At 43.9% G+C, this 57,671-nt stretch carries 62 protein-coding genes and 1 tRNA gene (2 of these 63 cut by a window edge); 38 read left to right on the forward strand and 25 right to left on the reverse strand.

Annotated elements, in window-relative coordinates:
• The 5 genes from J3L18_RS09400 to J3L18_RS09420 form a co-directional block, all read right to left on the reverse strand.
• On the reverse strand, positions 1-450 hold the start of the coding sequence (locus tag J3L18_RS09400) for an efflux RND transporter permease subunit (RefSeq protein WP_129571030.1). 2,610 nt of this gene lie to the left of the window's left edge; the window shows 450 of its 3,060 coding nt (coding positions 1-450); its start codon is at positions 448-450; the stop codon falls past the left edge of the window.
• A gap of 9 nt (positions 451-459) precedes the next feature.
• The gene (locus J3L18_RS09405) at positions 460-1,512 is read right to left on the reverse strand and encodes an efflux RND transporter periplasmic adaptor subunit (RefSeq protein ID WP_129571029.1); all 1,053 of its coding nucleotides are present in this window, start codon (positions 1,510-1,512) and stop codon (positions 460-462) included.
• Positions 1,513-1,524: 12 nt separating this feature from the next.
• Positions 1,525-2,889 (reverse strand): TolC family protein, encoded by a 1,365-nt coding sequence (locus J3L18_RS09410; protein WP_129571028.1) that lies wholly within the window; start codon positions 2,887-2,889, stop codon positions 1,525-1,527.
• Between the two features lie 55 nt (positions 2,890-2,944).
• On the reverse strand, positions 2,945-3,556 hold the full coding sequence (locus tag J3L18_RS09415) for a TetR/AcrR family transcriptional regulator (RefSeq protein ID WP_112652400.1): 612 nt from the start codon (positions 3,554-3,556) through the stop codon (positions 2,945-2,947).
• A 71-nt stretch (positions 3,557-3,627) separates the two neighbouring features.
• Positions 3,628-4,389 (reverse strand): SDR family NAD(P)-dependent oxidoreductase, encoded by a 762-nt coding sequence (locus tag J3L18_RS09420; protein WP_129571027.1) that lies wholly within the window; start codon positions 4,387-4,389, stop codon positions 3,628-3,630.
• Between the two features lie 1,947 nt (positions 4,390-6,336).
• Between J3L18_RS09420 and J3L18_RS09425 the strand changes: the two genes are divergently transcribed.
• From J3L18_RS09425 to J3L18_RS09440, 4 genes are all read left to right on the forward strand, one after another.
• Complete coding sequence (locus J3L18_RS09425) at positions 6,337-6,921, forward strand: heme-binding domain-containing protein (protein ID WP_129571026.1); 585 nt, start codon at positions 6,337-6,339, stop codon at positions 6,919-6,921.
• Between the two features lie 6 nt (positions 6,922-6,927).
• Entirely contained in the window at positions 6,928-7,311 is a 384-nt protein-coding gene (locus J3L18_RS09430; protein WP_223266263.1) for a cytochrome P460 family protein, read from the forward strand.
• Between the two features lie 130 nt (positions 7,312-7,441).
• Entirely contained in the window at positions 7,442-7,705 is a 264-nt protein-coding gene (locus tag J3L18_RS09435; protein WP_129571024.1) for a hypothetical protein, read from the forward strand.
• Between the two features lie 225 nt (positions 7,706-7,930).
• Positions 7,931-10,078, forward strand: a complete 2,148-nt coding sequence (locus tag J3L18_RS09440) for a sensor histidine kinase (protein ID WP_189549398.1) — start codon at positions 7,931-7,933, stop codon at positions 10,076-10,078.
• Between the two features lie 188 nt (positions 10,079-10,266).
• Here J3L18_RS09440 and J3L18_RS09445 read toward each other — a convergent pair whose 3' ends face one another.
• Genes J3L18_RS09445 through J3L18_RS09455 form a run of 3 tightly spaced genes read right to left on the reverse strand, consistent with a single transcriptional unit; the run spans position 10,267 to position 12,765 of the window.
• The gene (locus J3L18_RS09445; protein ID WP_091170646.1) at positions 10,267-10,665 is read right to left on the reverse strand and encodes a hypothetical protein; all 399 of its coding nucleotides are present in this window, start codon (positions 10,663-10,665) and stop codon (positions 10,267-10,269) included.
• 19 nt (positions 10,666-10,684) lie between these two features.
• Positions 10,685-11,743 (reverse strand): alpha/beta hydrolase, encoded by a 1,059-nt coding sequence (locus tag J3L18_RS09450; protein ID WP_223266260.1) that lies wholly within the window; start codon positions 11,741-11,743, stop codon positions 10,685-10,687.
• A 26-nt stretch (positions 11,744-11,769) separates the two neighbouring features.
• Positions 11,770-12,765, reverse strand: a complete 996-nt coding sequence (locus J3L18_RS09455; protein ID WP_223266259.1) for an alpha/beta hydrolase — start codon at positions 12,763-12,765, stop codon at positions 11,770-11,772.
• Positions 12,766-13,363: 598 nt separating this feature from the next.
• Between J3L18_RS09455 and J3L18_RS09460 the strand changes: the two genes are divergently transcribed.
• Positions 13,364-14,572 carry an MFS transporter gene (locus tag J3L18_RS09460; protein WP_129571022.1) on the forward strand — a complete coding sequence of 403 codons (1,209 nt, stop codon included), beginning with the start codon at positions 13,364-13,366 and terminating at the stop codon, positions 14,570-14,572.
• Between the two features lie 68 nt (positions 14,573-14,640).
• Here the strand turns inward: J3L18_RS09460 and J3L18_RS09465 are convergent, their stop codons facing one another.
• The 10 genes from J3L18_RS09465 to J3L18_RS09505 form a co-directional block, all read right to left on the reverse strand.
• Positions 14,641-16,047 (reverse strand): sigma-54-dependent transcriptional regulator, encoded by a 1,407-nt coding sequence (locus tag J3L18_RS09465; RefSeq protein ID WP_129571021.1) that lies wholly within the window; start codon positions 16,045-16,047, stop codon positions 14,641-14,643.
• 69 nt (positions 16,048-16,116) lie between these two features.
• A complete protein-coding gene (locus J3L18_RS09470; protein WP_208102469.1) occupies positions 16,117-18,897 on the reverse strand; it encodes a sigma 54-interacting transcriptional regulator in 2,781 nt (926 codons plus the stop codon).
• Positions 18,898-19,964: 1,067 nt separating this feature from the next.
• On the reverse strand, positions 19,965-22,415 hold the full coding sequence (locus J3L18_RS09475; RefSeq protein ID WP_129571020.1) for a tetratricopeptide repeat-containing sensor histidine kinase: 2,451 nt from the start codon (positions 22,413-22,415) through the stop codon (positions 19,965-19,967).
• Positions 22,416-22,786: 371 nt separating this feature from the next.
• Complete coding sequence (locus J3L18_RS31085) at positions 22,787-22,942, reverse strand: sigma 54-interacting transcriptional regulator (protein ID WP_129571019.1); 156 nt, start codon at positions 22,940-22,942, stop codon at positions 22,787-22,789.
• Between the two features lie 523 nt (positions 22,943-23,465).
• On the reverse strand, positions 23,466-23,957 hold the full coding sequence (locus J3L18_RS09480; RefSeq protein WP_129571018.1) for a DUF302 domain-containing protein: 492 nt from the start codon (positions 23,955-23,957) through the stop codon (positions 23,466-23,468).
• Positions 23,954-24,523, reverse strand: coding sequence for a DUF417 family protein (locus J3L18_RS09485; protein WP_129571017.1), 570 nt, complete (start codon positions 24,521-24,523; stop codon positions 23,954-23,956). The genes J3L18_RS09480 and J3L18_RS09485 overlap by 4 nt, the downstream gene beginning before the upstream one ends.
• 4 nt (positions 24,524-24,527) lie before the next feature.
• Positions 24,528-24,986: a DUF983 domain-containing protein gene (locus J3L18_RS09490; protein WP_129571016.1), complete on the reverse strand. Its 459-nt coding sequence runs from the start codon at positions 24,984-24,986 to the stop codon at positions 24,528-24,530.
• A 96-nt stretch (positions 24,987-25,082) separates the two neighbouring features.
• Complete coding sequence (locus J3L18_RS09495) at positions 25,083-26,042, reverse strand: MBL fold metallo-hydrolase (RefSeq protein ID WP_129571015.1); 960 nt, start codon at positions 26,040-26,042, stop codon at positions 25,083-25,085.
• An 80-nt stretch (positions 26,043-26,122) separates the two neighbouring features.
• Positions 26,123-26,314, reverse strand: coding sequence for a carboxymuconolactone decarboxylase family protein (locus J3L18_RS09500; protein WP_129571014.1), 192 nt, complete (start codon positions 26,312-26,314; stop codon positions 26,123-26,125).
• Positions 26,315-26,328: 14 nt separating this feature from the next.
• Complete coding sequence (locus J3L18_RS09505) at positions 26,329-26,463, reverse strand: hypothetical protein (RefSeq protein WP_262511179.1); 135 nt, start codon at positions 26,461-26,463, stop codon at positions 26,329-26,331.
• Between the two features lie 520 nt (positions 26,464-26,983).
• Here J3L18_RS09505 and J3L18_RS09510 point away from each other — a divergent pair.
• The 6 genes from J3L18_RS09510 to J3L18_RS09535 all read left to right on the forward strand — a co-directional run bounded on the left by J3L18_RS09510 (position 26,984) and on the right by J3L18_RS09535 (position 31,066).
• Positions 26,984-27,397 carry a nuclear transport factor 2 family protein gene (locus J3L18_RS09510; protein WP_091170602.1) on the forward strand — a complete coding sequence of 138 codons (414 nt, stop codon included), beginning with the start codon at positions 26,984-26,986 and terminating at the stop codon, positions 27,395-27,397.
• Between the two features lie 54 nt (positions 27,398-27,451).
• Positions 27,452-28,240 carry an SDR family NAD(P)-dependent oxidoreductase gene (locus J3L18_RS09515; protein WP_091170598.1) on the forward strand — a complete coding sequence of 263 codons (789 nt, stop codon included), beginning with the start codon at positions 27,452-27,454 and terminating at the stop codon, positions 28,238-28,240.
• Positions 28,241-28,431: 191 nt separating this feature from the next.
• Positions 28,432-28,872: a nuclear transport factor 2 family protein gene (locus J3L18_RS09520; protein WP_129571013.1), complete on the forward strand. Its 441-nt coding sequence runs from the start codon at positions 28,432-28,434 to the stop codon at positions 28,870-28,872.
• A gap of 40 nt (positions 28,873-28,912) precedes the next feature.
• Positions 28,913-29,248: a putative quinol monooxygenase gene (locus tag J3L18_RS09525; RefSeq protein WP_129571012.1), complete on the forward strand. Its 336-nt coding sequence runs from the start codon at positions 28,913-28,915 to the stop codon at positions 29,246-29,248.
• 274 nt (positions 29,249-29,522) lie between these two features.
• On the forward strand, positions 29,523-30,107 hold the full coding sequence (locus J3L18_RS09530) for a Crp/Fnr family transcriptional regulator (protein ID WP_129571011.1): 585 nt from the start codon (positions 29,523-29,525) through the stop codon (positions 30,105-30,107).
• Between the two features lie 104 nt (positions 30,108-30,211).
• Entirely contained in the window at positions 30,212-31,066 is an 855-nt protein-coding gene (locus J3L18_RS09535) for an SDR family NAD(P)-dependent oxidoreductase (RefSeq protein WP_129571010.1), read from the forward strand.
• Between the two features lie 59 nt (positions 31,067-31,125).
• On the opposite strand, the gene J3L18_RS09540 is transcribed toward J3L18_RS09535, so the two are convergent.
• On the reverse strand, positions 31,126-31,914 hold the full coding sequence (locus J3L18_RS09540) for an alpha/beta hydrolase (protein ID WP_129571009.1): 789 nt from the start codon (positions 31,912-31,914) through the stop codon (positions 31,126-31,128).
• A gap of 436 nt (positions 31,915-32,350) precedes the next feature.
• Here J3L18_RS09540 and J3L18_RS09545 point away from each other — a divergent pair, with 436 nt between their 5' ends.
• The 7 genes from J3L18_RS09545 to J3L18_RS09575 all read left to right on the forward strand — a co-directional run bounded on the left by J3L18_RS09545 (position 32,351) and on the right by J3L18_RS09575 (position 39,996).
• A complete protein-coding gene (locus J3L18_RS09545) occupies positions 32,351-33,313 on the forward strand; it encodes an SLAC1 anion channel family protein (protein WP_129571008.1) in 963 nt (320 codons plus the stop codon).
• Between the two features lie 246 nt (positions 33,314-33,559).
• Positions 33,560-33,760, forward strand: a complete 201-nt coding sequence (locus tag J3L18_RS09550; RefSeq protein ID WP_112652421.1) for a hypothetical protein — start codon at positions 33,560-33,562, stop codon at positions 33,758-33,760.
• A 145-nt stretch (positions 33,761-33,905) separates the two neighbouring features.
• Positions 33,906-34,742 carry a sulfite exporter TauE/SafE family protein gene (locus J3L18_RS09555; RefSeq protein WP_129571007.1) on the forward strand — a complete coding sequence of 279 codons (837 nt, stop codon included), beginning with the start codon at positions 33,906-33,908 and terminating at the stop codon, positions 34,740-34,742.
• Entirely contained in the window at positions 34,743-35,114 is a 372-nt protein-coding gene (locus J3L18_RS09560; protein WP_091170571.1) for a DUF1634 domain-containing protein, read from the forward strand.
• Positions 35,115-35,498: 384 nt separating this feature from the next.
• Positions 35,499-37,238, forward strand: a complete 1,740-nt coding sequence (locus J3L18_RS09565; RefSeq protein WP_129571006.1) for a thiamine pyrophosphate-dependent enzyme — start codon at positions 35,499-35,501, stop codon at positions 37,236-37,238.
• A 10-nt stretch (positions 37,239-37,248) separates the two neighbouring features.
• Positions 37,249-38,511, forward strand: a complete 1,263-nt coding sequence (locus J3L18_RS09570) for an MFS transporter (RefSeq protein WP_208102468.1) — start codon at positions 37,249-37,251, stop codon at positions 38,509-38,511.
• A gap of 24 nt (positions 38,512-38,535) precedes the next feature.
• Positions 38,536-39,996 (forward strand): porin, encoded by a 1,461-nt coding sequence (locus J3L18_RS09575; protein WP_129571005.1) that lies wholly within the window; start codon positions 38,536-38,538, stop codon positions 39,994-39,996.
• A 307-nt stretch (positions 39,997-40,303) separates the two neighbouring features.
• On the opposite strand, the gene J3L18_RS09580 is transcribed toward J3L18_RS09575, so the two are convergent.
• From J3L18_RS09580 to J3L18_RS09605, 6 genes are all read right to left on the reverse strand, one after another.
• Complete coding sequence (locus J3L18_RS09580; protein WP_129571004.1) at positions 40,304-42,550, reverse strand: tetratricopeptide repeat-containing sensor histidine kinase; 2,247 nt, start codon at positions 42,548-42,550, stop codon at positions 40,304-40,306.
• 177 nt (positions 42,551-42,727) lie between these two features.
• Positions 42,728-43,456 (reverse strand): SDR family oxidoreductase, encoded by a 729-nt coding sequence (locus J3L18_RS09585; RefSeq protein ID WP_129571003.1) that lies wholly within the window; start codon positions 43,454-43,456, stop codon positions 42,728-42,730.
• A gap of 152 nt (positions 43,457-43,608) precedes the next feature.
• Positions 43,609-43,929 (reverse strand): hypothetical protein, encoded by a 321-nt coding sequence (locus tag J3L18_RS09590; RefSeq protein ID WP_091170556.1) that lies wholly within the window; start codon positions 43,927-43,929, stop codon positions 43,609-43,611.
• A gap of 556 nt (positions 43,930-44,485) precedes the next feature.
• The gene (locus J3L18_RS09595; RefSeq protein WP_129571946.1) at positions 44,486-45,454 is read right to left on the reverse strand and encodes an ISAon1 family transposase; all 969 of its coding nucleotides are present in this window, start codon (positions 45,452-45,454) and stop codon (positions 44,486-44,488) included.
• Between the two features lie 7 nt (positions 45,455-45,461).
• On the reverse strand, positions 45,462-45,818 hold the full coding sequence (locus J3L18_RS09600) for an ISAon1 family transposase N-terminal region protein (RefSeq protein WP_129571947.1): 357 nt from the start codon (positions 45,816-45,818) through the stop codon (positions 45,462-45,464).
• Positions 45,819-46,107: 289 nt separating this feature from the next.
• A complete protein-coding gene (locus J3L18_RS09605; RefSeq protein ID WP_129569893.1) occupies positions 46,108-46,512 on the reverse strand; it encodes a helix-turn-helix domain-containing protein in 405 nt (134 codons plus the stop codon).
• A gap of 175 nt (positions 46,513-46,687) precedes the next feature.
• Between J3L18_RS09605 and J3L18_RS09610 the strand changes: the two genes are divergently transcribed.
• From J3L18_RS09610 to J3L18_RS09705, 20 genes are all read left to right on the forward strand, one after another.
• Positions 46,688-46,933, forward strand: a complete 246-nt coding sequence (locus tag J3L18_RS09610; RefSeq protein WP_129569894.1) for a hypothetical protein — start codon at positions 46,688-46,690, stop codon at positions 46,931-46,933.
• Between the two features lie 3 nt (positions 46,934-46,936).
• Positions 46,937-47,548 carry a response regulator transcription factor gene (locus J3L18_RS09615; RefSeq protein WP_129569895.1) on the forward strand — a complete coding sequence of 204 codons (612 nt, stop codon included), beginning with the start codon at positions 46,937-46,939 and terminating at the stop codon, positions 47,546-47,548.
• A gap of 171 nt (positions 47,549-47,719) precedes the next feature.
• Complete coding sequence (locus tag J3L18_RS09620) at positions 47,720-48,148, forward strand: hypothetical protein (RefSeq protein ID WP_129569896.1); 429 nt, start codon at positions 47,720-47,722, stop codon at positions 48,146-48,148.
• A 208-nt stretch (positions 48,149-48,356) separates the two neighbouring features.
• Positions 48,357-48,451, forward strand: a tRNA-OTHER gene (locus J3L18_RS09625).
• Positions 48,452-48,598: 147 nt separating this feature from the next.
• Positions 48,599-48,829 carry a hypothetical protein gene (locus tag J3L18_RS09630; protein ID WP_129569897.1) on the forward strand — a complete coding sequence of 77 codons (231 nt, stop codon included), beginning with the start codon at positions 48,599-48,601 and terminating at the stop codon, positions 48,827-48,829.
• 1 nt (position 48,830) lies between these two features.
• Positions 48,831-49,010, forward strand: coding sequence for a hypothetical protein (locus tag J3L18_RS09635; protein ID WP_129569898.1), 180 nt, complete (start codon positions 48,831-48,833; stop codon positions 49,008-49,010).
• 24 nt (positions 49,011-49,034) lie between these two features.
• Positions 49,035-49,775 (forward strand): hypothetical protein, encoded by a 741-nt coding sequence (locus tag J3L18_RS09640; RefSeq protein ID WP_129569899.1) that lies wholly within the window; start codon positions 49,035-49,037, stop codon positions 49,773-49,775.
• Between the two features lie 12 nt (positions 49,776-49,787).
• Positions 49,788-49,931 carry a hypothetical protein gene (locus tag J3L18_RS09645; RefSeq protein ID WP_189549258.1) on the forward strand — a complete coding sequence of 48 codons (144 nt, stop codon included), beginning with the start codon at positions 49,788-49,790 and terminating at the stop codon, positions 49,929-49,931.
• Entirely contained in the window at positions 49,912-50,094 is a 183-nt protein-coding gene (locus J3L18_RS09650; protein ID WP_129569900.1) for a hypothetical protein, read from the forward strand. Before J3L18_RS09645 ends, J3L18_RS09650 begins: the two co-directional genes overlap by 20 nt.
• Positions 50,095-50,098: 4 nt before the next feature.
• Positions 50,099-51,235, forward strand: a complete 1,137-nt coding sequence (dnaG, locus tag J3L18_RS09655; protein ID WP_129569901.1) for a DNA primase — start codon at positions 50,099-50,101, stop codon at positions 51,233-51,235.
• A complete protein-coding gene (locus tag J3L18_RS09660) occupies positions 51,232-51,438 on the forward strand; it encodes a hypothetical protein (RefSeq protein WP_129569902.1) in 207 nt (68 codons plus the stop codon). Before dnaG ends, J3L18_RS09660 begins: the two co-directional genes overlap by 4 nt.
• A gap of 3 nt (positions 51,439-51,441) precedes the next feature.
• The gene (locus J3L18_RS09665; RefSeq protein WP_129569903.1) at positions 51,442-51,933 is read left to right on the forward strand and encodes a hypothetical protein; all 492 of its coding nucleotides are present in this window, start codon (positions 51,442-51,444) and stop codon (positions 51,931-51,933) included.
• Between the two features lies 1 nt (position 51,934).
• Entirely contained in the window at positions 51,935-52,171 is a 237-nt protein-coding gene (locus J3L18_RS09670; protein ID WP_129569904.1) for a hypothetical protein, read from the forward strand.
• On the forward strand, positions 52,171-54,723 hold the full coding sequence (locus tag J3L18_RS09675; protein WP_129569905.1) for a hypothetical protein: 2,553 nt from the start codon (positions 52,171-52,173) through the stop codon (positions 54,721-54,723). The genes J3L18_RS09670 and J3L18_RS09675 overlap by 1 nt, the downstream gene beginning before the upstream one ends.
• A gap of 18 nt (positions 54,724-54,741) precedes the next feature.
• Entirely contained in the window at positions 54,742-54,999 is a 258-nt protein-coding gene (locus J3L18_RS09680; protein WP_129569906.1) for a hypothetical protein, read from the forward strand.
• Between the two features lie 26 nt (positions 55,000-55,025).
• A complete protein-coding gene (locus J3L18_RS09685; RefSeq protein ID WP_129569907.1) occupies positions 55,026-55,388 on the forward strand; it encodes a DUF2528 family protein in 363 nt (120 codons plus the stop codon).
• Positions 55,385-55,582, forward strand: coding sequence for a hypothetical protein (locus J3L18_RS09690; protein WP_129569908.1), 198 nt, complete (start codon positions 55,385-55,387; stop codon positions 55,580-55,582). Before J3L18_RS09685 ends, J3L18_RS09690 begins: the two co-directional genes overlap by 4 nt.
• A 3-nt stretch (positions 55,583-55,585) precedes the next feature.
• Positions 55,586-56,308, forward strand: a complete 723-nt coding sequence (locus J3L18_RS09695; RefSeq protein WP_129569909.1) for a hypothetical protein — start codon at positions 55,586-55,588, stop codon at positions 56,306-56,308.
• Positions 56,305-56,520 (forward strand): hypothetical protein, encoded by a 216-nt coding sequence (locus tag J3L18_RS09700; RefSeq protein ID WP_129569910.1) that lies wholly within the window; start codon positions 56,305-56,307, stop codon positions 56,518-56,520. Before J3L18_RS09695 ends, J3L18_RS09700 begins: the two co-directional genes overlap by 4 nt.
• Before the next feature lies 1 nt (position 56,521).
• Positions 56,522-57,671: the 5' portion of a phosphoadenosine phosphosulfate reductase domain-containing protein gene (locus tag J3L18_RS09705; protein ID WP_129569911.1), read on the forward strand. It continues 50 nt past the right edge of the window; 1,150 of the gene's 1,200 nt are visible here — the first part of the coding sequence; its start codon is at positions 56,522-56,524; its stop codon lies beyond the right edge, outside the window.

Here is a 57,671-nt window from a genome sequence, read left to right on the forward strand (position 1 = left end):
GGAAGCGTTATCAGAAACCAATGCCACTTGCAGCACCTTTACATCCGAGGAGGATATTTTTTCTGTTTTGATCATATAGATATCCTTGGGAAGCTCGCTGTTTTTCAAAGCATTGATCTCCGCGGATATTTCCTGGTACTTATTATCTACATCTACGCCATATTTAAATTTCGGCTGGATGACCGCAACACCGTCTTCCACAGTGGTAAGGATCTTTTCGATGTTTTCCAGTCCGTAAATTTTGTTCTCAATGGGTTTTACCACCTGTTCTTCCATATCTTTCGGACTGGTGCCCGGATAGATCACCGTGATCAGGTATTGCGGCGGATGGGTGGTCGGATCTTCCGACCGCGGCATGGTAAACAGCGTTAAAACGCCGACTACTGCGACAAGCAAAAATATGATCAGTGTGAACTGGTAGTTCTTAACTGCGAAATTTGTGATTTTCATGACAGTAGCTTACTTGATGATTTTAATAATGGACTGTTCGTTGAGGTAGGCACTGTTGGAGATCACGATCTGGTCTATGCCTTCCAGTTTATCCTTGAGATAGACATTGTCGTTATCGAACTTCAGGATGGTAACCGGTACCCGTTTTACCTTGTTGGTGCCGATGGTGGTAAACACAAAACCATTATTGCCGTCAGCCTCCACCAGCGATTCATAGGGGATCACCATCACACTTTCGTCCTGGTGAGTGGCTATTTCTGCCTTGCCAAACATGCCAACCGCAGGTTTCAGGCCATTTAAATTCAGCTTCAGCTCTACCTGGAACGATCCAAGAGCCTGATCTGCAGCCTGCGACTTACGGAATACCACAGCATCAAATTTTTGACCGGAGTACCCATCGAGCGTTACTTTGGCTGTTTGCCCCGGTTTGATGATGGCCCACTCGCGGTCGGTCACCCCGACCTTTAGTGAATAACTGTTGTGCTGTTCGGTCGAATTGATGAGCAGCACCGGCATGCCTTCACCTATTACTTCGCCCTCGTTGGCGATCTTCTTGCTCACAAAGCCATCGGATGCCGCGTATATTTTGGAATAACGATCATTAAACGCTACCGCTTCCCGGGCCTTTTGCGCAACGTCCAGTGCGGTTTTGGTGTTTTGCAATTGCTCCAGGGTATATACGCTGTCTTTGTAAAGATTAACGGCACGACTATAATCGCGCTGTGCCTTTTCCACACCCAGGCTGGATTGCGCCAGACCGGCTGAAATCTCGGTTGAATTGAGCGTAGCCAGTAATTGGCCTTTTTTAAAGAACTGCCCTTCCTGTACGAAGATCCGGCTGATCACACCACCTATTTTAAAAGCATATTTGGCTTCATCTTTGGTGCTCACCAGGCCGGTTGCACTAATGTGGTCGGGAACTCCTAATATGGAAACCGATGCTGTTTTAACGGGGATGATATCCGGTTCACCCATTGCATTTTGTTCCTGGTGTTTTTGTTTGCAGGAGGTTAGCAGGAATATGGCTGCCATTATTATGCTGAGTAATTGAAGTTTTTTCATTGTTGTATGTTTTTATTGTTGAATTGTAAAACTGGCATTAGCTCGTTCGATGGCCGTATAGGCTATCCAGGTGTCGTAAAGGGCAATGTTGGCATTAAGCTGCGCATCTATCCACTGATTTTGGGCATCCAGCAGTTCGATGTAAATGGCCATTCCTTGCTTATATAGCTTGACCATATCGTTGTAGTAGGTCTGGCTGGTCTTCAACTGGGATTGTGCCGCCTCGTATTGTGCAATGGCGCTTTGCATGGCGGCCTGGCGTACTTTAAGCTCGGTAAGGAGTTGCTGCTGTACATAGTCGGTCTGTGATGCCAGGGCCTCTCGGTCTGCAATCGTTTGTTTTACCCGGTAACTATTTTTCCCGGAGGAAAACAGGTTCCATTCCAGGGAAACGCCTAATAAGTAATAGCGACTTTGGCTATTGAACTTCCAGTCGAACGCCTGCGATCCAAGGTCGATAAAGGTGCCCAGCTTGGGGATGATATAAGATTTGGCCAGCCCATTCAGGTTGCCGTTAATGTCTTTTGCTATCCGTAGTTTGGCTAATTCCTCCCGGCCATTGATGTTGTTAGCCAAGCTTTGGTCAAGGGCCGGAAGCGTGGTAATATCATCTAAAAGGATGCTATCTGTTAGCGGGCGATTGATCAGGAAATTAAAATAATAACGGGCCGATTCCGCGGTTTTCTTTGCCCCGGTGAGTGAAGCGTTGATCCGGGAAACTTCATTTTGGCTTCTGAGTACAACCGTCCGATTTACCTTGCTGTTATCATATAGCCTGGTATTGATCCTTTGGCCTTCTTCCACCAGCCTGAGCGAGGACTCATAGATCCCGGTAGCATAAACGGCTTTGAGATAATTATAGTAAGCCGTTTTGATCTCTTTGACCAGTTCGCGTTTATAAAGCTGGACTTCGGTTTTTTGCAGATCCACCTGCTGCGCCTTGATCCGCTTATTATAGATGAGCTCCGCATTCAAAATTGGAAGGGTAGTGCGAAACTTGGCGTCATAAAAATTATCCGGGTTGAGCAGAATATGCTGGTTTTGTAACTGCGGAAAAGCATTGCTGCCGGTCAGTTTATTCAGCGTAGAATAAACCCCGTTGAACAGGTCGCCCGTTGGAAATTCTATCGTCCGTCCGCCGTCGGCTTTCGTATAGGTGGTTGAAAAGGTAACCTCGGGCCCGAACATGCTTTTTGCTTCCTTCAATGCATATACATTTTTTTCGAGTACAAAGTCCTGTTGCTTAATGCTCTGATTAGAGTTGAGCCCCTCGCGGATGTATTCATCCAGCCGGCTTTGAGCTTTTGCCGAGGTAGCGGCTATCAAGGCTGCCGTCACCAGGACAAAACCATATTGGATATGTGTTTTAGATTTCATTTTTAATCACTGTTATAATTTTAAACATTGTTCAATAAAATGTCAAAAAAAAGCGTTAACTTTTTTCAAGGAGCGCGACAAAACACTCATAGCCGCTCTGCATCAGTTCCTCGTTCGTTCTGCCTATGAAACTTGTAGTACGGTCTTTGCAGAAGAGGGCACAAATGCCGTGCATTGCGGAAAGGATCATAAAGGTTAGATCTTCTGTATCCAAATCTTTGAATCTTCCCTTTTTCTGGCAGTCCTTAATTACAGAAGCCAGGCGGTCGATCGCTTCCTGTGCTATCTTAAAGCCACCATCATTTTCGGACATTTTTGCCGGTTCTTCCACCAGGAACATCAGGTTATAATAATCCTTGTTTTCTTGTGCAAATTGGATAAAGATGCGGCCCATTGCTTTCAGGCGCTCAAAAGGGTCACCCACCTTGTCTAAAACTTTGAACTGGTTGAGCAGTAACCCGAACCCTTCCTTATGCAGTTCCTGGAAGATCTCACTTTTGTCTTTAAAGTAAAAATAAATAGAGCCTGGGCTGTAGTTGATCTCGTTGGCGATACTACGCATGCTGGCTTGTTCATAGCCTTTTTCAAGGAATACTTTACGTGCTCCGTTTAAAATGCGTTTATGCATTTCCTGTTTCTCTTCCAATTTTCGTTCTGCTATGCCCATTTTTATTAATAATAAGATACAAATATAATAGCGCCGGCCGGGTGGCGAAATTTCGCACCACGATTCGGCGTTTAGTTTTTCATGCCGGGGCTAATTTGTCCCATAATGTTTACAGCGGATTTTCGGCTCAATAATTTGAATCCAAATAGCATGAACCTATTCTTCCAACCTTGCACCACTCTCGGCTTCCGCCTGTTTTCCAGAGCCTTTACCATTTCTTCGGCGACATCCTCAACAGAAGACATTACAAATTTTGGAAAATCACTAGTGTGTCCGCCTGCATTTGAATGAAAGTCTGAGGCTGCAGCACCGGGATTAAAACCCATCACAAAAACTCCTTTTTTCTTGAACTCATACCACAGTGATTCCGAGAAGTTGGCGACAAAACCTTTGGTAGCTGCATAAACTGAACCGCCCGGGAGGGAAGAATGCGCAAGCAGGGAACCAATATTTACCAAAGCATCACCCTGCCTGGCATTTTGCAAAAACGCATAAGACAGGGTTACCAGGGCGTTCATATTGAGCTGCATGGTTGCCAGTTGCTCGTCCAATGGAATGTCAATAAACTTCCCGTAAATACCAGCACCTGCATTGTTGATCAGAACATCGTATTCCCCGGTTTTCAAATGATCCGCTACTTTTTGCAGGTTGTCTTTATCCGTCAGGTCCGCAACCAAAATGGTATGGCCAGTACCATCCAGATCTTTTACTGCCTTATTTAACTTTTCCTCGCTACGGGCTACCAGTGTTACCCGGTAATTTTGAGCAGCCAGGCGTCTGGCTATCTCCAGCCCTATGCCGCCGCTCGCTCCTGTGATCAATACTTTTTTCATGATTATCTGGTTAATATTTTAAACATGTCAAAATTATTGAACGGTGTTCAAATAATTAAATTAATTTATTAATCTGACGTCAGCATGATAGTCGGATTAATAAATTAATTTTAAATCGAGTAAAAACTTGCTGTGAAAGTAAGGAAGGAATATTTCGTGAGATGGAATGTAGCTTCAAACATTGGCACCGTGATTAAAAACAGTGCCTCAGTAAAATCGATAATGCACTGGAAGCAAAAATAAGTGAACTACCTATAGCCACACGCAGTATTGATGATGATTTAAACAGAGCTGTGTCTGCCTTGTCCTCAATAAATGGATTAATTAGCTTGGATGATCGCAAATTAAACCGGGAATTAATAGGTTCAGTATTTCCGGGAAAATTCACATTTGAAATTGAGAGATAGAACCGCTCGGATAAACGAGGTTGCAGATATTATCTGATAGATTAACAACTAGTTACAAGATAAAAAGCAAAGGGCAAGCGATAAAAATTCATGCTTGCACAGTTGGGTGCGCCCATTTGGCTCGAACCAGGAACCAAAAGATTATGAGTCTATAGAAACTAAATTACTTGTTAAATAATTGAAAATAAACAAATTACTAATAGTAAACTTTAAATATCAGACCTATCACATTAGAGCATTTTTAAAATGTACGTGGTGTTACGTCGGCCTCCTCGCTCTTTTTCCAAAATACCTTTTTCAATCAAATTCTGTGTATCCCGTAAAGCCGTCTCAGCAGAACTCTTTGTTATTTTTGGCACAATTATCACAGATTGGTTTTCCAAAAATCATCGAGCAAAACCGTGAACATATGTTGTTGACGGCCATTTAACTGACCTCCACTGTTTTCTGGACAGCTCTCATCTTCCATAATTCAACCCCTTTTTCCGATATTGCAATTTTTTTTCTTTTATAATCGCCTGGGAAGACAGAGCGCGGTTCGCAAAAAAGCAGCCCGTCTTATCCATATTTCATTAGTCACGAGTGGCTTTGGCGATATGACATGAGCAAATGCTCTTATGTGAATTATTAAACAATTAATTATCAATTAATTAAACCAATGGCATTGCTTCTGCCCTAATCCTGTCATATCGTTCATCAAAAAAGTTGACGCCATGCAGATAGGAAATACCGGAATCGAAGGCTCGAACAGCCTTAGCCCCAACAATAGGATCACATCGGAAAATTGCGCAAACCCAATAGTTCCGGTGCTCGGTCGCCGAAACCAAGTCTGCTGGCCATTTATACTGTTATGCATGAAAATTCGGAAACTGCAAGGCAGAACACTGGCAATTTACCTCGAAGCCCTGGAGTTGCTGCACATACTGTATAGATAATCAATCATCCATTAATTTCATAAACATGAAAAATTTCACAAAGATCACGGCTTTCATTCTTCTTCTCACAGCATTCGCTATGAGGCTAGCGGCAAATTCAAATACGTTTTGGACAACAGCAAAATTAACTTCATTGCGTGTTGCCTACACCCTAGACAGCAAAAAATAAAAACCGGGTGGTGATTAGTTAAAGATTGGATCGCCAATCAATACTCCTTGTAACAAAAGCAATATGGAAATCTTATTATTTCTTACGACACACCTGATGATGTTTTCCTGCCTGATCGTCATTCTTCAAGCAGTTTACAATATACATCGCGACGATATAACAGAGCCCTACACCTTTTGAGCGACAGCTTTCGGTAGGATTGAACAATGTAATTATTGAAATTTCACTTATTCCATTATTAAAAGTGAAATATCGCCGGCACACACGCGACAAAAACAAGCTAACATATTGACTATGAAAATATTAAGCAAAGGCACATTTATGGCTAAAGCAATTTAATGGAGCTCCATTGGTTGAACAGGCGGCATTGGCTATCAATGGTTTAAATATAGTTGGTAAAATCCAATCTGCAGAACAGCCAAAGATCAAATCAATTATGAACCCATTATCAAAATTATTCAGCCGTGAGGCATTCACCAGTATCGGCCTTATGGTTCTGATCTTGTTGGTGGCAGTCCAGTTTTTACGCCCAGAATTAAAAGAACGCCCGGTAACTCGTGATATCACCTTGCCGGCCGACGTTAAAGCAATCTTTAAAAAATCATGTTATGATTGCCATTCCAATGAAACTCAATTAGGATGGGGCGATCAGATCGTACCCGCTTACTGGCTGGTCGCCCGGCACATCAGGCAAGGGCGCGCACACCTGAATTTTTCTGAATGGGATAAACTGACGCCGGCTGAACGCAAACAAAAATTATGGGAAGCGGTCAATCATACCGCGCTTGGTGCGATGCCGCGCGCAGATTACGTTTTTATGCACCCGGCGGCTAAAGTATCCGATAAGGAATTAACTATCTTAAAAAACTACCTTGCCAGCCTTGTGGTTCATGAGCCTCCTGATACTTCGAAAATCAATGACGAAGCCATCCAATACCAGCAATGGCTGCATACGAAGGCGCAGTCCATTCTTCCCGTTTCACCCAATAGGATCACTTATGATCCGAACTATAAGAACTGACAAGTCCTGAGCACCAGCAACCGCTTTGAAAGCGGGACCATGCGGGTAATATTTGGCAATGAGATCGCTATTCAGGCAGTCAGTCTTCATAAGACCCGTCCATGGCCCGACGGAACCCGGCTCGCCAAAGCGCTTTGGACACAAGTAACAGATTCTGCCGGAAATGCGCGCACCGGTGCATTTGTACAGTTGGATTTCATGATCAAAAATTCGCAAAAGTATGCTTCTACGGGTGGCTGGGGATTTGCCCGTTTTAAAACATTGAAAATGGTACCGTATGGAAAAACCGCATTATTTGCATCAGAGTGTATCAATTGCCACCGGCCTATGAAAAATCAAGATTATGTATTTACTATTCCTGTTAAAACTGAACGTCGTGAAAGTCGTTAGATTTTTTCTTTTAGTTGCTGTGGCTCTGTCTATAGCCGGCTGTGCCGGGGCACCCTTTGTGGATCAACAATCGAATACCAGGGCAACAATACCCAAGAACGCCGGGTTTGATCCATCAAATTATAAAGTTATGAGTACGCTGATTGATAAAAAAGCTGGCACCATGTCCACCCTTTATGCAAATGATATCGCCATGCGTGCAGCCCGGTCAGGCAGGCTGAGAGGTGCACGGGGATTAGCCATGGCTTTGGTAACCTGGAAACAGCAGGAGAATCCTTATTGGTACGGAAATAACATCCCGGGTGAATTATTGTCGGTTGAAATGCTTAGTTCAGACAACCGGACAGACAGCATCAGGTATACGCTTTTTGAAAGAAAAAAAATTAGCTTTTAACGGCTTATCAGCACAACCGAATCAAAGGAAAAATTTTATCTTAGACCAGAAACCTTCAATTATGCCCTAAAAATATTTTAAGCGCTAATGATCCGAAATCCCAGAGCAAAGTCAAGCAGACCATTTTATCTTTATTTTGCGATCACATGCGTTTGGCTTGCGATTTTTCTGCCTGCAAAGGTCCGGGGGCAATACTATGGCTATCCAAAGCCTATACCTGCGGCCATGGAAAGCTATTTACAGTTACAGCTGAAACATAGCAAGCCCGACTTAAACCATGTAAAGGTGCTTTTAGATCTGGCTAACCTATATTATAATAAACCCTTGCGAAAACAGTCTGATCTAAACACTGCCCAAGGGTATGCGGAACGGGCAGGAAAGCTAAGCGGACAACTTAAATATACGCAGGGTTTTTCCCTCGCCCAGATCCGGATGGCTGAAATATTAAGTGATCGTCACCGTGTTGCCGAAGCAGATGCTTTATTGCCCTCCGTTACAGGTGGCGAACGGATTAACATGCTGCTGACTTTAAGCTACAAAAATTTTTATGAAGCTAATGAAATTACGGATGGCTATTACGGTGATGCGCTGAAATATGCACGGCTGGCCAGGGATTTGTCCCTTAAGGCAAATGATAAAGAAAAAGAAATCATCGCCAGGGTCCTGTTGACCTATTTCCGCTATTATGGTAATTATACCGGGATAGAAGCAGACTTTACAGCCCTGCTTAAAGATAGTGAAACGGCACATTATCCCTATCTCGAGTACGTGTACCTGCCAATGTACGTTTATTACATGGCTACTGGTGATTATAAAAAAGGTTTTGAACTAGCCCAAAGATCCCTGGAACTTGAGAAAAGATTAAATGATCCGCTTGCATTAGCTGACTGTTACGGCGCTTTTGCAAATTTTTATAACAGTAACAAACAACCGGAAAAGTTTATTGAATATCTGAAGCTAGCGATTGATGCACAAAAGGTCCATCCCAGCATGTTCAATGATGATGCTCCTAAATTAGTTACCCAGGTGTCGGCCGCGTTACGAGCCATGAAGCGTTACGGCGAAGCGATTGACTACCTGCAAAGAGGAATGCGAGAGTTTCCAGCAACAGGATCGGAAAATGCGCGCTATGAAAGTGAGTTAGGCCGCTGTTACCAAAAGATAAACGTTAGAAAGGCTGAAAGGCATTTACTCAATGCTTATAATTATTTGAACAGTGTACATGAGGCCTTTCGGGCCGATCATCAGGAGATGGCACAGTTCTATGTCGAGACGCAGTCCTATGCCAAAGCCCGCCCCTATCTTGACCGGATTTCTAACGAGGTAAAACAAAAACTTAAAATATCTACGCGTAGCGAGATCGAGTACATGTATTTTAAGGTTGATTCAGCAACTGGTAATTACAAATCTGCGATAGCACACCTGAGCCGTAACAAAGAACTTGATAATTTTTATTTAACCGAAAAAAAGAACAAAGACATTCAGGAATTGAGTATTAAATATGAGACAAAAAAAAAGGAAGACCAGATCAAAATACTTAACCAAAATTCCGCTTTAGAAAAGGGAAGACTACAACGTCTAAATCTGATCAAAAACGTGACTATCGTCGGTATTTTCCTCGTAGTGGTCATTGCCGCCTTATTCTACCGGCAAAGTACTATCCGTAAAAAAAACAACCTGATCATTTTAAAGAAAAACGAATTACTGGAGCATCTCTTAAAGGAGAAGGAATGGTTATTAAAAGAGGTGCACCATCGCGTGAAAAACAACCTGCATACGGTCGTTTGCCTGCTGGAATCGCAGGCGATCAATTTACAGGATGACGCTTTACATGCGATTGAAAATTGCCAGCACCGAATTTACGCCATGTCACTTATCCATCAGAAACTTTACCAGTCGGAAGATATTGAAACGGTTAACATGGCAATTTTTTTACCTGAGTTCATCGGTTATCTTAAAGACAGTACCGGCACCGGCAACAAGATATATTTTCAGCTTGAGGTGGACCTGATAAAAGTTGAAGTATCACTCGCCATACCGCTCTCGCTGATCATCAATGAGGCCGTGACCAATGCGATCAAATATGCGTTTCAAGGACGAACAAATGGCATAATATCCATTAAGATGTATACTTCCGGCCCTAAGGTTAAATTGATTATCTCCGATAACGGAATCGGCATACAACATGACCATCTTCAAGGCCCGTCCAATTCACTTGGCCTCAAACTTATCAGGGGATTGGCCGATGATATCAATGGCAGCCTCGAAATCCAAAATCGAAATGGGACTTCCATCATGATCGAGTTTCAAATCGAACCGGTAACCTACAATAATGACGCATTGACCGAGACAGAAATCGCACGGAACGGTTAAATATTTTGTAACTGTGTCTGTCAAAATCATTTAATTACTTGTTCAAGAGCATCTGAGTCAGATCACTTTAAGGATCAGCCTCCAGCCGGACAGTTTACAGGAACGCAGTTTAGCTCCTTAGGAGTAAACTGCGTTTGCCGGGGTTAATGCTGATAAACTCACAGACCTAAGGTATAAGTAACACAAGGTCAGGATAACCAGCCGGAATCAGGCTTGACCGTAAGAACGCTGAGATAATATTTCAGATAGGCAAGGCATAAAAAAACATTTAATAAAAGAACACCAACCGCCATAGGTACCCCAGCCGGTGCCAGTATGATATGAAACAAGAAAATATTTACGCTTACCGGCAACAGCACTAATAAAAACAACGCTGTATACCGGTTGATCAATAAAAAGAAACCACCTACAATTTCCACTATTTTCAAAAATTGAAAAAAGTAGTCTGAAGAAATCAGTGCTTTAAGAAAGTCATCTCCTTGCTTTCCCATTTGCGGAACCGGCGTAAATTTGAGAAAGAAATTCAGGCCGAACACAAAATAGATCAGTCCCAATAACAAGCGGGTAATCAATACTGTTGTTTTCATTTTGCCAGGTATCTGTTGCTTATTTTAAATATTTACGCATTTCTGCGGCCGCCTGAATAAAAAGAGATTTGGTCTGCGGAAGATCTGCTAACCCGGTCAGCAGGCCCCAGTCATGAATAACGCCATTGTAACGAACAGTTGTTACAGGCACACCGGCCTGCTCCAGCATACGGCCGTAGGTTTCGCCGTCATCGCGTAAGATATCTTCCTCTGCCACCAGAATCAGTGCAGGAGGCAGACCCTTTAACTGGTCGGGGCTGGCTTTTACGGGTGAAGCATGTATGTCATCTCTGTTGCTATCTTCAGGTATATACATATTATACATCCACTTCATTACTTGTGTTGACAGGAACCGGTCCTGACCATAAGCCTTGTAAGAATCCGTTTCAAAATTATGATCAAGTATTGGCCACATCATGATCTGCAGGCTGATCTCCGGGCCGTTGTTCTCTTTGGCCTTAATAGCGGTTATCGCAGTCATATTGCCACCAACACTATTGCCCACAACCGCCAGCTTTTTACCATTCACGTTGATCTCATTGCCGTGCTCGGCAACCCACTGGGTTGCGGCATAAATCTGATTGATTTGCGTAGGGTAAGCAGCATCAGGCGTGCGGGTATAATTGACAAAAACCCCTACACAACCCGAAAGTACGGCGAGATTCCTTACCATATGCTTGTGAGTCGGAAAGTCGCCTAATACCCAGCCGCCGCCATGTATATAAATAAACACCGGAAGATTTCCCTTTAAACCTTCAGGACGCACAATATTTAATTGGAGGTCCTTGCCATCAACTTTGATCGTTTTTTCTGAGATGGTAACTCCGGACATATCAACCGGATAAGTTTTTTGTACATTGACCAAAACCTCGCGGGCTTTTTCAGGTGTGAGTGTTTCCAACCCGGGTCCGCCGGTATTGAGCGTCTTGAGAAAAGTCTTAACCCCAGGGCTGAGATGGTCATCAGTTGCATAATCTTTTACCTGGCTGTGCGCATTAAAAGCGCTGCTGATAATTAATAACAGAATACCTGCTAGGTATCCTGCCGGTTTCGTTGAGGTCATGAATAGATTTTTCATTTTTATAATTTTAGTTAAGCTTATTATTAATTTCCGAGGTTATTATCTGTCTTGATCAGGTGGTTGCGCAATTCAGCGGCAGCATGTTCAAACAGTGAACGAGTGGGATGGATATACGCCAGCGGATTAAGCAATCCAAAGTCATGGATCATGCCGTTATAACGCACTACCGTCGTCCTTACGCCGGCTTCGTCTAGTTTCCTTCCATAGGCTTCGGCCTCGTCACGCAGCACATCGTTCTCTGCTACCTGGATCAATGCGTGCGGTAAGCCTGCCAACTGTTCTTTAGTGGCCTGCAATGGAGATGCGTATATTACGTTGCGGCGCTTAGGATCTGGGATATACATATCGTAAAACCACTTCATCAGTGGTGTAGTCAGAAATCGCTCCTGACCAAATCGCTGATACGAATAAGTATCAAAATTGGCGTCAACGATCGGCCACATCATGATCTGCAATTTTATTTCCGGACCGTTGTTCTCCTTCGCTTTCAAGGTGGTCACTGCGGTCATATTGCCTCCAACACTGTTTCCCGCAATTGCCAGACGCTTGCCGTCCACATTGATCTCATGACCGTTTTCCGCTACCCATTTGGTAGCCGCGTAGATCTCATTGATCGCCTGTGGATAAGCAGCATCGGGCGTACGTGTATAATTCACAAATACGCCGGCCGCTCCGGATAACACGACGAGGTCGCGCACCATTCTTTTGTGTGTTGGGTAGTCGCCTAACAACCAGCCACCACCATGAATAAAAATAAATACCGGTAAAACCCCTCTCATGCCTTCGGGGCGTACAATATTCAGCACAATTTCATAGCCGTCAGCATTGATTGTGCGTTCTGATTCCTCGATGCCTGACATATCTATGGGTACAGATAGCTGGGCATTTTCCAGCACTTTTCGTGCTTCCAGCGGGGGCATCGATTCAATCGCTACGTTACCTGGGGCGTTTAAAGCTTTAAGAAATTCCCTCACCTCTTTTGAAAGTCTCGGATCCTGATCATATGGTGGTATGACCACATTACCATCATTGCTAATTGTTTTCATTGTTTTGATTTTAATAAATGATTGTGCCCGTTGGGTCATGCTGTTGATAGTGAACGTGCGTTAGTTCACGAATTGCAGCCAGTATTGCTATCTGGATAGGCGAAACTGGTGCCACTATTTAAATAACTAACAATCAGATACTTATTTTATAACCCTCAATTTATAAGTCACGAAATATCACTTTATGAAGGCTTTTTGTTTAGATATCAAGAATGACTGCACCATTGCAGGAAATCGGCATAGCGAATGATTATCAGGCGGGGCTATATTCGGCTAAAAACAAACACACAGGTATTCACCGGAAAAACAAGCCCCCCTTTGTCAATCCTTTGGTAGGGCAGGCTTAGATCAATATTTAACTAAAGCTGTTTGCGTTATGGAAATCGCTAATAGCAGACTAATTAGCGGTATATCGCATGAATTAAAACAAATATTAAATCATAAAACACTCATTAACAGATAACTAAAAAACAGGCATCAGAATTGAAATCCGTGAATATGATCGGAGCCAACCTTTCCGTTAAGAAACTTTCTACTGGCATTTACTTCATTAATATTCAGATCGCCGCTCATGAACAACTCATTAACCATACCCGCCATATCTGACAAAAACCGCGAAAAATTGCTTTGGCTGCTTGCCTCCGCAACCTTTATCATTTTCTTTCAGGCCTATATGATTGCGCCATTGATACCCAGCCTGGCAACGACTTTCGGTGTGTCCCAGCAACTGACAGGAATACTGATTCCGGCTTACCTCATTCCTTATGCAGTTTCTACCCTTTTTTTCGGACTGTTGGCAGATCGGTTCAGGCCTACCTCGATCATTACCGCCTCGCTGACTGCTTTTGTGGCCTTATCATTTTTTACGTCTACGGCAGCAAACATGGATCAATTTATTTTATGGCGGTTTTTAACCGGTGTAGGATCCAGCGGTGTCATTCCGATCTCCGTATCACTAACAGGCAGACTGTTCAGTTTTGAGGAGAGGGGCAGGCCGCTGGGCCTGCTTTTTGGCGCCATGGCTGGTGGAGCCGCCGCAGGATCTACCCTGGGTGTAGCCGTCGCACCTGTTGTCGGCTGGAGATTTTTATTCATAGGGTTGGCTATCCTTGCAAGTATAGCCCTATTGTTGCTCATTTTTAGTATCAAAAAGCTTCGGCTACCCAAACCCGTTAGTACCGGGATCACCTTAACTGCCATCATAAACGGCTACTATAACCTTCTTGCACAAAGGCGCGGCCTCAGGACTTACTTTTACGTTTTTTGCAACGGTATTTTTCATTCAGGCGTTTTTACCTGGTTGGGATTGTATTTAAAAGACAACTATGGTCTTAACGAGTGGCAGATAGGGCTGGCATTGATGGGCTATGGCTTACCCGGATTTATTTTTGGCCCCTTTATTGGCAGGGCGGCCGATAAAAACGGCCGAAAACGCTTATTACCTTCGGGAATCCTTTTAAGTGCGCTGAGCGTCGGACTGCTTGCATTGCACCTGCCGTTGTGGATGGCTTGTTTACTTATAACCATCCTGTCATTGGGATATGACCTCAGCCAGCCTCTTCTGGCCGGGATAGTGACTGATTTGGGGAAAAATCAGCCGGGGCAGGCAATGGGGCTTAATGTTTTTACCTTATTCATGGGATTTGGTTTAGGAAGTCTGTTGTTCGGGGCTATGGTCCCTTACGGCTGGGCCGTGGCCTTGATCACTTTCACAACTTTTCAACTAACCATAGCACTATTTGGCTTTAAGGTTTTCAAGCGTGAAACGAACAAGATCTGAATATTACAATCTGGGCATCACAAAAATTGACATTAATGCCGGCTGCGAAACACAGTTGTAAGTTCAGATCAGTCATTTTTGTTTTCACCGCTATTTTTAAAATAGTGCTTCTTGTCTATCCCCAGTTTTTTCATTCTCGAGTTTAATGTGGATACGTTAATATCCAGCAGTTCGGCCGCCCCTCCTTCACCAAAAACCTTCCAGTCACATTTAAATAAAGTAGCAAGGATGTGGTCGCGCTCATTCTCCTCCATAGTTTTTTGCCTGTCTGCTTCAATTTCAATCGAGGCTTTCCGTTTATCCTTAGGAAGCACCAAACTGGTGATCAGCGTTCCCATCGAAAGCAGCACACTTCGCTCCATCATATTTTCCAGTTCACGGACATTGCCGGGCCAACTATAATTCCGGATTTGCGTGATCACGTCGTCAGAAAAGCCGGTGATCGACTTTCCCTGTTTAACCGCGTATTTTTTTAGGAAATAGTCGGCCAGTAACAATATATCACCTTGTCTTTCCCTTAAGGGCGGTAACAAGATCGGAAAAATGTTCAGCCTGTAGTACAAGTCCAGACGGAAACGGCCGGCGCTGATTTCTTCTTCAAGATTCTTGTTGGTGGCCGCAATGACGCGGACATCCACTTTCTTCGAATTGCCGCCGATCCGTTCGATTTCCTTTTCCTGTAAAACCCGCAGGAACTTTGTCTGCAGGTCAAGCGGGAGCTCACCAATCTCATCCAGGAAGATCGTGCCACCGTCGGCTTGTTCAAATTTACCTACACGCCTGTTGAAGGCGCCGGTAAAGGAACCTTTTTCGTGCCCGAAAAGTTCGGATTCAATCAGATTTGCGGGCAGCGCCCCGCAATTAACAACGATCAGCGGTTTATTTTTACGGTCAGACAACTTGTGTATCGCCTGGGCTATCAATTCCTTGCCAGTGCCGCTTTCTCCTAAAATCAGCACGGCCGTGTTTGATTGGCTGACAATCTTTACGCTGTTCATAATGCGCGCAATGGCCGGGCTATTGCCGATGATTTCGGGAAGGCCTCCTGATACCGCAGAACCAGCCCTTTTAAGATAAGCTTCGCGGTTTTTTGCCTCCTCTTCTACCTGCTGATGCAGATACCAGGCAACATCCAGCATAATCAATACATCTTTTGCCCTGAACGGTTTTACAAGAAAGCCATAAGGTTTGGTAGCTTTGGCTGCATCCAGTATTTCCTTATTGGAATTGGCAGATAAGTAAACAAAAGCAATGTTCATTTCGCGCAGTTTTCCCGCAAGGTCGATACCCGTCAGATTTCCTTGTAAAAGGATGTCCAGCATAACCATATCTGGTTTTTCTTTTTCAACCATTTTTAAAGCAATGGGCACCGAACGGGCAATTCCTGTTACCTTGTAGCCTGCCCTTTCCAGGATCCCCTGCATGTTATTGGCCTCAATAAACTGGTCTTCAACAATCAATATTTTTGTTCTCACGTTTATATTATTTGATGGTCAACTTTGTGTGGTTTAATCGCTCTATAATCATCAATTATGTTATTAGCATCATATTAAATGTTCCTTTTTGATACCAAGCCGCTTAATTTTCGAGTTAAGCGTACTTGGCGGCACGCCCAGTATGTCGGCAGCACCACCTGGTCCGGATATACGCCCCTGGCAGTATTTGAGGATTTTTAAAATATGGTCGCATTCATTTTCATCAATGGTCTTCAGCGCTATTTCTCCTGCTGAGGTGGCGGCCGTTCCTTTGGGTTTATTAGTTGGTAAATGGATATTTTTCAGCATTGGCCCGGTGCTCAGTAATATACTGCGTTCAATTAAGTGTTCAAGTTCCCGGATATTTCCGGGCCAGCTGTAGTGGACCATTTCCTGCAGCGCTTTGCTGCCGAGCGTAGTTATCTGACGCCCTGTTTTTTTAGCATAACGGTGGATAAAATGCGTCGCCAGGATCGGAATATCCTCCTTACGGTCGCGCAGTGCCGACAATTCGATAGGAAAAATATTCAAACGGTAATATAAATCACTGCGGAAGCGGCCTTCATCAACCTCCTTTTCCAGGTCGCGGTTCGTCGCCGCGATAATCCTAACATCTACTTTGATCGTGCCACGCCCTCCCACACGTTCAATCTCTTTCTCCTGTAAGGCGCGTAGCAGCTTTACCTGGAGCTCAAGGGGCATCTCTCCTATCTCATCCAGAAACAGGGTGCCATTGTTTGCCAGCTCGAATTTGCCCAGGCGGCGTTCCGTTGCACCTGTAAAACTGCCTTTTTCATGACCAAAAAGCTCGCTTTCGATAAGGTTTGCCGGAAGCGCTGCGCAATTGACCTTCACCATTAGCTTGTTTTTGCGCGGAGAATTGTTGTGAATAGCCCTGGCTATCAGTTCTTTTCCCGTCCCTGTTTCGCCCAGTATCAACACCGTACTGTCTGAAGAAGCAACCTGTGTAACCATGCGAAACGTTTTTTGCATCACCTGACTTTCACCGATAATCTCTGCGTAATTTTGATTTACCTCTATTTCTTCCTTCAGATAAATTGTTTCTTCCTCCAGTTGATGTTTGTAACGGTCAATTTCTATGAGTTGTTGGTTCACCTTTTCATTGGCCAATATATTAGATATGGCGATTGACAACTGTGAACAAATGCTTTTTAGTAAAACCTCCTGTTGTTTGACTCGGCGAAAATCGGGGTGAAGAAAACTTAAAACGGCAATCCCCTCCGAACCGATTTGTATGAACATGCCGATGCGCGCATTGTCTGACTGGGCGTCTGCTGTCATTGGACCAGGAAGCAAGGTCAGGCAGGTATCGTTTACTTCGTACAATACCGGGCTGTCAATCTCTGTAATTAGGTCAAGAATACTTTCCGGGAAAGTCATCAGCGTGTTCAAATTATCTGCCAGTTCATCCGGTTCAGCCCCAGCTTGTGACGCATCATAGAGAAACGGCATGCACTTTTGACTTTCCCGGTCAAATAAATGGATGACATAATCTTCAATTCCGAACAATTCCTGAAACTGCACTTTAAGGATTTTAGCCAGCAATTTATGGTCCCTGACCGGTGCGATAGCGCTACTGAACTTTAATAAACGCCCTTTCTCCTCCTCCCGTGATTTGATTTCCTGGTTCGCCAGGATATTCGCCACGGAAATGCAAAGCTGCAAAGATAAACTTTGGATCAGTTGTAGTTTACCGGTGGTAATAATGTCGCGGTCCTTGAAGTAAATCAGCCAAAAACCGAATACTTCTTCGCCTTTAGCAAGACGGATCACCAGCAAAGTCTTTTGCTGAAGCTGGCGGTTAATCTTGACATATAACGGCTGATATTCCTGTAAAGCCAATTCATCGAGATCGAACAACAGCGGGATACTGGTCTGCCTTGCCTGGTTCAGTACCGGGCCGTTGATTTTATTACTGTCACGGGCACTGAGGTTAGACAAGTGTGTTTTTGCACGGGCATCCTCATCCAACAGGAAAGCACTATAGGTGAGCCCGTCGTTATTCCGGACAGCGATCATGGTGTGACTGCAGCCCAATAGCTGCTTAAATTTATCCTTAATAAACCTGGCCAGTTCATCCGTACCGCGGACAGAAGCAATATCAGTATTAATGGCCAGCAACAATTCCATTTCATTTCTTCGGCGCATCGTTTCCTCTACCATTTTGATATTAGAGAGGGCGACCGAAAGCTGAGCGCTGATTCCCCTTAATAAATTGATACGCAGCGAAGCAACCGCATGCGGGAACATGTGCAGGATCAGATGGCCCAACGTTTCCCCGCTGACTTTCAATGTCACCGCTGCAAAGTTTTGCCAGCCTTTTGCCTCCCAGGATTTAAACAGATCAACTTCCGGATATCGCTCCACAAACTCAGCGGTATCAAAAGACAGGTCCGTTAAGGCATCCGCCATTTCGTTGATCACAGGTCTCAGCTGTAAATTATGTTCATGCCGCCTGTTTACCTTTAATTGTATATCACCCGCAGGGGTTCGTTCTTTCTCATATTCATGAAATTGATAGCTATCATTTTCCGCGCTGTGCAGGATAATGGTAAGCCCTTCAATATCAAAAAATGAAGCCAGTTTGGCATGTACTGCCTCCAGGAGGTCTTCGCTGTTTCTGGATGCGGCGACTTCGCTACTCAGGTTGAGCAGAATTGCTTTTTCGTCGTCGTTTGCGTGTAATGTTGCTGAAAGCAGATGTGTTAAAATCGCATCCTTAAATTTTTCAGACAGACTTTCCATGCTGATCAGGTGTTCATTCAGCATATCCGAAAGTGCTCTGTATCTGACTTCTTCAGTTCCGGCATGTTTGATGGAGTTCAACATAACTAAATATTTTAATAGGGTTTAAAACTGTTTTAACCTGGAAATGAGATTAGCCGAAAAGCAATTTACAATTCCGGTACCATAAAATAAACTGTTGATTTTAAGTACATTAATTTAATTTTCTATTTGAACGTTGACGAAATATCATCAAGCCTGAACGGCATTGGTGATATTTCACTAATCGCTTGTTTATGTATAGTTTAATGATGTCGTCCGTTTTCCAAAGGGGGACCTTCCAGGCAGCGATAACGATGCCGATTTCGGTTGCTGCTCCTCCCCCACCAGAGCTGTTCTAACTTCGGACCCGCTCTCGTAAACATTAACAATAAACGAAGATCACCCTGGAATACCCGAAATTAAAAGGGGACAAAATTAATGAAGCGGTCAGGCGGGTCATTACATCCGGCCATAGACCAGTACTTACCCTAAGAACCGACGGGGCGACGGAAATCTTAATCAATAGCGCAACATTCACGGCGTAGCTGACGAACATCGCCATATAAAAATTACCTATTTCGATTTCATAGGTGAGTTTACAATGATCACATTATTTTAGCATTCTGCTGTCCGTGGAGTCCATACATTGCGTTTACAAACATTCCACCCGGTGGCAAGGGCATTTTGCGTGTATCACAGCTGGCCATAGCCAGCATATCATGATACTGAGCAAGCTAAACGTAATTGCCTATCGGGCCGTGGCCGGTAATGACGATAGTATGTTTATTGGTGTTTGCGCCGCGGCAGTAATCACGCCGTCAATGCCGCCGATGGCATAATCTATAAAAGGATAATCCATTCCAGAAGGTATCCGCTACGTGAAGAAAGAAAGCTTGTAAACCCTAACGTTTGAGTCACCAAATTCATGAGGCACAGATAGCTTAAAATAGGCTCATGGAAAGAAAAAGCCGTTTCCTATACAAATAAATGGCTTTTTATTAAAGTGCGCCCACCTGGGCATTTATCGAATCAGTTTTTGAGTGATTTGAAGTGAGTAGCGGCTCAATGTGTTACGCAGTTTGAGAACGCTATTGAGCGAAATTAAAAAGAGGCAGATTGTTCCTTTAATTTCAAGCCATTGCGTATATCATCTCGTCTATTTTAAATTTAAGCGTAATTGTTGTTCCATTAACGTTCTCAATACTGATTTCCGCCTTTATATCTTCGGAAAGACCACGCAACAGCTTCAAGCCTAAAGCCCCTGAATGGCTTCCAGATTTATGCGCGTTTATTCCAATACCGTTGTCCGCAATTATTAATTCAACCTGTTCATTAATTTGATACATAGTAATACTTATGGCCCCCTTTTTTTTACCAGGGAAAGCATATTTTATGGAGTTGGTTACGGCCTCGTTAATGATCAGCGACAAAGGTACTGCATAGGATACAGCCAACCTAAGCGGCTGAATATCGAGTTCAAAACGGATCTGACTGATGGTTCCAAAACTATCATTAAGATAACTTACAAATTCGGGGATGTAAACAGACATATCGATCGTTTTTATATCTTCCGACTGGTAAAGTTTTTGATGAATCAACGACATGGCATAAATGCGATTCTGGCTGTTTTCAATGGCTTTCAACGCATCATTCTCTAAATAAGCTGCTTGCGACTCTAAAAGGCATATTACGGTGTGCAGATTGTTTTTAACCCTGTGGTGCACCTCTTTCAGCAACCATTCTTTTGACAGCAGGAGAACATCTTTGTCGTGTAGCAAGCTCTCTAACAGATGGTTCTTATGATCTATTTCATCCTTTTGAGCTTGTAGCTTTTCATTGTTTTTCCTATTAATATAAAATCGATAATAAATCATTCCTATGATTAAAAAGGTCAGAGCCACACCGATATATATTAGTTTCCTAACGTTATCGGCTTGTTGGTTTTGAAGCGCGTTTTTAGCTCGAAGAATCTGGAGATCTTTTTCCTTTTGGGTCATCTCCAACTGAATCTTCATACCTGCTATATTTTTGGCATCATTTAATTCAACTATTTTCTTATAGTACGTTACATATTGTAGGAGATGTTTTGCCGCAGATTCGTAATTTCCCTGGAGCGAATCAATCTTAAAGAGCATCCAATTGGCTGCAGAAAAAGTTATTGGTTCGTTCATTTTAATAACGGGGATTGCTAAAGAATTCTGAAGGTAACTTTTTGCCTTATCGTACTGTTTTATTTCAAAATAAAATGTTCCTATTTTTAGTTTAATTTGAGCCGAGCGGAAATCTTTTGTAATTAATTTGTCTTGATCCGAAAGATGATCAGCCATTAAAAAATATTTTTCAGCCTGCCTATAGTTGTTTATATCTTTATAGTTTGCGGCTATCGATAAATACGCCATTTGTTTATCGACAAGACTTGCAGGAGGAATAGTTTTAAGTGTATTTGATAACAGAAGTATCGCTTCTCTTGACTTGCCGCTCTCATTTAGATAAGAGGTATAATTAAAAAGTGCTCGATATATGGCAGGATCGCCATTCTTACTTAACTCCTCCACCGCTTTTTTGAACCAATAGGATGCAAATGCGGATATTGTTTTATTCCCATAATGCAAATCGGCAACTCTTGCGTAAAAATATCCCAATCCAATACTATCTTTAGTTTCCTGCGATGCTCTAACAGCCTTTAGCCCATAGTTCGTGCCTCTATCATCGTTACCATTAACCTTGCAGATTAACGAAAGCAGATCATAATTGTAATGAGTGTAGGGAAAAGCCATGGCATTTTCCAGTTGAAGCGCTTTCAACGCATTTACTTCGGCTCCTTTGATGTCCTTTAAAACAAAGGCCAGGTACGCCAAATTCGTTAATGTATTAACTTGCTTCGCAGGCTTATTCAACTGCTGATACAAAATATTGGCTTTCGCTAAGCTATTTATTTTCAACATAATAGTAGCAGGTAACGGTGGGCAATAGGTGCCCTGATAATCCCAGGCTTTTGCCTCCGTTACCTTGTCATTCGCTCTCTGGCAAATATTAATCAGGTCCGTAAAGCACTTTGTCCCTTTTTCTACCTGGTTACCTTTGAAATAGTTTTTGCCCAATAAACAAAGACTTTGGTTTGACCAGAATGCTGAATGAAGCGCCTCGCTCTCCTGTTTGGCTTTTGATAAAAAATATTGAGCACTGTCCCGGTCATTTTGGCTGTAACCTGGTTGGAAAGCATAATAAGAGCCTAATAGTACCAGCAACTTGACATGGTCTATCCCATGCAAAGTGCCCAATATTTTTACGGCTTGCCGGGTTTGCCGGGTATCTATCCATTTATTATCTTCTTTAGCGATATCATCGCTAAAGCCATCTGTAATCACCGTCCACCTGCTTAATCTGCCTTTTCGACTTACCAGAACAAGACTGCTATCCTGGTCTACCTGTCCCTCCTTTACAACCGTATAAAAATTTAAACTTAACTGTAACCAAAGTTGTTGTTTTTCTGAGCTTAGTCGGGAAGTCTGGGCATAGATCGTTACTGGATAGATAATAAGGGATACCAGCAAGTTCAACAACATAAATTTATTGGCCATGGCACTTCAATATTATCGACGGTTCGGAAAAAACACAGCAAAATGCTTTCAATAGCATTACATTGACTCCTTCGAATACAGGTGCATCAAATTAATTTTTCTTAGACATGGCTGACAATTGCAAAAATGCGAAAACAGACATAAAGAATATTTTAACTCTTCGGGGACTGAAAAGTCCACCTAATAAAATTAAACGCTTTTTTTGAAAATAGCAAATGTGCCAACATTGGGGCGACTTTGATTTAAATATAATTCCGGATTTGCGCGATAACCTTGTCGGAAAAGCCGGTAATTGATTTTTCTTGTTTACCCGCGTATTTTTTCAGAAAACAATCGGTCAGCAACAATATGTCGCCTTGGCTTTCAAGTAGTTACGGTAACAAAATCAGAAAAACGTTCAGCCTGTGGTATAAGTTCAGTAGGAAACGGCTGACACTGATTTCTTCTTCGACATTCTTGTTATTGGCCGCAATGACGCGGACATCTCCCTTTCTGCCGTCAACACCATATTTATCGTGCAGGTTCATTTAAGGTCCCCATCGATTGCCGCACTCGCAGAAGGCTTTCAGCTGATGGCTGAACAAAAAGGGCAAGGCACTTTTCAAGCAATACGCTATCATCAAACTTAAGCTTGTCTTTACGGTACAGTCGACAAAGAAAACATGTGATGACACAATTATGAGAGTGGAGTACGCCGGCTAAGGTTTCCCGGTATTCCCCAAATTAAAGGAAAAGGTCATTGATTTCGTCCTTGGTCCTATCGGTACGGAATTCTTTCTTAAGGCCAATGTAGTATAAGTATTTAAAATAGTATGTATAAAGGGCGTCAAAAAGAATTCTCATCTTCTGAGAAGACAAAATTGTTCCATTCTTCTTTTAGATCCGCACCTTTTAAAGTTCTAATCATTAAAATTACAAGCCATTTTTAATAATCTATAGCAACAATTAAAATTTCGGTTAACACCGGGAATCCAATCATTGATAATTGGCCATATAATTATAATAATGAAATTACTTTAGCGCAACATTAATGTTGGATAAATTGCTATCCTAATCATTTAACGCAGATTGAATAACACTGCTTAGGTCAAACAGTTTAGCGACTTCCGGTTTCAGGTTAAATCGTTCCTGCAGATATGCTGCAGTATTATAGGCAATTGATATGTTATGTGCCGTATCTTCCCACACCAGGATTTTTAACGGTAGGTCAATACCGGAAACGGCAACTTCTGAAAGTACCTTGCCGCCCACTTTAGGGTTCCCGAATAATATTAAATGCATCGGTGGGATAGCAATGTCAGCAGTACTTAATTCTTTCTGCTGGTCAATTACTGCATAGACCTTTGCACCGCGACTTTTCAGGACGGAGCAGAGACGCACCACAGTTGCTTCAGCAGTAAAACGACTTTTTTCAATAAATACGCCTTTAGGTTCGAACATAACGCAAATATTTGAAGGTGAAAATATAGCAATTCCGGCGAGTGAAACCATTTGCAAAAATTGCCTGCGGCCAGGTTTCTTATTGAATTGTGCCTGTATCATTTTTTTTGATGACGATCCAGGTAAATAGCCGCAGACTCACTCATGGTTATAATCGGGCCGCCCATGATGACGGTATCTTTGAGTACCAGCCTGCCACGGCCCGATAAAAATGGAAATCCCCAATCAGCATCACCAAGATTTGGCACCCAGGCTTCGGGGGTGGTTATCAGAAAGGAAAGCGTCACCGTGGTCATCAGCAAAACCAGGATGCTGGCAATCATACTTGATATTGGCCACACGCGGTATAGCGCCACAAGCTCGGCTACAACGATCAGGTATACGCCCAGCACCCTCGAAAATGGATAAGTACCGTTACCAGTGTGCCAGATATGATTTTTCTGCAACAGTTCACCTTCCTTATTGACATGTTTTTTGTAGGCTGCAGGATCATTATAAAAAAAAGACATGATCGGGCTGTTCGCTACAAACGGAACGATACCTTCAGCTTCATAGGTGAAAAATTTAAGGCCGCCAATCCACAGAAATGCTATGACGACACCAGCGCGGATAACATTTCGTCCGGCCTGCTCCATGCCTGCGATAAAAGAAAGGAGTGAGCTTTGCATATTACTAATTTAAATTTAACGGCGCCACGCTGTCACCGGGGTCAGAATTCGGCAAAACTGATTCGGGCCTATCGGCACTGTACTCCGGCTGATAACTGAGACCATGGGTGAGCCAGTAAAGCAGGATTACCCTGGAATATCTGAAATTAAATGGGGACAAGATTAATGAAGCGGTTAGCAATACTATTACATAAAGCCACGGGTTAGTACTTCCAGTAAGAACCGACAAGGCGACGGAAAGCGTAATCAATACCGCAACATTCATGGCGTAGCTGACAAACATCGCCACATAAAAATAACCAGGTTCGATTTCATAGGTAAGTTTGCAATGATCACATTGCTTCAGCATCTGTTGTCCGTGGAATCCGTACATCGCATTCGCAAACATTTTTCCCCGGCGACAGCGGGGGCATTTTGCATGTATCACGGCTGGCCATAGCGGCCATTTGTTAGCGTTGTTCATAAACTATAATTACTACTCTGGGATTGATTCAGAAACATATTCATCTGTCGGGTTGAACAGCACAAAGTCCTGCTGTTCTCCCAACAGCTGCCCCTGTTAAACGCCAGTAAATACCAGCTTGGCGAAAAAATCACCTTTGATAACGAAATTGCCAAACACGGGATCAAATGAAGCAGTAGGCTTCGCTGCGATCACTCCTTTTAAATCTCTACCCTGTTTCTTTAGGCTCGCTACCCTTTCACGTATCGTGGCCAGCATATCATGAAACTGAACAAGCTGCGCGTGATTACCTATCGGCCCGTGGCCGGGAATAACGATAGTATGTTTGTTGGTGTTTGCAACATTCTGGGCCGCGGCAGTAATCATGCCGTCAATGCTGCCGCCGGTGGCATAATCTATAAAAGGATAATAGCCATTCCAGAAGGTGTCCGCTACGTGAAGGATGTCGGCATTTGGGAAATAAATTGAGGAATCTGCGTCGGTATGAGCCGGTTGATAGGTTTTTACAAGGATATTTTCTCCGTTAAAATGCTTCTTGTATTCATTTTTGTAGGTAATAGTTGGGATCCCACCTTTGGGCAGGGGCTCAAAGGTGTAATTCCATTCGGGCTGGAAAATGCGTTTGGTCAGATGATCACGGGTAATATCCTGCGAGATAATTGTTGCACCGGCATCATGCAACCAGTCATTTCCGCTGGTATGATCAAAATGCCAGTGACTGTTGATCAGAACTTTGATCGGCTTATTGCTGATGGTTTTCAGCGCCGCTGCCACGTGGGCCTTTGATACGTCAATACCGGCGTCAACCAGCAGTTTTCCCTGGGGGCCATTCAAAACGGCAATGTTACCGCCAGAACCTTCCACCATAAAAATATTGCCTCTCAGTTTGGTTACATTGATTTTGGCAGTGGCAGCAGCCCTGTTGATCTGCTGCACGGGACCATCGATTACTTTTTGCCCGAATAATAACCTTGGCGACAGGATAGCGCCTGCGGTTAAAAGGCCGGCACTCGCTAAAAAGCTGCGACGGTTGATGTGTGTGTCATTTGTATTCATGATAATCTATTTAGTTTTGTTAGCAATTTGGTTTATGGATATATGCGACTTGTCCTGAACCGGCAAGCCATTCTTATTTATTATTTTAAGCTGATGGCTTCGGGGAAATCGAGCGGTACTCCAGTTACCGCATAAACGTAATTGGTGAAAGTCCGCAGCGCAACCAAACCAATCAGTTCGATCAGTGCGTCTTCGTTGTAACCGGCTTCGAAAAAGTCACAAAGCAGTACAGGGTCTACCTGGCCCTGGTTCTCAGCGATGTATTTGGCCAAGCGGATGACAGTGGTCAGCCTGGCTTCATCACTGATACCTTTGCGGATATTGATTGTTTCGTCATGATTAAAACCATTGCCTTTTGATCAAACATCGCTTGTGACTCCGGGCTTACTTCTTCCCGGGTAGGAACTTTGATTGTTTCCATAATTATTTTGTGTTTTAAGATATGTCCCCTTCCGGATGACGATAGGCATCTGAAATAGACAAGAAGCGTGAAATAATATTGATGCCAATAATATAAAATACTGTATATCAAAATATTACAAATAAATCTTCAACCCTAACCTCACGTTATTTCGCTAATTGGAACTAGAAAAATGAAATCCCGATAGTCTTGTGATACTAGGCAATCTCAAAGCCGAGTGCAGAGACAGATTATTCGGGCGCTTTACAGTAATTCAGAACGAACCGGCACTAAAAAGCGCGAACAACTTTCCATAGATACTCGTGATCATTGCCATAAACAAGATTTCTATTAGCGCTATTTCAAGAACCGCTTGTATTTACCTGATATATCGCATGGAAGCTTAAAAACAAAACAAATTAAATATCTGATTTTCAATATTTTAAATTATGGCACTTGATTTTATCTTCAGCATCATGAACAATTGATCTGCCCTTGCTGAAGTCTTATATCAAACGCTAATAAATTAAATACCGAGGTTATGACACAAAAACTCCCCCTCCCACCATTTACCCTGGAAACTGCGCTCATCAAAGTACAAGCCGGAGAAGATGCGTGGAATACGCGGAACCCTGAGAAAATTGCTATGGCTTATACTGTAGATACAGAATGGCGAAACCGGGATCAACTTATAAACGGCCGGGAAGCGGTCATTCATTTCCTACAGGGGAAGTGGGAAAAAGAGTTGGATTACCGGTTAAAAAAAGAGCTGTGGGCATATACGGATAATCGTATAGCCGTGCGCTTTGAATATGAATACCATAACCAAAAAGGTGAATGGTTCCGCGCTTACGGTAATGAGAATTGGGAGTTTGACGAAAACGGGCTCATGCGGAAGCGTTATGCAAGCATCAATGACGTAGCGATCCTTGAAGCAGAAAGGCGGTTGCTTTGATCGTATCCGGCTACAATAACATTATTTCAATAAATCACACTTAAAAAATTTAATATGGAAAATGAACTTAACGAATGGTCGGATACACCAATAGCTGAAGGAAGGCTTGAAGGGAAAGTCGCATTGATTACCGGCGGTAACAGCGGTATCGGATTGGCAAGTGCTAAACGATTTGTTGCCGAGGGAGCTTATGTATACATCACGGGCCGACGCCGGGAAGAACTTGATAAAGCCATTAGTTCAATCGGACAAAACGCCACGGCGATCCAGGGTGATATCAGTAACCTTGCCGACCTCGATAAAATCTACGAAGTTATCCGCGCCGGTCACAACCGGTTGGATATCGTATTTGCCAATGCCGGGCTGGGTACTCTTGAGCCACTAGGCAGTATCACCGAGGCCGGCTTCGACCTGGCGTTCAATGTGAATGTAAGGGGGACGTTATTTACGATACAAAAGGCGCTGCCATTTTTATCTTCGGGAGCATCCATTATCCTGACCGGATCCTCTACCGGTTCCAGAGGCACCGCAGCCTTCAGCGTTTACAGTGCAACCAAAGCGGCCATCAGAAATTTTGCACGTAGCTGGGCACTGGACCTGCGTGGCAAAGGTATCAGAGTCAATGTGCTTTCTCCTGGCGCCACGGCCACTCCCGGTCTTTTAGGCTTGTTCGACAGCAGTATACAGGACCAGGCCATGCAGGCTTTCAGCGATGAGTCGCCGCTTGGCCGTGTAGGACACCCTGATGAAATAGCAGCTGTTGCGGTCTTTCTGGCATCGGATGAGAGTACTTACATGACGGGAAGCGAAATATTTGTTGATGGCGGACAGGCGCAGGTATAGTAAACGCGGCGGTTGTCATGAGTTATGTTTCGACACGCCGTCGCTTGACATTTGTCAAATCATTTCCTATCAAATGTCAACCGCCGGAGGGTAAGAGACGATTTACATTTGCAACCGGATCAAACCACGGATTTTTCGAAAGGTAGTTTTCAATAATAAATCTGGATGGTGACGAGTAAAATAAAAATCATATGGAAACGGAGATAGAAGATAACGGTACCCGCACAGCAGACATCAGCTCCCTTGTTTTAAAATTTCTGGACACAGCTACCCGGGACCCAGCAGAATGGTTAAATCTTTTACACGATGATGCTGTATTGGTATTTCCGTATGCAGAGTCGGCGGGCCTGCCTGTAGTGGTTGCAGGAAAGGATGTAATAAAAAAAGCAACGGCATCCTTCCTGCAGATGGTGCCTGGTATCCGCTTTAACAACCCGGTCGTTTATCCCACACTGGACCCGCACAAGGCCTTTGCAACCTATGAAGCTTGTGTCACGGTAGCAGCAACGGGCGGGGAATATGAACAAAACTACATTACCATGTTTACAGAACAAGCCGGGAAGATCATAGAAATGTATGAATACTATGACCCGGTTAAACTCAATGCGGCTTTTTCGGAAAGCCAGAAATAAATTATTAATCCATCATACATATCAAATAAATTAGATCATCATGAGTAAGAAAGCAGTATTGGTTGTACACACCACTTACACCATTCATCCGGAAGATAAGCAAATTTTCACCAACGCGGTTTTGTCGCACATATCTGCTACCAGGAAAACAGAAGGCAACGTGTATTACCACTTTTCATGGGATATGGTAGATCCTAATACCTGTGTACTGGCCGAAGGTTGGGTAAATCAAAAAGCCATTGACGATCATCTGAAAAGCGAAATGTTCCAGGCGGCTTTAAAAGCTGTGATAGAACATGTGCGCATCCTTGAAAGACATGGCACACTTTACACTGTTTCCGGCGAAACAGATATCATTCCTGAAACTACTAACTGATCAACAACGGGGCGGATAATTATCCGCCCTTTTCATTGACATGGGACCGGGAATTTCTGCAATCCTTGAGCACTGGTTATCGATGGCGGCGTCACGGCTACGCTGATTTAGCCGGTAAACCGTTCCCATGCCGATATTCAATGCTGAAGGACGCTTACAAGTTTTCAGCATTGTTATTGTTTTAATCAGCTGAATTACAGCAGATCTCGATATCCTCAACAGGCACAGCCCGAGACCGCTTTGCTATATTTCCTCACCTTTGGACTTTGATATTATGTTTAAAGTTTTCCGCAAATACCTGGCAGACAAAATTAACGTTTCCGAAGCCGACCTGGCATTTATTGAATCGGTCAGTGTCATCAGGCGCCTGAAGAAGCATCAGTTTCTCCTTAATTCGGGAGACAAATGGAAATTAAATGCCTTCGTTTGCGAAGGACTGCTCAGGAAATTCAGTATTGATGAAAAAGGACAGGAACACACGATATATTTCGCTGTTGAAAACTGGTGGACAGGTGATCGTGAAAGCCTGATGAACGATACGTCTTCAAAATACAATATCGAAGCCCTGGAGGATTCTGTCGTATTACTAATTCACGAAGACAATTTTCAACGGATCTTCGAAAAAATACCGCATTTCAGGGACCTGGTAAATTCGATCCTGCAGAAGAGCCTCAACGCGGCCCATGCGCGTATACAGGCTACTATCATGTCGACAGCAGAAGAAAAATATTTGTTTTTTTTAAAAAGTTCCCCTCTTTTGACAAACCGGGTCCCATTGCACATGCAGGCTTCCTATCTTGGCATGACACCGGAAACATTGAGCCGGATCCGAAAACAGCTTAACACAAAAAAAATCTAAACAGCTTACCCGATATGCCCGGCATTGATTTTCATCAATTCCGTTCTTATTAAAAATCAAGTGTTGTTTATCACAGAAGCGCGATCATTGTAAAAAAGTATGCCATGTCAAAAGTAATAGTAATAACAGGAACGAATACATGCTTTGGAAAACTTACGGCGCTGACACTCGCGGCCAGTGGCCATTCCGTAATCGCTACGATGCGGAACACCGCTGGAAAGAACAAGAATGCTGCAGATGAGCTGGCTGCAACTGATAATATTGAAGTTGTGGAAATGGATGTAGCCGATGATGAATCGGTCAGCAACGGATTTAATTACATCATCAACAAATATGGCAGTATCGATGTATTAATCAATAATGCAGCCGTAACGGGTTTTGGCGTCGCTGAAGGCTATTCAATCGACGCATATAAAAAGATGTTCGAAATTAATTTCTATGGCGCTATTCGCACCTATCAGGCCGCTTTGCCGGTTATGAGAAAATTAAAGCAGGGACTGATCATCAATCTTTCCACCGGAGCAAGTGGATTTTCGGTTCCTTATATGGTTCCTTACATGGCCTCAAAGTTTGCTTTAGAAACCTTTATCGAGGGTATTGATTCAGAGCTGCGTGAGTTCGGAATTGAAAACGTGTCCATTCCTTGCGGAGTTTATCCCACAGGTATGGGCGATAAAGGCGGGTATAATGCCGACCGTACCGAAATAGCAACGGCATATCCTGATTTTGAACCGCGCATCGCCGCACTGGGCATGGCAATGTTCAGCAAAATGCAGGAATCTAACATGAACCCGCAAGCAATTGCTGATGGTATCAAAGCCCTGATCGATATGGAAAAAGGCTTCCGGCCGCTGCGATATCCTATTGACGCCATAGCACAAGGAACGGACCAAGAATTTATTACGGCGAAAAGAAAGATCAAGCGCAAATGGGCAGCCAAATACGGTATCGATTTTTAGCCCCAAGAAAAGAAAAATCTCTGGACAACATCAATCCAGGGATTTTTCTTTTCTTGGGGCTATTTGCTGATCTGTTGGGCCGCAGTCATGATTACTGCCGCAACTTCCTGTGGGTGCGTCATAAAAACAACGTGGCTTCCTTTCAGGCGGGTGACGATACTGTTTGACCTTTCATAGCCGTTTATCGTAATGACCGGGTTGATGCTTTTGTCGTCTTCAGATGAGATGCCGTAGGTGGGTTTGTTTTTCCAGGCGGCCTCCGTTACAGGAGTTCCAAATGCTTCGGCGGGAATAAAACCGGATGACGCGAACATAAATTCGGCAGTCTGATCGCTGACATCAGCGCAAAAGCCGGCATGAAATTTTTCTTTTGAATAATATACATTGCCTTTTTCATCCGGTGGCAATAAACCATTTTCCGGTTTTGGCGGTGCACTCGAAGCCAGCTTTACTGTATTTTCGCCAACCTCTGGCTGAAAGGCATTAATGTAAACAAGCGCTGCCACTTTCGGATGAACACCGGCCTGTGTAATAACGGTCCCTCCCCACGAATGGCCTACAAGTATAACCGGTCCGTCCATTTTGTCGATAGCGAAATTTGTCGCGTCTACGTCTTCTTTAAGCGAGGTGCAAGGGTTCTGAACAAGCATCACATTATATCCTTTTTGGGTCAGTTCCCTGTATACCCCCTGCCAGCCCGAAGCGTCGGCGAAGGCTCCGTGTACAATCACGACATTTTTAACTTTTAGGGCCTGCGCGTATGTCTTACCGATCAGGGTAAAACCTGAGGCAATTGCCATCAGCAATACCAGCAGCCTATACCATTTGGTCAATCTTTTACTTTTCATTTTGATTGGTTTAAAATTTAACGGATTTAGTTTACGAAGCATCTAACCAACCCCATACCACCTCACAATAAACTAACTATCAATAACTTAAATAGAAAAAACATTTCAATTAATAATGATATATCGCTTTTGTACGGGCCATTGATTAAATAGAGACAAAGCGGCGCCCGGAATTGACCTTGTCGAGAAGGCCATTATTGATCCATCCATTGTTACATTAAGTCAAAAGAGCGCGGGGGCCCGTAGCACCTTATAATTAGCGGTATATCAATGACGAAAACCAGTTAGCGTAATACCGCGATACGGTGAATGCGCAATAAACAATAAACAACTGACTATCAGTACACTAATAATTGGAATGCCTTTTATTCGGTGTTATCATAAAAGATCGGCGTACCCGGTCCTCCATATCAGTATCAACTAATTTATTAGCCACATGATAATCTCCACACGAGAAAGCTTTATTGAATTTATGCCGGTGAGCATATTCGGCAGCGTAATGGGCTTATGCGGTTTATCATTTGCCTGGCGACGGGCTGCAGCGATCTGGAACATTTGGGAATTGCCGTACTTGATTTTCGGATTGTTCGCGATTGCGGCCTTTATCGCCTTATCAGCCTGTTATCTGGTCAAATGGTACAAGTCCCGAAAATTAATTATAGAGGAATTCCGGTCGCCGAAAACGATTTGCTTTTTCGCAACCTATATCATCTGCTTGCTGCTCCTACCCGGGGTCGTCATCGATTTTTTTCCCAAGGTAGCCATCGTCATCTGGTGTACCGGAGCCATATTAATGCTTTTTTTTGCATGGTATATGCTGAGAAGATGGCTGGATGAGCGGCAGGAACCGGACTCAGCCATGCCTGCATGGGTCCTTCCCATCGTAGGTACTTTGGACATACCTATAGTCGGTAATCAATTGCCTTTGCCCGGCATCCATGAAATAACAATGATGGCCTTCGGGATCGGTTCAGTATTCGCGCTGGTCCTTCTCGTGATCCTTATCTCCAGGCTGATTTTCCAGGCACCTTTACCGGAGGGCCTGCAACCATCCCTTTTTATTTTAACTGCGCCATTAGCACTTGCTTTCACGGTTTACCACCAGTTGACGATGAAGCTGGATATTACAGCCGGAACTTTATTCTATTTTAATCTGTTTTTGGCCCTGCTGCTGGGCAGTAAGATTTTTCTAATTCCCCGAGCATGTCCCTTTAAAATCTCATGGTGGTCGGTGAGCTTTCCGTTATCGGCACTTTCTATCACAGCACTGACCTATGTGGAAAATAAACCCGACTGGGCCCATCAGCTCTTTGCCGCCGGAATGCTTCTGTTAGCCACTATCGTTATCTCCTACTTGTCTGTCATGACGATGTTCCGGGTGGCCACTAAGACATTTTAAGTCCAAAAATCTGGGTCGGCCGTAAGCCTGGCAACAAGCACGGCCGTACTATAAAACCGATAAAATGCTGGTAAAAAACAATATATCAACAATGGAGACCGGATTAGCGGTATAAAGCACTTGTACACGCTCATAAAAAAATAACAAACAACTGACTTACAACTATTTAAAACATGGCACTTTCATTGATACCTCTTCAGTAATTAACAACAGTGATTTACATAAACAGACTTAAAGATTTCAATCATGAAAACAAAAAAGAAGGAAAAGAAAACAGTCGCCGAGGCACCAGAGGGGCATGATCATCATGAAACCTACCTGGAAGAGGAAATGCCCAATCCCGACCATGAATTTCCGGGAGTCGGCCGTGTAGTAGGGGATTTCGTAACCAGGGACCACGGGAGATCTTCGCACCGTATGATCGATCATGAACCAGGAATTTTTTAATTACAGGACAGGTGAAGTACAACCCGGAAGCTGTTGTTAGGGCGGCTTCCCGGGGCCTTGCCTGTTCCCCAAGCCAGAAGGCGCACATGGATTGCACACCGTGCAAGGCTTCTCTATTTACAAACGGCAATCACCCATTTAACCGATGACGCTAATTGCATTTACTTTTTTCATATTAGCTGGAGCTTACCTGGCAGGCTTAATAGGTTCGATGACAGGGTTGGGTGGCGGCTTTATTGTTATTCCGTTATTGACTTTACTGCTGCATGTCAACATTCATTACGCAGTTGGGGCATCTCTGATCTCTGTCATTGCTACTTCTTCCGGTGCAGGCGCTGCTTACGTTAAAGATAGCCTTTCTAACTTTCGCCTTCCTATGTTTTTAGAAGTTTCAACAACGCTTGGGGCGATCGTGGGTGCTTTATACGCAGCCCTCGTCCCGGCACATTTAATACCCGTCATGATCGGAGCTATCCTGATTTTTTCCTCAGTCATGTCACTGCGCAAGAAAAACGATAACCCATCAAAACAGGTATCTAAATTAGGTGAACGCCTGAAGCTGAACGGTACTTATAACAATGGTTCACAGGTCATTCCTTATAAGGTCAGGCATGTTACAAGCGGCTTCATCGCCATGTTCTTTGCCGGCGTTATTTCCGGTTTGCTGGGCATCGGGTCGGGAGCATTAAAAGTTTTCGCCATGGACACCGTAATGAATATTCCATTTAAAGTTTCCACAAGCACCAGCAGCTTTATGATTGGCGTAACTGCTGCCGCCGGCGCAGTGATCTACTTCCAGCGCGGGTACATTGATCCTGTAATCGCAGTGCCTGTCGCTACAGGGGTAGTCTTCGGGGCACTGACGGGTGCCAAGCTGCTGACAAAAATTAATTCACCGCAGGTCCTGCGCCTGCTGTTTGCAATTGTCGTTTCCCTGCTGGCGGTTCAAATGATCTATAACGGCCTTAAAGCGCATCATTAAATGGATAAGTTCAATAAAAACAACATCAACCAGCTGATTGGCGGCGCCCTGCGGTTGGGTGTCTTCCTGTCATTGATTTTTATGGTTGCAGGCGGCATAGGATATTTATCCAGCCGCAGTGAAGAACCTGCCGCATTCAGCGCCTTCCGTGTAAGCAGGCTATCATTTCCAGCGGTCTTCCAGGGGCTTTTGTCCTTCCAAAGCACCGCCATCATTAACTTTGGCATCATGTTGCTTATCGCTACCCCCGTGATGAGGGTGGTGCTCGCCTTACTGAGCTTTGTATTAGCTAAAGATTCCCTCTACACCGTGATCACCATCCTGGTGTTGCTCATCATATTATTCAGTATCATCAGCGGGCATAGCTCCTGAAGACTAATTCCCGCAAGTTTAACATACATAGCAAATGGCAAGACCTTATCCCACGGTACAATCCGCCTGATGCTCCGGCAAGAACTTTTCTTTAGTCCTGTTCATGTTTTGTCAGCGATACTTGGTCATTAACCGTTTTTTAAGCGTTCGCCAGCTATTCTCTGAACGAGATCTACAGCAGATTCCTTTAATCGCTGCCTATTATCGGCATTTCAATCACAACTGCCTAAACTTCGATATATCGCTACCTTCATTTCCGCGAATTATAATTAAATAATTGAATATCAATTAATTATTAACTGGCACTACATTCCCTATCTCCTTGTTGATGATGGACGGAAGACATCCGGCCAGGATTCACCTAACAATTAAACAAAGCAACAAATGACAAAGAACGTATCACAACAACTTGTTGAGCTTTTGGTTAAAGCGGGCATTAAGCGTATCTATTCTGTTACCGGGGATAGCTTAAACGAGTTTAATAACGCAGTCCGGAAAGATGGGAACATTCAATGGATCCACGTGCGGCACGAGGAGGCGGGTGCTTTCGCGGCTGCTGCGGATGCAGAACTTACAGGCCTGGCCTGCTGTGCGGGAAGCAGCGGCCCCGGGCATGTCCATTTAGTAAATGGTTTGTATGACGCACACCGTTCGGGCGTGCCGGTACTTGCTATTGTATCAACCTGCGCCACCGGGGAGTTCGGCTCAGGCTATTTTCAGGAAACCAACACGACCAGGCTATTTGACGATTGCAGTCATTATAACCAGATCGCTAATACTGCCCATCAGCTTCCCCGAATGGCACAGGCAGCTATTCAGCATGCCATACAAAAAAAAGGAGTTGCCGTTTTAGGGCTTCCCGGAGACGTGGCGGGATTACCGGCCGTGGATAACATATCCGCTGACAGGAATTACTTTACGACGGCGACTATTCAACCGTCAGCAGCAGAAATTCAGGAGTTAGCCGAACTGATCAATTCCCATCAAAAGATTTGTATTTTCTGCGGCATTGGTGCCGCCGGAGCCCATAAAGAAGTTGTTGAGCTATCGTCTTTCTTACAAGCGCCGGTTGGTTATTCCTTCCGTGGAAAGATGAGTATCGCTCACAACAATCCTAATGAGGTTGGTATGTCCGGGCTTGTGGGTTTACCAGCCGCATACCACAGCATGCACGAAAGTGATCTGATCCTGCTACTGGGAACTGATTTTCCTTACGTTCCGTTTATTCCCCAGGATAAGACGCTGGTGCAAGTTGACCTTCAGCCGGAGCGCTTGGGACGGCGGGCGAAATTAGACATAGGGCTTTGGGGGGATGTGAAGGCTACCATAACAGCTTTGATGCCCCTCCTCGAAAGAAAAACAGATAATAGTTTCCTGAAAGCCCAGTTGCAAGTACATGAAAAGGTAAAAGACCACTTACTGATTTATGTAAATGACAAGGGCAAAACGGACGCTATACATCCGGAAGCAGTGGCCTTCATTATGGACAAACTCGCAACGGATGATGCGGTGTTCACTGTCGATACAGGTATGTGCTGCGTATGGGGCGCGCGCTACATTACCGCCAACGGAAAGCGAAAATTGATTGGATCGTTTACACATGGTTCGATGGCAAACGCAATGCCACAGGCTATCGGCGCTGCGCTGGCATTTCCAGGCCGGCAGATAGTCGCCATGTGCGGTGATGGTGGTATTTCCATGTTACTTGGCGACCTGGCAACCATTAAACAGTACAATCTCAATATAAAAATCATCGTCTTCAACAACCGGTCACTGGGCATGGTGAAACTTGAGATGGAAGTTGCCGGAATTATGGATTATCAAACCGACATGGAAAATCCCGACTTCGCTATGGTTGCTGAGGCCACCGGCATTAAAGGAATTACTATCCATGATCCGGGACAGCTGGAAAGTTCGATGACCCAGGCTATGGCACATCAGGGCCCGGTATTGGTGAACGTTTTTACGGATCCCAATGCATTAGCCATGCCGCCAAAACTAAACTTCAAAATGGTAAAAGGCATGTCCCTGTATATGGGCAAAATGATGCTTGGGGGGAAATTTGAAGAAGTGATCGATACCCTAAGAGCCAATTATAAGCATCTGGAAGACCTAAACAATTAATACAAAGGACATGAAAAATATAACATCGCCGGCAGCTAATCCCACTATGAGCCGTATGTTCCGGGACCGCGCATTTATTATAGCCTGGGTTTTCGGATTGATTTTCTATTTTCTGGAGTATGTCATTCGGTCGGCACCGGCTGTAATGATCAGCCAATTAAGCACACTTTTTAAGGTAAACGCTTTGGGTGTAAGTGGCATCTTAGGTACTTATTATTATACCTATTCTGTTACCAGCTTAATAGCAGGAATGTCTTTAGACCGTTTCGGCGCACGCTACCCTATCGCTATTGGCACCGGTATATTGTTCTTAGGCTGCCTGGCTTTTGCTGCACCGTCTGTAGCCATGGGCGATTTTGGCCGTTTACTTCAGGGAGCAGGTTCTGCATTTGCCTTTACCGGATGTGTTTATCTCGCTGCCCATGGATTCGCCCCCTGTTATCTGGCCACAGCGATTGGGGTAACCCAATGTATTGGTATGCTTGGCGGATCGGCAGGTCAGTTCGTGACCGGTCCCTTATTGAGGTCAGGTTTGCCTGTTACCGTATTCTGGGTTGGGATAGGCATTGCCTGCGGTATAGTCACACTAATGCTTTTCCTGAGTACGCCTGCAGAAAATAAGCGTAACCATCAACAAAACACTCTTTCGGGCATACTCGTTCCTTACCGAGTTGTTTTTTCCAATCCTCAATCCTATTTGAGCGGACTTATTTCAGGGTTGTTGTTTGCTCCTACCACGATTTTTGCCATGACCTGGGGAGTTACTTTCCTGCAACATGACCGAGGTTTTTCCTATAGTTTGGCAGTAATTACCTGCTCCATGGTGCCGCTCGGCTGGGTGATTGGCGCCCCCCTACTCGGTTGGTTTTCTGATCTCCTTGGTAGGAGAAAGCCTGTATTATCTTTGTGCATCATATTGATGGTTATCTGCCTAATACAATTTACCTACTTTCCAGGCCTGATCTCTGCTTTTTTCACAATGCTCATATTCGGCATAGCCTCCGGAGCGGCTATGATCCCATATTCCATCATCAAGGAAGCCAACCCAGATAGTGTTAAAGGCAGTGCGACCGGCGGGATTAACTTCCTGACATTTGGTGTTACCGCTATACTGGGACCGGTGTTCGCACACTTTTTTGGAAAAACCTTAACGACCGCGGCGGACCCGGCAGTTCATTTTAATGGGGCTGTTACTTTCCTGCTGGCAACTACCGGAATGGCATTTCTGATCAGTCTGATCATCAAAGAAACCGGTTCTGCCGCAAAGAAATGATATAAATATCTAAACGTTACGACGATGAAAACAAAACAATACATCAGAAAAATTTCATTTTCAGTAATTCTGGCTTTGACAATTGGCATAGCTTACGGGCAAGGCGGTTCGCCATCCTATACTGACGGGCTAACCATTAAGCTGGACAGCACGGGTCAAAAATATGTCAGGTTCCTGGTCTGGACAGACTTCAGGGCCCGATATTCAGAGTTGAATCCCGGTACTGCAGTAAACGGCATCGCTAAAGATAATATGCTGGACTTCAGCGTTCGCCAATTCCGATTTGCATTATACAGCCAGTTAAGCCAGCGCTACCTGGTACTTGGAACTATTGGAATAGATAATCAAAGCTTCTCCAGCGGAGGTTCGGCGGGAGGCGGTAATACGGGAAACGGCGGCGCAACATTCAACGGAACTTTGGGCAAAAAGCCTTCCCTGTACGTGCATGAGTTATGGAATGAATATACCATTGTTCCAGACAATGATTTTGCAACGCATAAGCGTAACTTTGCCTCATTATACATTGGTACGGGCTTGCATTATTGGGTTGGTATCAGCCGCATGTCATCCTTAAGCTCATTCAACTTCCTGGCCATCGATGCGCCAATTTACAACTGGCCCCTGATCGATAATTCTGATCAGTTAGGACGCCAGGTGGGTATTTATCTTAAGGGTGTTATCGGGCCTGTTACCTACCGATGGGCGGTTAACAAGCCGTTTACTGTTATTACTCCCGCCGTCGCCTATGCTAAGCCCAATGCCCCTGAATTAAACTATGCGGTAGATAACAACGCAAACGGTAACCTGTCTACTACGGGATATGCAGCCTGGCAATTTTTTGATAAAGAAAACACCTTGGTTCCTTATACCACCGGAACCTATGTTGGTACAAAAAAGGTGCTGAATATCGGTGTCGGCTACTATTACACCGGCAAGGGTACCACCACGCAAGTAAACAATACAGCTACATCTCCGCTAATTAACCATAATATTAGCATTTGGGCGGCTGACGTATTTGCCGATCTACCCTTTGGCGGCAAGCGGCAAAACTGGGCATTTACCGGCTATAGTGTTTATTACCATGATGACTTCGGGCCAAATTACCTGAGAAACGGATCGATCATGAATGAAAATGTCGGACCGGCCCAAAACTATACCGGAGTTGTATCACAGGCCGGCTATGGTAACGTTGCTCCGATTATTGGTACAGGTTCATCATGGTTTACCCAGGTTGGCCTTTTATTGCCCAAAACGCTTTTAAAAACAGACGTTGTGCGTTTACAGCCATTTGCCGAATACAGCTTGCAGCAATTTGAAAGGTACGGCAGTTCAAAATTTACCTGGTGGAGTGCCGGCGGTAACGTTTACCTTGACGGCCATCATGCCAAAATCTCCTTTAAATATCAAACCAGACCTATCGTTGTTAACAATCAGCAAGCTTTTTCAAAGGGCAGTTATGTTATTGCAACGCAGGTATTTTTATAGAGTTAGGAAAGCAGGCTGCTAACATCAACTCAAAAAAGGAATTGGCGGCAAATTTATCAAACGGATATTTGTTTACCAAAAACAAATATCCGTTTCGTTTTTTATCCGTTGCATTCAATCCATCATGTGCTCTGGCAGGGGCAACAATATTTACATTCGGGCTTATGAGGCAATAGGTCGTCTTGCTATTTGATCTGACGGATAATGCCTGCTACAACCGCCTAAAGATACAATCCTAAAGATCAAAGCACCCGCATTTGACTATTCAGCGTTCATTAAGCAAAGCCATTACCGGGTATCCGTCTAATCAAACAATAGCTGCACCTGTTTCCATGTAACGATCTGAATCTGTTAGATTTTGATTCCTGAAAGATATGGTAATTTTAGTTCCATATTCAGCTTCGCAGCTGTAATCGGCGTGGATATCAGCACTTAAGCCACTAATCAGCTTAAGCCCCAGGGATTCAGTTCCATTTTGACATTGATTTTGCGGCATACCGATCCCGTTATCAATAATTTCGAGTTTAATCAAGCCATCATTTTCCGACATTAGAATGAAAACGTCGCCATTTCTATCACCGGGAAACGCATACTTAATGCAATTTGTAACGGCTTCATTCAGGATCAGCCCCAAAGGAATAGCGTGTGAGATGCCGAGTTCGATCTTTTCCACATCAATGATAAAATGGATTTTCCCGAAGGTATCAAAACTGTCCTGAAGAGATTGCACCAACTCCGGAATGTAAAAGGCCATGTCAATAGTTTTAATTTCATCTGACTGGTAAAGTTTCTGATGAATTAACGACATGGCATAAATACGATGCTGGCTGCTTTCAATCGCTTTCAAGGCATCATTTTCCAAATACTGTGCCTGTGATTCCAGGAGGCAGATAACCGTGTGCAGGTTATTTTTAACGCGATGGTGAACTTCTTTCAGCAGGCATTCTTTGCCGGTAAGCAATTGCTGTAATAATTCATTTTTGTGTGTGATGATGGCATTTGCCGCTTTCTTCTGCTTGTAAATACGGTAGATCAGCGCACTGATGATCAGCATCACGATGATACCCCCCAGGGTAAGGTTTTGAACCAGCCCCGCATGTTTAAGTTTTGTTTGCTGGAGCAGCTCATTTTGTTGCAGCAGCTTTATCTGCTGATCCTTTTTTTCCGTTTCGTATTGCACTTGTTGTTTTTGGAACTCGACCGCCTTGCGCTCGTTGAAAATCGAATCCTGTATCTTATTGAAATGTATCAAATGCTGCACCGCCGACCGGTAATTACCTTTGGCCGTGTCAATCCTGAATTTTAGGGAATATAACGCCGACCGGTCGTAAGCAGTGCCGTTTTTGGCCAGCAATTCTTCACTTTTTTTCATATAATCGGTTGCCTGACCAAATGATTGCGCCGCCAGGTAGAACTTGGACATGATGAAATTATCTTCAATCAGCTTGGCAACATTCAGCTTGTTTTTATATTTCAGGTCAATAGTCCTTAACGCTTCGGCATAAGGTCTGCCATTACCGATTTGATTTAATTTCGTATATATTTTCAAAAATAATTCATTGGTTATCCTCGAAAGATCCATATCATTTTTCGGCGCCGGGTATTTTCCCAAAACTTGTTGCAAAATCCGCTTTGCGGCGATCGGCTGTTCGGTATTGAGGTAGCTGTTTACGATGTTAACACATAGAAAATAGATGGTATTAACATCGTTGTATGTTTCCGCAGTTTTAAGCGCCTTGACAAAATAGAATGTTGAATTTTTATAATCATGTTTCCTGTAAAATATCAAACCCAGGTGATTATTAATGGCGCACAATTGCATAGTGGTGTCTTTGTCCAGCTCTGCCGTTTTCAGCGCAAGTAATGCATAGGACAGCGCCTTTTGCAGATTGGTATCATACAAATAAGCAACAGCAATCAGATCATATACTTCCTGTACCGCCTGATAATGGATAGATTTGTAAAGTGCCAGTGATTTCAGAAGTTTTTCTAAAGTGGTTTGCACAGCGTTATCATACTCACCCAGACGCTTATATCCGTACGCCTGCCTTTCGACATTATTCGTCATTTTAAATGCCTCAATCCCTTTCGTGTATAGATCCAGGACCTTACTGCTGCCCGAATCATCGTAAGGATTATAATAAGTGGCACGTTGGTAATAAGCCTGCCCCAGGTGGTAATAGTTTTTAGCATCACTCAACAACTGGATGGCTTTATCGTTTAAAACCTTTGCTATTTCCTCTTGTTTGCTTTTCCTTGCCAGATACGACTCTACCAAAGCAGTGTATCCGTAGGCCGTAATGGATTTAATTTTTGTATTCATGCGTTTCGCCTGGTCAATAAACAACCGCGCGCTGTCCAGGTCTGTCTTCAATTGACCTTTTTTGAATATATTGAATTCTGCAAGGGTTAATAAAGCATGGATATGCGCGGTATCTGTAACCTTTTGCTGAACTATTTTTAGCAGTTGGTCTGCTTGTTGCCTTTTGATCTCCTGGCCCCTGCACAAAAAAAACGTTCCAACCAGGATAAATAGCAGTATAGGTTTTCTCATAATCTGATTATAAATTGATTAGCTAAAATGTTTAAAAGTTCAATTTTCATGCTTTCTCGGGATGAGATGATGACTTTAAGTTCATATTCATCAATACGATATGTTTGGATCTACAACAATCTCCGGGCTTAGCGCAATTCATCGTTTTCAGATCAAACTGCTGATGCCCTCAATCAATCATTTATCATGGAGCCGCCTTGTTAACCTACCTTCGTCGATTACCAGGTTTTCCCCGGTGGCAAACGGGTGCTTTATGAGATAAATCAGCGCGAGCGCCACATCCCCCGGTTCCCGGAAGCTGCCGAAGAATCGAACATCATTGACCGCTGTAATTCTGGTTGGGCGTTCCGTAATTGTACGGTAGTAAGACTCCTGGCGAGGCAAACCTACTGTAACGCAGTTCAAGCGAACAGGCGCTAATGGAACTGCCATTGCCTTCGTATAATCGGGTAATATATCTTTAATACAGGGATCCGGCGATTGATTAACTGAGCAAATGGTAATCGAACAACCGGGTCCCATGAGCGGTAAAGCATACTTAATAGCAGCAGATATACTGATAAAACAGGTTGTAATAAAATGCCGCTCTGCCACTTCCGGCAATACATCCGATCCAATGGGAATCATATGCTCGGGGAGAACTATGACCATGTGATCTAAAGAAGCCCGGTTAATGAATAATTCCTTATAGCAATCATCACACCCCAGTTCGCTCTCCTTCATATTACAGCCAAATGGCAGAACGAATTTGTTTTTTAATACCGGGCTTAACTCCCTGCAAACCGCTGTTACATGCGCCCCTTCTGCTGCTGCAAATATCGCAGTAGCCTGTCCGATAAGAGATTCAGCTCCTATGACAACGACATTTTTACGTTTTAAGGACCGGTGATAACTATGATCTTTCATTTCATTTCAGTTGGCCAGGCATTACACAGGGAAAGGTCTGCTTAAGGCTATTCACGATACTCTGGCATTTAAACAGGCATCATGACCAACAAACATTCGATCTCAATGCCAACGGTAAGGCGCCTTCGTTTGCGCAACACGCTTCTGATGAATCAGGTCGGTTGGCAAATCAATGCCGCGGAAAGCTTTGACCAGAGGTGAATCGAAAGGCCATTCGTAAAAGTATTGAATGCGATCATGAGAATACCTTTCAGCCCATTGTGCATCGAAGCTATCGCATAAATAACGCAGCCCCGATCATTTACAGCTTCCCTTTCAAAAAGATGCGTTTCTACAATCTCGAAGTCGTCTGGATTTAGCAGTTCCCTATTCTGGACACAAAGCAAGTTTTCACTTTTAAGGACGTAGTCAAATTCATAACCTTTCTTTTGCAGATCTATTATTGCCTCTTCCTTGTTACTGTAATTATTCATAATGGTGAAAATGTGAGTGAATGCATTGTCAAAGCTGCCCGTGCTGCATCATTCAAAACATTCAATCCCTATGCCATCAGAAAAACAAACTGACTATCAATACATTACCACTTTAAAAAAACAGCTCGGCTTGCTTCATTTCGCTTATTCTAAAATAATTAACCAAATATCAATAAACCGTATCTGGGAGAGCATGCACTAAGTGTTGTCATCTTCGTGCCTAATGGATCAATGGTTTGTGTTGATACTAGCGCACAGTCTATTTTAAAATTTATTTTGGATAAATTATGATTGACATCCTTACCGGGTAATTGCCAGGGCACCATTTCTAATTTCGAACAAGATACAGTTGGGACATTGCAACTCTAAGAGCGTACCACGCCAGCCTCTTCAAAAAACGATTTCGAAATTAAAAAGACGGTAAGCGACTGTAAAAATGTGCTTAGCCTTAGTCAAGGCTCCACACATAACATCAAAACTGAGCACCTAAGTTAAAAACTTAAATTAGGTACTCAGTTAGGGATCAGACCGAAAAGTTGGGGGGGGGGGATAAAAGTCATGCATAGATTTTAGCGAGTCTGAATAGAAAAAAGGAAGTGTCTCTGACTCCTCTTAAAGTTGCCCTGAAAGCTTTCACCTTCGCATTGAAAGATTCTGCAGATGCGTTTGTACTTCTGTTGTCGAAGAAGTTTAAGATAGATTCATAATGTTGATGAACAGATCTGGCTACAGTTTTAAAAGCGTCAATATTTGCCGTTTCCACATCATTATACCAGATAGCCAGTTTTTTAAAGGCTATCACTTTGGTTTTACAGGTTGTAAATATCTTACCTAAACCGATGGCAAGATCATAAGCTTTAAGTAATTCCGGATATCTGGTAAAAAGCAGATCAGCCCGCTCTTTTTGAGATAGTGTCCATTTTGACCGGTGTTTGAACAATAAGTAGCGGCTTCGGGCCAGTAATTGTTTTAAAGTATCGCCATTACTAAATACTTCGGGCTGATAGGGTTGTTTGTTTTTCCGGGCCTGTTCAATCAGCTCACTTTCCGCATCAAGAGCTTCCCAGCGATACTTTATTCTTGCTTCCTGTACAGCATCATAAGCCAGCTTTTGTACATGGAACCTATCTACCACACGCACAGCATAATTAAAACACCTGCGGATAGCTTTGATCATATTAGCCGCCATGTCCATCGTTACTTCCTTTACCTTATTCCTTGACCTTAAGGGTATTTTCTCCAGCGCAGCTATGATCTGTTCAGACTGTGTGCCTTTGATCATCGCCACTATAGCTTTTTTGTTCCCTTTGGCCTGTTTGTTAGTCACGATGGTATAGAGCTCCCCGTTGCTTAACGCGGTTTCATCTATACTCAGATAAGGGCCTATGTTATCTGCAAACAGCATCCAGTCCTCTGCATGCTCTTTTTGATCCCAGCTGTGGAAATCACTTAGGTGGTCTTTGTATTGCTGCCCGAGCTGCTTGCCGTCTACCTGGTATAACCGGCCTAATAAATGGCTGCTGATCGGGTGATTATCTAAATATTCCTTTTAAAAAAATGCCGAATTCCGTTGTCATTCGCGCCCCTTTTCTTACCAAATCCCAATCTCTTGTGATGATCTCCCCGCTCGCCTTTACTTCCCATCTGCGTCTTTTTATACACAAGGCTACTTTATGGCCACGAATAGGAAAATCCTGAATTGCCGTCTCCGGCAAGAAGCCTTTCGACTCTAATTGTGATTTATCATAACCCGATGGCACCAGGTTCTTTTCTTCAAGATAGATATTCAATTGACCCTTCTCCGAGGAATGAACATCTGTAAGTTCAAAATAGTTTAAAAGGCCTTCTGGTAGGATTAAACGGACGAGGGTTTCGTATGCTGATGACAAGTGGATGCCTGTTGTGTTTTATATCCACAAAGCAAACACTTTTTTTATTCCCCCACAATTTTTCTGCTTGATCCTCAGTTAGGTGCACAGAAGTTGACGTTTCTTGAGGGTTATTGAGGGGGTAATTAATGAAAAACCCCTTAAATAAGCTATTTAAGGGGTTTTTAGATCTTTTTAAAGGTTAGAAAGTGCGCCCACCTGGGGTTTTATCTCCATTGCATATCAATATTTTAACGACATAGTTGCGAAGCAAACTGCCCCCTCCTACTCGTATTTTGGCATGTATTATCTATTTTAATGTAAATCCATACTTGGTTGCCTCTCCCTTAAAGGATGCTATCAAATCACTTAGCCTGGACAAACTACCCTGATCAGCGTTAATTTTGATTGACAGCGACAATTCGATAGTATCGGCGGTTTTATATTCTGATTCAGGTTCTTTTAGCAGACTAACCGAATCCATAGGAACGTAATCGTTTAATTTTGGATTGAACACGTAGTTAGTAAAATCCAACCCGGTAGCATCCTTCAGGTCCTGTAAAAATTCAAAATCAAATTTCTTCCTCGTGTCAAGCTGATTGACAGCCTGTCTACTCAAATTCAGTTTTTCAGCAATCACTGTTTGCGATATGCCAGCCTGTTTTATAGCTGATTTTATCTTCACACCAAGTAGTTGCTTTTCCCTTTTTGCCATCAATGCAAAATTATGTGTCTTATTGTCAATCAGTTAAAATACAAATTCACATTTTATTGCGAAATGTACACATTTTGCTTGCTTTTGTCAATCAATGGATTTACATTTGCTTAACACGATTGACGCACAAATGACGCAATCTTAACACAGGACATCAATACATAAAAAACAGTATATGTTAAGCAAAGAGGAAAAGAGAGCATTAGTCGCAAACTTGCCGGATAACTGGAAGGCGACAGCGGCCGAAAAATTTCAAAAATCAACCAGTTACGTCGAAAAGGTTGCTTATGGTTCAATTGAAAACCTGGAAGTGTTTGAGCACCTTGTTTCAATCGCCGAAGCTAACAAGCTTAATCAGGCTAATAAAATGGTTGAACTGAAGGAGCGTATTACCAACCTCGCTAAACCTATCAGCGCATAAGCCATGGCCAACCAAACCACCCTTTCACAAATTAAACAGCCAGTTTACCAACGGGTAACCGCAGGGCTATTTGGTAGCGAAGTAGAGATATTTTATTACGGTACCGAAGTATATGCCATTTACCAGGGGCAGAGGCTTGCTTTTAACGAATGGCCGCAGCACTTATTTGATTGCCTTGCTGCCGATCTGATCAAGCACCCGCTGGCTATGGATGCGCTCGACGAATTGAATGTTACAGAGCTTCGGGATCGAGTTTGGATTTATGCCCGCTGCCGTTTCGGAAGTTTTGACGGTAAACCGGATATCAGTGCCGATGGCAAAGTACACCACACCGAATATTACGATTGCGGCCTTCGTGGCGAATGCAGCTTTGAAGGGCGGATCTGCTCGCATATGAAAGTGGAGCAGGGATACCTTACCCCCCGTGAGATAGATATCATGCGCCTTGCTGCCGAAGATTTCATGAATAAGGAAATCGCCCACCAACTGAGCATTTCAGTAAAAACGGTACCGGTGCACAAGCGCAATATGATCAGGAAAATAGGGGGACGGCGCAATGGTGATATTATCAGGTTCGCTGTTGAGCATAACATTACCCATAACAAACAAGCCTAAATAACAAGTCCCCGCCGTGGAGGGCAGGGACTATAAATAAAATGCTAATTAACCAATCAACGCTTTTGCCTTTTACGCTAAACGTTATAACTCAAAGGAAACTAAAATTTTCCTATATAGCTATAAAGTGCAGCAAATTGTATCAAAAGCGTGAAAAATTTTTCACACGTTATGATTTACGCTGAAGCTAATTACACTCAGGATAACCGTGTATCAATGGTTATCTGCTATCCCGACAGCCAGGATAACAAAACAGTTACCGTAGCTAATGAAAGTGAGGGCAGGCGCATTGTTTACTTCCACAATAGGCAATACTTCAAATTACAGCTAACTGAATGGTTAGGGCAGCGGATAAACGCACTGAACCATGCCGAGGTTGTTGATGAAGACCGGATAACCCTTGCCGAAACACTGATTGAGTGCATAAATAAACACAGCAACGCTTTGCATCCGCAATGCCGAAAGATCATCGAAAAAACGCCGTTGCTTTTAAAGCTTGCCCCCTCAGCGCAAAGCCGGCATTACGACAAATACCGATCAGACATTTTACCAATTATACAATTCTGCCACGACCTGCAAGGCATACCCTTTCAGGCATAGGCATCAAAATATAGGGGCTGTTCTTTATGCGGTTAGGAAGACGAGCTTAACTGTTTTGGAAAACCGGTACCCCGCCGGCATTTAAAACAACTATGATAGCGGCCGTGCAGGTGGGATGTGTAGTTGGATGGCCTGGGCGATGGCAGGAGGCCAGGAGAAGTGAGGTTGATAAAGCGCCCAGGTGTAATGGGCCGGGGCAAAAAAGTCGTCAGGGTGGCGAAATGGTAAACGTAGCAGTTAGCTGTGGGTGATAAAGATATAGCGCGGTATCTCACCGTTGCGGGTTCGACTCCCGCCCCTGAAACAAAGGCAAGGCTTGAAAGGCAGTTACTAAGCCGTAAGGCGATAGCACCCAAGTAGACACCTGCCTAATTGTGATAAGGTTTAGGTTAGGCCCCCGAAATGCGAGATCGAGGGGGCTTTTTTAAAAAGCAACTAATCAATTTAAATATGGGCACTATAACAACAAAAAAAGCCGAGATATTAAATAATGATCCGGCATTTCTGCAATGGCTGCACGAACTAACCGTAGTGGGCTACAGCCGAGACATTGTCATCCCGGCCGATCATGCCGATGTGATCCAGTACATCTATTTAACCACCGAAAGCATTGATCACGCCCTCGATATGTATCAAAAATTCAGGATTAGGTGGGATGTTTTAACTGCTGAATCTCATTGATATGCTGCATAGAAACACCTATATAAAAAACCTGAAAAAAGGCGAAGTGCTGGCAAATTTAGGGAAGATCCAAAGTATTGAAGAGTACGTCAATTGCTGGGTAGTGACTGTAAAAACCTACGACAATGTAACACTGGCAATGAAATATCCGAAGTCTCAAATCTTGATAACGGTATACTAATCAGCTAATTCAACTAAATAATATATGAATAATACTTACAACCTAAGCCAGTCCGAGCGAGTATATCTCGGGCGTGTCGGCACCACAAAAACAATCGCCCTGCCATCCAGGCCAACTGAACAATCACGTCCTGCAAGGCGCAAAACCGAAAAACCTAAAGCAGATCTGCAAAAGCTGATGGATAGCGACGTAAACTTTAAAAAGTGGATCATTGGGTTTACTAAGGCCGGCATCGATAGCCGCATCGTTATCAAATTTGATAAGTCGGACGTGATCGAATATATCTATTTGAGCGAACCCGCAACAATGGATAAGGCGTTGGAGCTATATCAGCAGCTCACCGCAAAACGTGTAGATAGCAACCCTAAAAACGCCGGCCGCAAACGCCTGGATGACGCGGTACGCGAAGAGCGGGAAGAGAAACGAAAAGATGTTATTGTTAACCATCGCAAGCAACTGGACGAAAGCCGCCGCGAAAAAAAGCAAGCCAAAAGGCAGCATGAGGCGCAGGTAGCCGAAAAGCATAAACAAATCTTAACCGACCGCGAAAGACTTCAATCGCTGCAAAACAAAGCCGCTTCTGCTACTGCGACTAAAGAAGACCTGCCCGAAGGCTGCACCATTGTTGAGGGCATGTTCGCCCAGCGGGGCAAAACAGCCATCCGCATTAATGCCAAAACCATCATTTACGTGAAAAACGGGCACAGCATACTGCATGCCATCGAAAAACACCTGCTTCACCAAAAACTACAATTAGCAATTTAAAAACCTAATGATATGATCCTGACAATTATCCTGGTTGCGGGCGTCAATGTGGCGATGATCCTGATTAAAGCCGCCGACGATCACAAACAAAAGCAACGCGCCAAACAAGCTCATGAACGCTATAAAGCCCAATGCCATGCCAAAACAAGTCATTAAAACAGGGGGCCGCGTAAGCACCAAAACATCATTTATGTGGGTGCTGGGCTTCGGGTACAAATCCTACTTTATTAACCAATGGGGCAATAATGTAGTAAAGGTATCACAAACGATACTGCCATTCTGCGTGATTGAACGAGTGCAACTTTATCAAAAACAATAACCTTATGATCTCACAAGACACCATCGACAAAGTGCGGGAGGTTGACCTGCTAACGGTGATATCCAAATATGCCGCCGTTAAAAAAAAGGGTGCTAATCATTTCGGGCCGTGCCCTTTTCACAATGAAAAGTCGGCCAGTTTTTCATTCAGCCCGGTAAAAAACATGTATAAATGTTTTGGATGCGGCGCGGGCGGAAATAACCCGGTTGCCTTTATCATGGCTAAGGAAAACATGGATTTCCCGACCGCTGTAAAATATTTGGCCGACTGGTTTAACATCACCGTTGAAGAAACCAGGACGGACGAGCCCGACGAAGTGCGCAGCAAGCGCGCCGATCAGCTCGAACTAATGAAATACGCGGCCGAAAAATACCGCAAAAACCTATTCAACATGGTCAGGATGCAAACGGCCGAACAGCCGATGGAAGCAGGATCACCGGTAACCGAACTGCTGTTAAACCGCCGGTTAACCACCGAAACCATTATCCAGTTTCAAATCGGCTATGCACCAAAAGAGCGGTTTTTAGCGCCGAACATCAAAGAGCGCGGCTTGCTGATCCCGGCCGAAGAAATAGGCCTGGTTAAAGTGGGCGATAACGGTAGCTACGACATTCAGCGCGAACGGATCATTTTCCCGATCCAAAACGAGCGGGGCGAAATAGTGGGCATAGGAGGCCGTAAAATGGAAGATGGTAAAAAGGATAACCCCAAATACATCAACAGCCCCGAAAGCCTGATATACAACAAAAGCAAGGTGCTTTATGGCCTTTTCCAGGCAGGCCCGCACATCCGCAAAATGAAATTTGCCTGTGTAGTTGAGGGCTACTATGATGTAACCGGCTTCCATCAGGCAGGTATGCCAAATACCGTAGCACCTTGCGGCACCTCATTTACTGAAGAACAGGCCAAAATTTTAAAGAAGTACACCAATCATGTGGTATTGATACGGGATAGCGATGATGCCGGTAATAAGGCAAACATGCGTGATGTGGACATGCTGCTGAAACAAGGCTTTAAAGTTGATATCTGCCTGCTGCCTACCGGGGAAGATCCTGACAGTTTCGCCCGCAATATGCAGCCTGGGGAAACCGAACCCGAACCGCAGGAAGATGAACAGGAAGAAATGGAGGTAGCGGCATGACAAGGGACGAATTTGAAGCCGGAAAAAGCTTTTTGATAGATGATGAGCCTTTAAGATTCAATAACAAAGACAATATATTAACTCTTGATGATGATCGGCACTCTATAATTTATGAAATCGACGATGATGGCTTTTGTGTTGAAAACTGGCCATTTGAGGATATCAGAATTGAATTTTCCCGTTGCACCGTATTTAAATATTAAACCATGAGCCAACAACTTCCAGGCATTACCGAGGATTATTTTTTATCCGGGCAGCCATTTTACTATCAAAATACACCGGCATTTATTTACCGCTTTTCGGCCGATGACAATAATGCAAAGCGCGGCATCCTTATTTCTGATCAACGGAGCCAGCCGCAGCACGTTAACGGCATCCATGAAAAAGGCTTTACCATGCTCGTGATCAATAAGCCGATGAATGTGCGCTTTAGCGACTGCCACACACCTGTAAACAGGATGAAAAAGAACGACCTGCTTAACGAGAAACAATTCATTTACCGGGGCACATTTACCCACTTAACGGATAAACAGCTTCAGTTCGACAGTGCTAAAAACCTAATCATCGAGGTTAAAGAAAATCAGCTGTTAACGATCCAAACTATCCAGGATGAAAAATTTGCCGTGATCGTGCGCGGCTTTGGCATCATCCCGATTTACTATCACGAATGCGAGCTTATCGCGGAAACTTCTAAATAACATGGGCCAAAAAATAACTATTGTATTTGATCCCGAAACGGGAAAAGGAGAAGGCAATTTTTTTCAAATTGATAATGGGATCAAAGTTGTAAATGCGATTAAAGCCCTCGAATACTTAGCCAATTGGATCCGCAAAGGATCGGAGAAACATGCCGAACTCAACGGCATGGGCAAGGACACGCCCTATGAGTTAAAAAGCGCGTTTTTAGCTAATCAGACCGTGGAGGAAGTATTATAATGTCTGCACCCCTACTAAACTATATAAACCTGAATAAACAGGACGCGGTTGTTTACAAAGCCAAAACCCTGTACGTCGCTGCCGGCGAAGACATCCATCTGCAAACAGAGGCCGTAAGCAGCATAAAGCTGATGCTGGCCTGTATTGATGATGATATCCTGGCCGATTTTTACATCAAACGTATTTCGCAGGAGATCGGAACCGCAAAAAACGCCCTGGCAAAAGGTGTTAAATCAGTACAGGATACCGAGCGCCGCAAAAATGAAGAGCAGCACGTAGCTGAGGGCAAACAGGCTTTCCCCGCCTGGGTAAATAAAGACCGGGCTAATACCATCGGTTTCGACTGGAAGGTTGATACCGTAAACCCTGATTATACCGGCATCTACTTCCGCGAAAATAATAACTACATGAGGCGGCTTACCAATTTTACCATTAAGCCAATTTTGCAGGTGATCAGTCATAAAGATGACGGCCGGCGTAGGCTAACCGAGATCAGTAACGGCTATACCAAACAGGTTTTTGAGCTGCCCAGCTCGGCATTTACCAGTACGGTAAAGTTTGAAACGATGCTGATGGATTTCGGGGTATACTTCTGTGAAGAGGGTTTTACCCAAAGCCACCTAAACCGCATCAAATCTTTTTTCCTGGGCCAGTATTCCCGCGGTTATGAGCTCACCACTTTGGGTTGGCAGGATGAGGGCTTTTTTGCCTTCAGCAATGCGCTTTTTAAGGATGGTGTCAAATATTACAACGAATACGGCATAGCCGAGGTTGACGGCACCAAATACCTGAGCATGGGATCGAGCAATATACTCGAGGGCCTGCGTGCCGGTACAGATCGGTATAAAAACGACCGGCATTTAAAGTACATCATGCCGTCGGTTAGCTTTAGAGATTGGTGCGACCTGATGATGAAGGTGTACGGTAACCGGGCGATGATGGGTATTGCCTGGGCATTTTTAGCACCGAACAGGGATATCGTTTTATCCAGGTCGAATTATTGCCCTTTGCCTTATTGCTACGGATCGGCCGGCTCGGGAAAATCAAAGTTTGTCGAATCGATCATAGCCATATTTCTGCACGATATCAAGTTAATCAACCTTAACCAGGTATCCATATTTGCGTTTTGGGCATCGGCAAGCCGCTTTAAAAACGTACCGATGGGCTACAACGAATTTGATCCACAGGCGATAGCCGAAGCCATCACCAAGGCATTTAAAGGGATGGCCGAAAACGAGGGCAGGCAGAAAGGCACAGGAAAGGGCAATGATACCGAAACACAGGAAGTAAACTGTATGCCTATGCTGCTTGGCCAATATGCAGCTACAGTTGATGACGGTTCGATCATGAGCCGCTCTATTGCCGAACGCTTTGTAGAAAACAATGATTATACCGACGAAGAGAGCGACAATTTCGACAAGCTGAAAGCATACGAAAAGGCTGGCATTACCGGGCTGTCAACGGTGATCATTCAGGAACGCCCGATGATTGAAGATAATTACCTCACAACTTTTAAGGGGGTAATGAGCGCTTTGAATGCTGATTTTAAAGAGGAAGGCTACACACCTAAAACCCGCGTAGTTGAAAACTACACGGTGGTTTTAACGCTCATGAAGCTGTACCAGGGCGCTATTGACCTTCCTTTTACTTACGATGATTTTTATGCCTACTGCAAAGATCAGATTCGCAACCTGAACACCGTAATTGCCGAAAGCAATACCCTGGGCGAGTTTTGGAAAGTAGTTGAATCGCTTTCGGATCGTGTGGACGGCCATTGCCTTGAGCCGGGCTGGGATTATAAAATTGAGACTGTAACGGAGTTGAAAGGCGTGTTAGCCGAAGGTGCTTCGAAAAAGGTGATCAGTTTTGATAAGCCCACCCGGCTTTTGTTTTTACGCTTTACCAATGTTTACCCGGCCTATGCTAAAGAAAAGCGCAATGTTACCGGTAAGGTTGCAATTAACGAAAGTACCGTTAAAGCCTACCTCACCGAGCAAAAACACTTTATAGGCACATCTGCCGGCAGCATATTCAAAAGCAAAAAAACAGGTCTTAAAAAGAACACCAGTAGCATGGTTTTTAACTATGAAAAGCTGCTGTTAAATGATGTCAACCTGATGGAAAGCGCCGGCGAAGATGACCGGGTATTAGTAACACTCGATGGCCACGTTGAGCGCGATGCCTACATACAGCACCTGTTAAATACTGAAAAAGTGGTTTTCATGCTTACTAAGGATGAAAGCTATCAGCGGGATAATGTGAGGGTTGAAAAGATCACTAAAACCAAATGTTTTTGGACTGATCTTTCACAGGCCAATAACCTGAAGCTGGGCGACGAGATCAGGGTGACCGGTATGCTGAGCATCCAGGGCGAAAAGCAATGGCGCAACCTCGAGGTACAAGGTATTGAAGTGATCAGGCAGGTACCCCGCGAAGTAACGCCGGCAGCGCCCGCCAATCCATACGCGCCGCCATCGCCGGTAAACACCCAACTATCATTTGAGAGCATCGATCCCCCGGGTGATGACGATAACCAAACAGACCTTTTTTAACCCTTTAAAATCTTAATAATGTACGACGAAAAGCAAGTAAAAACCCTGATCAAAAAATACAGGCAGTACCGCAACTATCAAACCAAGCTCGAAGAGCTGCGCAGCAAGGGCGAACGTGCACCGGGCAAACAAAACATCAAACCCATGAAAGCGCTCCTGGCCAACATCAACGGTGTGCGTAAGGAAATGGACACCCTTGTAAACGAGATGCAGCCACTTAATATAAAGCCTAAAAAAACGCTGGTTAAGGGCGATCCGACCGGGTTGGTAAACTAAGTAGTAACAATTTAAACCGAAAAATAATGGCTAAAAAAATGTATGACATTGAGTACGGCCCCACCTGGTGGGAATGTACCGTAGTGGTTGACCACACCCCGGAAGTTGATAACGCTATCCGCAGCATGGTTGAATTTTGGATGGGCTATGAGGATAGGCTCAAAGCTAACGGTTATGACTACACGAAAACATTTTTACAGCAGCTCGGCAGGGAAATCAACTTTATCCAGGCTGAGCAGCACGTAAACCTCATAGGCGTATTGAAAGCATTTGAGAGCCGCGAAGGATGGTGTAAAATGGACGGCAGCGCCGGCATCGAGATCATTGCCGCCGAAGATTTCTCTTTCGATCATAACCAATATGTGGTAATGGAGGGCCTGCCGGTATGAAAAAACGTTATAGGATCAAGCCTGTAATGGGCGGTTGGTCAGACTTCGATTATAGAATCGAGTGTTGGCGACCATGGTTTCCTTTTTGGATCCGCGTAGGTATCTCGAAGACATTTTCAAACATCGATGTAGCTGAACGCTGGCTCGATCAGCGGTTAAAACCGGCGGAGTATCAACCCAAAAAATCAATATAAGCCATGAGAAAAGAACGACCTATCCTATTCAGCACCCCAATGGTGCAGGCCTTGTTAGCCGGCCGCAAAACCATGACCCGGCGGGTTATAGATGAACCGTGGCTAATAACTTTTTTAAATAGAATGGAAAATGCCTACAGCAAGGCTGATTTACCGGATACGCTTAAACGGATAGTTACCGATAAAAAAAATGATGGTGGTTTTGAAGTGCCTTGCAAGAACGGCCAAATAGGTGATCTTATTTGGGTTCGCGAAGAGCATAATATAAAGTTAAACGGCAACTATGTTCAGTGCCTTTTCAAAGACCTTGGTGCCGTGATGCTTCCTTTTAGTGAGATTTCTGAAAAAGCCTTAAACAACATCAAAAAGAGGAAAACATTAGGTAAGTGGCAAAGGGCACGGTTTTTACCAAAAGAATTTTCGCGCATTTGGCTTGAAATTACAGATATCAGAATTGAACGTCTGAAGAATATTACTGAAGAAGATTCGCTGAGAGAGGGCGTTGAAATGATTGTAAGTAAAGACATACTGAATGGCCTTTATAAAAATTATCAAAAGGATAATTCAGGCTTTCTTACTCCGGTAGGCTCATTTTTGTCGGTTTGGGATGTAATAAACGGTGATAAATCTCACGAATCCAACCCCTGGGTTTGGGTAATAAGCTTCAAAGTTTTATCAACTAATGACAAGCCAGAAAACGTCGATAAGGAGGCGGCTACAGCATGAAAATGTTTTTGAAAAAGTTTGATAGCCCTGTTACGGCTATCATGTGCATCCTAACCGGGGTAATGGCCTTTAGTTTTTTGGTGATGGGCATCTTCCAGGCATATACTCAAATTCCTTCAGCATTCAGGTTTGCGCTGGGCATTGGCGTTATAGCGCTCCTGGCTGCTGTGTTTATTGTTGGTTACTGGATGAGGCAGGCAGTTAAAAAGTAAAATGAAAACATCGCAATCAAACTTATTTGAAGGAATATCCCGGCGGCTGCAAATGACTGAGAGCTTTGAATTAAGCTGGCAGTCGTTAAATGCTTACGGTCCTCGTTATAACTATTGGTGTGTAGCATGGAGCGGAGGTAAGGACAGCACCACCTTGGTGACATTTATAATTTGGAGCATTATGTCAGGCAAGATCAAAGCCCCTAAAAAAATCTTCATTTTATATGCAGATACCAGGCTTGAGCTAACGCCTTTGTTTTATGCTGCTCAAAAGATAATGGAAGAACTTGCTGAGCATGGTTATAACGTAGAGGTTGTTATGGCTCCTATGGAAAACAGATTTCTGTGCTACATACTTGGCAGAGGCGTTCCGCCGCCTAACAATGCAACATTTCGTTGGTGTACGTCCAGGATAAAAATCGAGCCTATGGAGGTAAAGTTAAAAGGACTGGTAGGCGAACTCGGCGAAAAGGTATTGATGTTAACGGGGGTTCGGCAGGGCGAAAGTGCGATCCGTGATCAGCGGATTATTATGTCATGCTCAAAAAATGGCGCCGAGTGCGGGCAGGGATGGTATCAAGAAACATTACCCGAATCACTGTGCGATACATTAGCGCCCATACTTCATTGGCGGGTATGTCACGTTTGGGAATGGTTGAAACATTGGGCTCCTTTGCCTGAATACGGTGATTTCTCTACAGAGTTGATTGCCGATGCTTATGGCGGTGACGAAGCTGAAGAACTTAATGCCCGAACCGGTTGTATGGGATGCCCCCTAACAGACAAGGACACAGCACTTGATAACCTACTTAAAAAAACTAAGTGGGAATACCTGGCACCATTGAAACGGCTTCGCCCGATTTATAGGGAACTTCGCAAACCCCAAAACCGGTTGCGTAAAACAGGTCTTGAGGTAAATAACGAAAAGAACAAGCAACGTATGGGGCCTATCACGATGGCCGCTCGCGATTGGGCATTCAACGGGATATTGGCTATCCAAAATGAAATCAATGCAGTTGCTGATAAAATCGGCATGCCGACAGTTTATCTGCTGAATAATGAGGAGCAGATTTTTATCCGCAAGTGTTGGTCTGAAAACCTTTGGCCGAATAAATGGACTGGTGAAGAACCGACCGGTGATACACCTATGG

The organism is Mucilaginibacter gossypii (assembly GCF_017569325.2).
In the GTDB taxonomy this organism is placed as follows: domain Bacteria; phylum Bacteroidota; class Bacteroidia; order Sphingobacteriales; family Sphingobacteriaceae; genus Mucilaginibacter; species Mucilaginibacter gossypii.

Excerpts from the sequence above, each read along its gene's own strand:
- J3L18_RS09690 (WP_129569908.1), top strand. The coding sequence starts at position 55,385 with ATGAAAAAACGTTATAGGATCAAGCCTGTAATGGGCGGTTGGTCAGAC.
- J3L18_RS09545 (WP_129571008.1), top strand. The coding sequence starts at position 32,351 with ATGATAATCTCCACACGAGAAAGCTTTATTGAATTTATGCCGGTGAGC.
- J3L18_RS09620 (WP_129569896.1), top strand. The coding sequence starts at position 47,720 with ATGATTTACGCTGAAGCTAATTACACTCAGGATAACCGTGTATCAATG.
- dnaG (WP_129569901.1), top strand. The coding sequence starts at position 50,099 with ATGATCTCACAAGACACCATCGACAAAGTGCGGGAGGTTGACCTGCTA.
- J3L18_RS09485 (WP_129571017.1), bottom strand. The coding sequence starts at position 24,523 with ATGCAAAGCTCACTCCTTTCTTTTATCGCAGGCATGGAGCAGGCCGGA.
- J3L18_RS09680 (WP_129569906.1), top strand. The coding sequence starts at position 54,742 with ATGTACGACGAAAAGCAAGTAAAAACCCTGATCAAAAAATACAGGCAG.
- J3L18_RS09425 (WP_129571026.1), top strand. The coding sequence starts at position 6,337 with ATGAACCCATTATCAAAATTATTCAGCCGTGAGGCATTCACCAGTATC.
- J3L18_RS09490 (WP_129571016.1), bottom strand. The coding sequence starts at position 24,986 with ATGAACAACGCTAACAAATGGCCGCTATGGCCAGCCGTGATACATGCA.
- J3L18_RS09410 (WP_129571028.1), bottom strand. The coding sequence starts at position 2,889 with ATGAAATCTAAAACACATATCCAATATGGTTTTGTCCTGGTGACGGCA.
- J3L18_RS09440 (WP_189549398.1), top strand. The coding sequence starts at position 7,931 with ATGGAAAGCTATTTACAGTTACAGCTGAAACATAGCAAGCCCGACTTA.
- J3L18_RS09610 (WP_129569894.1), top strand. The coding sequence starts at position 46,688 with ATGTTAAGCAAAGAGGAAAAGAGAGCATTAGTCGCAAACTTGCCGGAT.
- J3L18_RS09585 (WP_129571003.1), bottom strand. The coding sequence starts at position 43,456 with ATGAAAGATCATAGTTATCACCGGTCCTTAAAACGTAAAAATGTCGTT.
- J3L18_RS09650 (WP_129569900.1), top strand. The coding sequence starts at position 49,912 with ATGCCAAAACAAGTCATTAAAACAGGGGGCCGCGTAAGCACCAAAACA.
- J3L18_RS09640 (WP_129569899.1), top strand. The coding sequence starts at position 49,035 with ATGAATAATACTTACAACCTAAGCCAGTCCGAGCGAGTATATCTCGGG.
- J3L18_RS09460 (WP_129571022.1), top strand. The coding sequence starts at position 13,364 with ATGAACAACTCATTAACCATACCCGCCATATCTGACAAAAACCGCGAA.
- J3L18_RS09480 (WP_129571018.1), bottom strand. The coding sequence starts at position 23,957 with ATGATACAGGCACAATTCAATAAGAAACCTGGCCGCAGGCAATTTTTG.
- J3L18_RS09525 (WP_129571012.1), top strand. The coding sequence starts at position 28,913 with ATGAGTAAGAAAGCAGTATTGGTTGTACACACCACTTACACCATTCAT.
- J3L18_RS09665 (WP_129569903.1), top strand. The coding sequence starts at position 51,442 with ATGAGCCAACAACTTCCAGGCATTACCGAGGATTATTTTTTATCCGGG.
- J3L18_RS09660 (WP_129569902.1), top strand. The coding sequence starts at position 51,232 with ATGACAAGGGACGAATTTGAAGCCGGAAAAAGCTTTTTGATAGATGAT.
- J3L18_RS09510 (WP_091170602.1), top strand. The coding sequence starts at position 26,984 with ATGACACAAAAACTCCCCCTCCCACCATTTACCCTGGAAACTGCGCTC.
- J3L18_RS09420 (WP_129571027.1), bottom strand. The coding sequence starts at position 4,389 with ATGAAAAAAGTATTGATCACAGGAGCGAGCGGCGGCATAGGGCTGGAG.
- J3L18_RS09435 (WP_129571024.1), top strand. The coding sequence starts at position 7,442 with ATGAGTACGCTGATTGATAAAAAAGCTGGCACCATGTCCACCCTTTAT.
- J3L18_RS09560 (WP_091170571.1), top strand. The coding sequence starts at position 34,743 with ATGGATAAGTTCAATAAAAACAACATCAACCAGCTGATTGGCGGCGCC.
- J3L18_RS09590 (WP_091170556.1), bottom strand. The coding sequence starts at position 43,929 with ATGAATAATTACAGTAACAAGGAAGAGGCAATAATAGATCTGCAAAAG.
- J3L18_RS09615 (WP_129569895.1), top strand. The coding sequence starts at position 46,937 with ATGGCCAACCAAACCACCCTTTCACAAATTAAACAGCCAGTTTACCAA.
- J3L18_RS31085 (WP_129571019.1), bottom strand. The coding sequence starts at position 22,942 with ATGAACCTGCACGATAAATATGGTGTTGACGGCAGAAAGGGAGATGTC.
- J3L18_RS09520 (WP_129571013.1), top strand. The coding sequence starts at position 28,432 with ATGGAAACGGAGATAGAAGATAACGGTACCCGCACAGCAGACATCAGC.
- J3L18_RS09670 (WP_129569904.1), top strand. The coding sequence starts at position 51,935 with ATGGGCCAAAAAATAACTATTGTATTTGATCCCGAAACGGGAAAAGGA.
- J3L18_RS09605 (WP_129569893.1), bottom strand. The coding sequence starts at position 46,512 with ATGGCAAAAAGGGAAAAGCAACTACTTGGTGTGAAGATAAAATCAGCT.
- J3L18_RS09555 (WP_129571007.1), top strand. The coding sequence starts at position 33,906 with ATGACGCTAATTGCATTTACTTTTTTCATATTAGCTGGAGCTTACCTG.
- J3L18_RS09675 (WP_129569905.1), top strand. The coding sequence starts at position 52,171 with ATGTCTGCACCCCTACTAAACTATATAAACCTGAATAAACAGGACGCG.
- J3L18_RS09450 (WP_223266260.1), bottom strand. The coding sequence starts at position 11,743 with ATGAAAAATCTATTCATGACCTCAACGAAACCGGCAGGATACCTAGCA.
- J3L18_RS09535 (WP_129571010.1), top strand. The coding sequence starts at position 30,212 with ATGTCAAAAGTAATAGTAATAACAGGAACGAATACATGCTTTGGAAAA.
- J3L18_RS09405 (WP_129571029.1), bottom strand. The coding sequence starts at position 1,512 with ATGAAAAAACTTCAATTACTCAGCATAATAATGGCAGCCATATTCCTG.
- J3L18_RS09570 (WP_208102468.1), top strand. The coding sequence starts at position 37,249 with ATGAAAAATATAACATCGCCGGCAGCTAATCCCACTATGAGCCGTATG.
- J3L18_RS09575 (WP_129571005.1), top strand. The coding sequence starts at position 38,536 with ATGAAAACAAAACAATACATCAGAAAAATTTCATTTTCAGTAATTCTG.
- J3L18_RS09475 (WP_129571020.1), bottom strand. The coding sequence starts at position 22,415 with ATGGCCAATAAATTTATGTTGTTGAACTTGCTGGTATCCCTTATTATC.
- J3L18_RS09445 (WP_091170646.1), bottom strand. The coding sequence starts at position 10,665 with ATGAAAACAACAGTATTGATTACCCGCTTGTTATTGGGACTGATCTAT.
- J3L18_RS09470 (WP_208102469.1), bottom strand. The coding sequence starts at position 18,897 with ATGTTGAACTCCATCAAACATGCCGGAACTGAAGAAGTCAGATACAGA.
- J3L18_RS09540 (WP_129571009.1), bottom strand. The coding sequence starts at position 31,914 with ATGAAAAGTAAAAGATTGACCAAATGGTATAGGCTGCTGGTATTGCTG.
- J3L18_RS09635 (WP_129569898.1), top strand. The coding sequence starts at position 48,831 with ATGCTGCATAGAAACACCTATATAAAAAACCTGAAAAAAGGCGAAGTG.
- J3L18_RS09695 (WP_129569909.1), top strand. The coding sequence starts at position 55,586 with ATGAGAAAAGAACGACCTATCCTATTCAGCACCCCAATGGTGCAGGCC.
- J3L18_RS09550 (WP_112652421.1), top strand. The coding sequence starts at position 33,560 with ATGAAAACAAAAAAGAAGGAAAAGAAAACAGTCGCCGAGGCACCAGAG.
- J3L18_RS09530 (WP_129571011.1), top strand. The coding sequence starts at position 29,523 with ATGTTTAAAGTTTTCCGCAAATACCTGGCAGACAAAATTAACGTTTCC.
- J3L18_RS09565 (WP_129571006.1), top strand. The coding sequence starts at position 35,499 with ATGACAAAGAACGTATCACAACAACTTGTTGAGCTTTTGGTTAAAGCG.
- J3L18_RS09630 (WP_129569897.1), top strand. The coding sequence starts at position 48,599 with ATGGGCACTATAACAACAAAAAAAGCCGAGATATTAAATAATGATCCG.
- J3L18_RS09685 (WP_129569907.1), top strand. The coding sequence starts at position 55,026 with ATGGCTAAAAAAATGTATGACATTGAGTACGGCCCCACCTGGTGGGAA.
- J3L18_RS09515 (WP_091170598.1), top strand. The coding sequence starts at position 27,452 with ATGGAAAATGAACTTAACGAATGGTCGGATACACCAATAGCTGAAGGA.
- J3L18_RS09505 (WP_262511179.1), bottom strand. The coding sequence starts at position 26,463 with ATGGAAACAATCAAAGTTCCTACCCGGGAAGAAGTAAGCCCGGAGTCA.
- J3L18_RS09415 (WP_112652400.1), bottom strand. The coding sequence starts at position 3,556 with ATGGGCATAGCAGAACGAAAATTGGAAGAGAAACAGGAAATGCATAAA.
- J3L18_RS09700 (WP_129569910.1), top strand. The coding sequence starts at position 56,305 with ATGAAAATGTTTTTGAAAAAGTTTGATAGCCCTGTTACGGCTATCATG.
- J3L18_RS09495 (WP_129571015.1), bottom strand. The coding sequence starts at position 26,042 with ATGAATACAAATGACACACACATCAACCGTCGCAGCTTTTTAGCGAGT.
- J3L18_RS09580 (WP_129571004.1), bottom strand. The coding sequence starts at position 42,550 with ATGAGAAAACCTATACTGCTATTTATCCTGGTTGGAACGTTTTTTTTG.
- J3L18_RS09645 (WP_189549258.1), top strand. The coding sequence starts at position 49,788 with ATGATCCTGACAATTATCCTGGTTGCGGGCGTCAATGTGGCGATGATC.